The sequence below is a fragment of the Pseudomonas sp. LFS074 genome (assembly GCF_047978165.1).
GTDB classification, from domain to species: Bacteria; Pseudomonadota; Gammaproteobacteria; order Pseudomonadales; family Pseudomonadaceae; genus Aquipseudomonas; species Aquipseudomonas putida_P.
This window is the reverse complement of record NZ_JBFPFV010000002.1, coordinates 619,246-674,499: the sequence shown is the minus strand read 5'-3', so window position 1 is coordinate 674,499 and position 55,254 is coordinate 619,246. Positions and strand designations below refer to the sequence as shown.

Genomic DNA, 55,254 nt, shown 5'->3' with positions numbered 1-55,254 from the left:
GTGGTGCACGTGTACCTCGACAAGCGCACCCGCCGCATCACCGCCACCTCGCGTCTGGACCGCTACCTCGACGTTACCCCGGCCGACTACAAGGTTGGCCAGCCGGTCGAGTTGCTGGTGGCCGGCGAAACGCCGATGGGCTTCAAGGCCATCATCAACAACCGCCACTGGGGTTTGATCCACAAGAACGAGGTGTTCAAGTGCCTGCGCTCGGGCATGCACGAGAAGGGCTTCATCAAGGAAGTGCGCCCGGACGGCAAGATCTCGCTGAGCCTGCAGCCGGTCGGCGCGGCCCTGGCAGACACCCTGCAAGAGCAGATCATGGCGCGCCTGGAGGCCGAAGGCGGGGTGTTGGGTGTGTGTGACAAGAGCGATCCTGCGTTGATCAGCAAGCTGTTCAACGTCAGCAAGGGCAACTTCAAGAAGGCCATTGGCGGGTTGTTCAAGCAGGGCCTGATCGTCATCCATGACGATCGGATCGAAAAGGCCTGATCAGGCCTGCACGAAGGTACGGAAGTCTAGCTGCTCACCACCGGGACGGGTGTCGCGCAGCAGCGAGTCGCGGTCGGCGCTGAGGGCCAGGCTGATGGTCGAGCGGCGCTTGCCGGGGTTGCGCACTTCCATTTGCTCCTGGTGAGCTTTGAGGAAGTTGGTAGGCACCTTCAGGTGCTGCAGCTCATCGCTTTCTGGGTTGTGCAGCAGCAAGTTGACCCAGTCGGGCTGGCCCTTGCGCAGCAGCGCCACCGGCACTTCGAACCACCACAGGTTGCGCTTGCGGTCGAGGATGGCGAACAGGGTATTGCTGCTGGTCAGCACCGGCCGGGCCAGTGCTTCGTTGCGCCGGGCAATGGCGGCGGGTTTGTCGAGTTTCATGCAGGTTCCTGCGGGTTGACGCTATGAAGGCCTGCATTGTGAGGGGTGGCACCGGGCGGGGCAAGGCTTGTAACGTGCGGTGCGTATGCGGGCCCTTTCGCGGGCAAGCCTGCGAAAGGGCCGGTACTTCACCGGCGAACCGGCAGGCTCAATTCAGACGTTGCCCCATCGGCAGTGGTCACCGTCGCAGTAAAGCTGCGCAACTCGCCCATATTCTCCAACACCTGCGCAAACCGCGCCTCGCCCTGCGGGTCGCTGTTCACCAGCACGTCCCCAAGGTACTGCTGCGCCTCGGTGCCATCGGCCTCGGCATTGCCAAAGAACTCCACCCGCAGCAGGCTCGACGCCGGCCCCTGCACTTCTCCACGCAACACATTGCCTTCCAGCGCTAACAGCCGTGGTGCCTGCTGGTTATGGTTGGGTAGCGGCTGGCAAGGCTTGGGCTCGCCCTTGGCATCGCAGATGATCGCCTGGTCTTGCTTGGCAAGGTCGGCCCCCACCCCACGCGACCCCACATACAGCGCATGCGCCTGGGCCGGCACGCCAAACACGATGGCGCCGGTGTGCTGGTCGGGCACGCATGAACCGCCGGCCTCGCAGCGGCGGATGTCCTGGCTGTTACCCCAGATGCGGTTGGCGCTCAGGCGCGTGGCGGTAATGTCCGGCTCCGGGCGCAGGGCCACGCCGATGCGGTTGCCGTGGATCAGGTTGCCGTCGAGGATGTTGCCCTCGCCGGTGACGCTGACGCCGATCGAGTTACCGCTGAAGGTATTGGCCGCCAGGTAATTGCGCTTGCCCCAGTTGATCTGCAGGCCGTCGGAGTAGTTTTCGAACCGGTTGCGCACCACGCTGTTGTCGTTGCCCAGCAGAATCTCGATGCCTTGGGAGGGCTCAGGGTTGGCTGCGGTGGAGCGGAACAGGTTGTCGGCCACCAGGTTGAACGCCGCACCGCGGGTCAGCTCCAGGCCGTCGCCGTTGTCGATCAGCTGGTTGCGCAGCACCTTGTTGTTGTTCGTGGTGGTGGCGGTGGGGTTACCGGCGCCGTCGTCGCCGGTCAGCATGATGCCCGCGCCGCCCTTGTTGGCGACGATGCGGTTGTCTTCGATCACGTTGTAGCTTGCGCGGTTGACCAGGATGCCGATGCAGAAATTGCGCACTTCCAGGCCGCTCAGGTGCACGCCCTGGGTGTCACGCAGCACCAGCCCGGGGTTGGTGGTGGTGCGCACGTTGGTGCCGAACTGGCCGGGCAGGGCGCCGGGGCAGGTGTGTACGCCCTGGTCCTTGATGTAGGCCGAGCCGTCGATGGCGATGTATTGGCCGTTTTGTGCCCAGGGCAGGCCGGTGATACGTACCGGGCCTTTGATTTCCGGCAGTGCGCGGCTGGGGCGGATGACATAGGGCGGCTTGCCCACGGCCGCAATATCGATGCGGTAGTGGCCTGGGTTCTGGTTGCTGGTTTCGATGGCCCAGCGCAGCGAGCCGGGTTGGCCGTCGTCGGCATAACGCTCGACACGCAGGGTTTCGGGGCTGGCCGGTGCGGCGGCCAGGGTGGGCAAGGGGAGCAGTGGCAGCAAGGCCACCAGCGCAGGCATCAAACGCATGGGTGTGGGTATCCGAAAACATTGTTCTTATCGAGTGTCCGCCTGCTTCGGGCGGACGTTTGCGGGGATTCTAGGGCAGCCGTACTGACTGCGCAGGGGCGCGGTGGCGATTGGGTGCGGTATTCGCCCGCAGATTTACCGCTCGGCTTATGGAAGGAAAATTCGTTGAAACTCCTGATGAAGGCGTTGGGTCCACCTACTGTCGACACGGTCCACGTGTCTCCATTTGCAGGAGTTTTGCCATGAGCGGTACCAAAGACAAAGCGAAAGGCCTGGCCAACGAAGCGATCGGCAACGTGAAGCAGGGAGTCGGCAAGGTGACCGACAACGACAAGCTGCGGGCCGAGGGCAAGGCACAGGAACTCAAAGGCGAGGCGCAGCAAATCAAGGGCAATTTGAAGGATGCGGTGAAAAAGCCTTGATTCGAGGTGGTTTGTGCCGCCCCCTTCGCGGGCAAGCCCGCAAAGGGGGCGGCACTGTCGTAAGCAAATTCTTCAATCATGGCCGGGAGCAGCACAGCAACGACAGGGTCTATTAGACTTGCCTGTTGTAATGATCAAGCGGCGAAAGGAGACGCTATGATTTTCCCCGACCTGCGCGGCCTGCCCCTGCACCGCGTGCTGGTACGCACCGTCAAGGAATTCCTCGACGACGAGATGTCCACCTATGCCTCAGCGCTGGCGTATCAGGCGCTGTTCTCGCTGTTCCCCTTCCTGTTGTTTCTGATTGCCCTGATCGGCTTTCTGCACTTGCCGGACTTCTTCTCCTGGCTGCGCTTGCAGTCGGAACTGGTGTTACCGCCCCAGGCGCTGGAGCAGGTCAACCCGGTAATCGACCAGCTGCAGCAGTCCAAGGGCGGGCTGTTGTCGGTAGGTATCGTGATTGCCTTGTGGACTGCCTCTGCCGGCGTGCGCCTGATGATGAGCGCCATGAACGCCGCCTACGACGTGCCTGAAGGCCGCCCGGTGTGGAAGCGCATCCCGCTGTCCATTTTCTACACCGTGGGCCTGGCCGGTATGCTGCTGGCGGCCGCGGCATTGATGGTGCTGGGCCCTCAGGTGATGGAGTGGATCGCTGCCCAGATCGGTATGCAGGAATTCATCGTCACCCTGTGGACCATCCTGCGCTGGCCGGTGATCATCATCCTGTTGATGGTGGCGGTGGCGCTGATCTACTACGTGATGCCCGACGTGAAACAGAAGTTTCGCTTCATCACCCCAGGCTCGGTGCTGGCGGTGGTGGTGTGGATCGTGGCCTCACTGGGCTTTGCCTATTACGTGAAGACCTTTGCCGACTACAACGCCATGTACGGCAGCATTGGTGCAATCATCGTGCTGTTGCTGTATTTCTATATCTCGGCCGCCGTGCTGCTGCTCGGCGCCGAAATGAATGCGGTGATCGAGCACATGTCAGCCGAAGGCAAGAACCCGGGCGAAAAAGACTTCGACGGGGAAAAGCCCAAGGAAACCTTGACGGTACTGGGCCACGAGCACCCGAACCCGAGCGAGCCTCATACCGTCGAGCCGAACCCCCGATGATCCGTGACATTCTCAAGATGGGCGATGAACGCCTACTGCGCATCGCCCCGCCAGTGCCTGAGCACATGCTCGGCACTGCCGAACTGCAGCAACTGATCGACGACATGTTCGAAACCATGCGCCATGTGGGCGGTGTGGGCCTGGCCGCGCCGCAGATCGGCATCGACCTGCAACTGGTGATTTTCGGCTTCGAGCGCAGCGAGCGTTACCCCGATGCCGAGGCGGTGCCGCAGACCATTTTGCTGAACCCGGTCATCACCCCGACCTCCAGCGAGGTCGAGGACGGTTGGGAAGGTTGCCTCTCGGTGCCCGGCCTGCGTGGCGTGGTGCCGCGCTTCAAGCATATCTGCTACGAAGGCATCGACCCCCAGGGCAACCCGATCAACCGCTTTGCCGACGGCTTCCATGCGCGGGTCGTGCAGCACGAGTGCGACCACTTGATTGGCCGACTGTACCCCTCGCGTATCCAGGACTTTGCCAAGTTTGGTTACACCGAGGTGCTGTTCCCTGGGCTTGAGGTCAGCGACGACTGACCCCGCTGCAAGGCGACAAGGCATTTGCTGCGCTGGTAGCGTTGCAGGCGGCCGGCCAAGGCTTCTGGCAGTTGTTGAGCCAGGTCGAAACCCAGGCGCTGATAGAAGGGGACAAGGTCGGGATGGCAGAACAGCCAGACAGGCCTGCGAGCCTGTACCAGCGCCGCCTCCACCAACCGTGCTGCCACCCCCTGACTGCGCTGCTGTGGGTCGACGAACAGGCCGGTCAGCCAGAAACCCTCACCCACCGCACTCAGGCTCAGCCCGGCAATGATGCCTGGGGCCCTTGCTACCCACAGTTCGGCGTCGCTTGCCGCGCGCATGCGTGAGCCGTGCTGGCGATAAAAGTGGTCCAGTAAACGGCGTTCTATGTCCGAAAGTTTCGAACAGGACATTTTTTCAGAAATGGCGAGCCCTACCCTGAAACGTGGCCAGAGGCTCTGGCCTGATGATTTGCGGCCACTTTGTCGCAGATTGTTGCAAAACCGGCAAGGGTGAATATCCGACTCTGGGGTTCAACTATTGCTGGCCGGGAGTAGAATTTTACTCGTCCCCCCTGGCAGTACGAAGCGGGATCGGTACTTCGTGCCATCTTCACCGTAGATGGCAACTTCTCCGCGCCGGATACGGCAATAGAAGTCAATCGATCAGCTTGAATGCTCAAAAGGCAAACCCACATGAAACCATTACTGATTCTTGCATTGGTCGGTATGTCCTCGTTCGCCCTTGCCGATGAGGTCACACCCGTCTCCAGCCAGCCTGTGGCCCAGCAGTACGACTACTCCATGAACCTGGACATCAAGCGGGTGATCAACTTGTCGACCATCCCCAATGTCTGCGAGGTGGTACCTGCGACCATGACTTACGAAGACCACCAGGGCCAGGTGCACACCATCCAGTACCGAGCCATGGGTGAGGGTTGCCAGCAGGGCTGATCGACAAATATCCATTCTACTAGGTGATGGCTCCATCGCCGGCAAGCCAGCTTGCCGGCGATGGAGCCATCACCTTTCAGAATTTTCTACAAGCCATGTCGATTCCTTCAGACATCGTTCGACAATAGGTGAAGGTACGCTCCACGCCGTGCCCAAACCCATTGTCCTGTCGGAGGAACCCCGATGAGCACCGCAGCCGAAACCGAGATCCGCCAACTGATCGAGCGCTGGATGCAGGCCGTGCGCGATCGCGACATCCCCAACATCACCGCCCCCTATGCCGATGACATTGTCGCCTTCGATGCCATCCAGTCCCTGCAATTCAAAGGCAAGGCCCCCTACACCGCGCACTGGGAAATGTGCATGAACATGTGCACGGGCCCCATGGTCTTCGAGCTTGCCGAACTCACCGTGCACGCCGCTGGCGACCTGGCCCTGGCCCATTGGCTAAACCGCTGCGGGCCGGGGGATGACGAAAGCCAGTGCGGCTTCATGCGCGCCACCGTGGGCTATCGTCGTCAAGGTGGCCAGTGGCAGGTGATCCACGAGCACTGGTCGGCACCGTTCGACATGGAAACGCAAAAAGCCCTGTTCGATCTCAAGCCCTGAGCCGTTATCGCCAAACGCACTTTGCCAATGCTCTGGAGGTGACCATGAAATACCTGTGCCTGGTCTATTGTGACGAGGGGTTGCTGCACAGCCTTCCCGACAGCCCGGAAGACGCCGAATGCATGGCTTACGCCGAAACCATTCACGGTTCTGGGCGCATGCTGGCGGCCGAGGCGTTGAAGCCGGTGCAAACGGCGACCACGGTGCGCGTGCGCAAGGGGCACATGAGCCTGACCGATGGCCCCTTCGCCGAAACCAAGGAGCAACTGGCCGGCTTTTACCTGGTGGAGGCCCGCGACCTCAACGAAGCACTGAATATCGCCAAGGGCATCCCTGCCGCGCGGGTTGGCAGTGTTGAGGTGCGCCCGGTGCGCGAACTGCAACCCTGATAGCCAAGGAGAACAACCAGCATGAGCCTTGCACCCACTGCGCAAGCGCAACACGAGTTGTCCATCAGCCGCCTGATCGACGCACCACCGGCCAAGGTATTCCGTGCCTGGACCGACCCCCAGTGGCTGATGCAGTGGTGGGGGCCGCACGGCATGACCACCCCGGAGTGCGAGATGCAGTTATGGGCCGGCGGCCTGTTTCGCACCCTGATGCGGGCCCCGGATGGCAGCGAGTACCCGAACCAGGGCGTATTTCTGGAAATTGCCGCGCCGCGCCGGTTGGTGTTCACCGATGCCTTCGGCCCCGGTTGGGTGCCGTCGGACAAGGCCTTCATGACTGCCGTGATCAGCTTTGACGAGGAACAAGGCAAAACTCGCTATACCGCCCGTGCCTGGCACTGGACTGCCGCTGACTGCCGTGCCCACGAGGAAATGGGCTTCCACCAGGGCTGGGGAGAAAGCCTGGACCGCCTGGTGGAGGTGGTGACCCAGCGGATGCCCGACTGATGACGGCACTGGCGCAGGTGCGCGCCGAAGTCGAGGCGGTGTACCGGCGTGAGTCGCGGCGCATCCTGGCGACGTTGATCCGCTTGCTGGGTGACTTCGACCTGGCCGAGGAGGCCATGCATGATGCCTTCTTCATCGCCGTCGAGCGCTGGCAGCGCGACGGCATACCCGATAACCCAAGGGCATGGCTGGTTTCCACCGGGCGCTTCAAAGCTATTGATGCGTTGCGCCGACGCGCCCGTTTCGACCGCTCCCAGGCAGACCTGAGCATGCTGCTCGAAGGCCAGGCGCAGGATCCCAGTGATGACGAACTGCTGGCCGATGACCGCCTGCGGCTGATCTTTACCTGCTGCCACCCGGCACTGTCGGCTGACGCCCAGGTGCCATTGACCCTGCGCGAAGTGTGCGACCTGACCACCGAGCAGATCGCCCGTGCCTTCCTGCAAAGCCCGGCCACCATTGCCCAGCGCATCGTCCGCGCCAAGGCCAAGATCCGCGAGGCCGGCATCCCTTATCAAGTGCCGGAACTGAACGAACTGCGCGAGCGCCTGGATAGCGTGTTACGGGTGATCTACCTGGTGTTCAACGAGGGCTATTCGGCGTCATCGGGCGAGGCACTGCTGCAGCAGGACCTCAGTGATGAAGCCATTCGCCTGGCGCGGTTGCTTGTGCAGTTGCTGCCCGACCCGGAAGCGGTCGGCCTGCTGGCCTTGATGTTGCTGCAGGCGTCCCGGCAGCAGGCACGTATCGATGCCCAGGGCAACCTGGTGGTGCTGGAACAGCAGGACCGCAGCCTGTGGGACCGGCCACGCATTGAAGAGGGCTGCGAACTGGTGCGCCAGGCCCTGCAGAGCCGGGCGTTTGGCGCCTATACCGTTCAGGCGGCGATTGCTGCCGTGCATGCCGAAGCGGCAACGGCTGAACAGACAGATTGGGCTGAGATCGTTGGGCTTTATGACGTGTTGCAGCGTCATTGGCCGTCGGCGGTGGTGGAGTTGAACCGGGCGGTGGCGCTGGCGAAGCGAGATGGGCCGGAGGTTGGCCTGCGGGTAGTCGAAGGGATTCTGGCGCGGGGTGAACTGCTGGACTATCACCTGGCGCATGCGGCGCGGGCCGAGCTGCATTATCAGCTGGGGCAAATGGAGGAGGCGCGTGCGGCCTGGCGGCAGGCACTGGCGTTGACCCGACAGGCGCCGGAGCGGCGGCATATCGAGCAGCGGTTGAAACTCATTGAATGATGTTGGCGATACCGGCCTCTTCGCGGGCTTGCCCGCGAAGAGGCCGGTATTGGCTTATCAGTTTTCAGCTAGCCACAAAATTCGGCGGCGACACCAGCTCGACGGTCTGCTGCTTGCGCGGTGCCAGGATCTCGGCTTCACCCTGGACCACCAGCTCATCGTTCTGGTTGTACACATTGGTCGCGATGCGCACCTTGAACTTGGGCAACTTCTCGAGAATTTCCAGCCGCACGGTCAGGGTGTCGCCAATTTTCACCGGTTTCTGGAAGCTCATCTGCTGGCCCAGGTAGATGGTGCCAGGGCCAGGCAGGGTGCAGGCCACTGCAGCACTGATCAGCGCGCCGCTGAACATGCCATGGGCAATCCGCTCGCGGAACATGCTCTTTGCGGCGAACTCGGCATTCAGGTGAACCGGGTTGTGGTCACCGGACATCGCAGCGAACAGCTGGATGTCGCGTTCTTCGACGGACTTCTTGTACTCGGCTTTCTGGCCGACTTCGAGGGCTTCGTAAGGCGTGTTGGTGACCTGGGACATCGGTGCTTCCTTAAGCGTTGGGCGAGGGCGGCTATCATTCACTGCGCACAGGGCGGCCAAGGGCCAGCGCCTGTTCAAGCCAGCCGAGAATATCGGCGGTGACCTCGTCACGGTTGGTTTCGTTGAGTACTTCATGCCGCGCATCAGGATAGACGCGTAGCCGTACATGTCGATTGCCGGTCGCGCGCAGGGCGTCGGCCAGATGGGTAAGACGCTTGCCAGCACTGACCGGATCACATTCGCCACCAATTACCAGTATTGGCAGGTTGGGGTCGATCTGCGCGAGGTTACTCGGCTGGCTGATCTGCGCCAACCCTTGCAGCAGGTCCAACCACAGCTGGTTGCTGCAGCGAAAGCCGCACAACGGGTCGTTGACGTACTGGTCGACCTCGCCGGGGTCGCGGCTGAGCCAGTCGAATGCTGTGCGGTTGGGCTTGAAGGCCTTGTTGAACGAACCAAACGACAACCACTCGATCAGTGCACTTTTACCCAACGGCCCTTGGCGCCAGGCCTCAAGCCGGGCAATCAGCCGTGCCACGCGGTACAGCGCCGCCGGCTGGTAGTTGGAGCCGCTGAGGATCGCCCCGTGCAGGCTGCCACTGTGGTGCAACAGGTAGGCCTGGGCAATATAGCTACCCATGCTGTGGCCAAGCAGGAACAGTGGCGTGCACGGGTATTGCTGGCCGATGTGCTGGGCCACGCGTCCGAGGTCGTTGACCACGGCATTCCAGCCATGATGGCGGGCGAACAGGCCGAGGCTGCCCTGTTCGGCGGTGCGCCCGTGGCCGCGTTGGTCGGCAGCGAACAGGGCAAAGCCGGCCTCGCTCAGGGCATGCCCCAGGCGTTGGTAGCGCCCGGCATGCTCGGCCATGCCATGGGCCAGCAGCACCACGGCCTTTACTGGCGTGGCCGGCAGCCATTGGTGTACGTACAGGCTGCAGTGCTCGCTGGCGGGTAGCCAGAAGGCGTCGTGGGGCATGGCGGGTCCTTGTGCGCGCGGTTACCCGGACAGTGTATGCACAACCGGCCGGATTGCAGGAAGGGCACAAATAAGATTCACAATGTTAATGGCGGCACTTGGCGTATATGCCGCCTTGGGCTTACCTGCTAACGTCGGATCAACGCCTTTTTGCCAGCAGGCAATCGGGTAGAGGACAAAAGGACGCAGTGCAGGTCCAGGCAGAGGAACAATAATAAATGCAAGCCGAATTCTGGAATGACAAGCGCCCGGCGGGCGTGCCTTCCACCATCGACATCAACGCCTACGCCTCGGTCGTCGAGGTGTTCGAACGCTCCTGCAAGCGCTTTGCCGACCGCCCGGCGTTCAGCAATCTGGGCGTGACGCTGAGTTATGCCGAGCTGGAGCGCCATTCGGCAGCCTTCACTGCCTGGTTGCAGCAGCACACCGACCTCAAGCCGGGTGACCGCATCGCGGTGCAGATGCCCAATGTGCTGCAGTACCCCATCGCCGTGTTCGGTGCCATGCGCGCCGGGCTGATCGTGGTCAACACCAACCCGCTGTACACCGAGCGCGAGATGCGCCACCAGTTCAAGGACAGCGGCGCCCGTGCGCTGGTGTACCTGAACATGTTCGGCAAGCGCGTGCAGGAAGTGCTGCCCGATACCGGTATCGAATACCTGATCGAGGCGAAGATGGGCGACCTGCTGCCCACCGCCAAGGGCTGGCTGGTCAACACTGTGGTCGACAAGCTGAAGAAGATGGTGCCGGCCTACAATTTGCCCCAGGCGGTGCCGTTCAAGCAGGTGCTGCGCGAGGGCCGTGGGCTGTCGCCCAAGCCCGTGCCGCTGAACCTCGACGACATCGCCGTGCTGCAGTACACCGGCGGCACCACCGGCCTGGCCAAGGGCGCCATGCTCACCCACGGCAACCTGGTGGCCAACATGCTGCAGGTGCTGGCGTGCTTCTCGCAGCACGGCCCCGATGGGCAGAAGCTGCTCAAGGACGGCCAGGAGGTGATGATCGCGCCCCTGCCGCTTTACCACATCTATGCCTTTACCGCGAACTGCATGTGCATGATGGTCACCGGCAACCACAACGTGCTGATTACCAACCCTCGGGATATTCCCGGCTTCATCAAGGAGCTGGGCAAGTGGCGATTCTCTGCGTTGCTGGGCCTCAACACCCTGTTTGTTGCGCTGATGGACCATCCTGGTTTCCGCCAGCTGGATTTCTCGGCGCTGAAAGTCACCAACTCCGGCGGTACGGCGCTGGTCAAGGCAACCGCCGAGCGCTGGGAAGCCCTTACCGGGTGCCGCATCGTCGAAGGCTACGGCCTGACCGAAACCTCGCCTGTGGCCAGCACCAACCCCTATGGTCAATTGGCGCGCCTGGGCACAGTGGGTATTCCGGTGGCGGGTACGGCATTCAAGGTCATTGATGATGACGGCAACGAAATGCCGCTGGGCGAGCGCGGCGAGTTGTGCATCAAGGGGCCACAGGTGATGAAGGGTTACTGGCAGCAGCCCGAGGCCACGGCCCAGGCCCTGGATGCCGAAGGCTGGTTCAAGACCGGTGACATCGCGGTGATCGACCCGGACGGCTTCACCCGCATCGTCGATCGCAAGAAGGACATGATCATCGTCTCGGGTTTCAACGTGTACCCCAACGAGATCGAGGACGTGGTGATGGGCCACCCCAAGGTCGCCAACTGTGCAGCCATCGGCGTGCCGGACGACCGCTCCGGCGAGGCGGTGAAGCTGTTCGTGGTGCCGCGCGAGGGCGGGCTGAGCGTGGATGAGCTCAAGGCCTACTGCAAGGCCAACTTCACCGGCTACAAAGTACCCAAGCACATCGTGCTGCGCGAGTCGTTGCCGATGACGCCGGTAGGCAAGATTCTGCGACGGGAGTTGCGCGACATCGCTTGAGGTAAGTGTTGGCTACTTTGCGAGCAAGCCCGCTCCTACGTCGGTCTTTGTAGGAGCGGGCTTGCCCGCGATTGCCTCGAACAGCTCTAACAGGCCAATTACAGCCTGATCTGCGACATTTTGGTTAAAAACTCTAAAAATGACCTGTATTGTTCATTGAGTCATTTTTGTGACCGCAAGGCCTGTTTTGGCCTCTAGGCGACCCCAGGCAAAGCTGTTACTCTCGGCCCGCTTTCAGATGATCCGGTTTGCAACGAACCGTCATCTCATATCAATAATAAGCGCATCGACGCGTGAATCGAACTTCGCTGTTGCTGAAGGAGTGGGCTTCCATGATCGAAAATTTTTGGAAGGATAAGTACCCAGCCGGGATTACGGCGGAAATCAATCCTGACGAATTCCCCAATATCCAGGCAGTACTCAAGCAATCCTGCCAACGCTTTGCCGACAAACCGGCCTTTAGCAACCTGGGCAAGACTATCACTTATGGCGAGTTGTATGCGCTGTCGGGGGCGTTTGCCGCCTGGCTGCAGCAGCATACCGACCTCAAGCCGGGTGACCGCATTGCCGTGCAACTGCCCAATGTCCTGCAATACCCGGTCGCGGTCTTCGGCGCCATGCGTGCCGGGCTGATCGTGGTCAATACCAACCCGCTGTATACCGCGCGGGAGATGGAACATCAGTTCAACGACTCCGGCGCCAAGGCCCTGGTGTGCCTGGCCAACATGGCCCACCTGGCCGAAAAGGTGGTACCCAAGACCCAGGTCAAACACGTCATCGTCACTGAAGTGGCCGACCTGCTGCCGCCGCTTAAGCGCCTGTTGATCAACAGCGTGATCAAGTACGTGAAGAAGATGGTGCCGGCCTACAGCCTGCCACAAGCCGTGCGCTTCAACGACGCCCTGGCGTTGGGCAAGGGCCAGCCGGTTACCGAGGCCAACCCGCAGGCCAACGATGTGGCCGTGCTGCAATACACCGGCGGTACGACCGGCGTGGCCAAAGGCGCCATGCTGACCCATCGCAACCTGGTGGCCAACATGCTGCAGTGCCGGGCGCTGATGGGCTCGAACCTGCACGAAGGCTGCGAGATCCTCATCACCCCGCTGCCGCTGTACCACATCTATGCCTTTACCTTCCATTGCATGGCGATGATGCTGATCGGCAACCACAACGTGCTGATCAGCAACCCGCGTGACCTGCCGGCCATGGTCAAGGAACTGGGCAAGTGGAAGTTCAGCGGTTTTGTCGGCCTCAACACACTGTTCGTTGCCCTGTGCAACAACGAGGCGTTCCGTGCCCTGGACTTCTCGGCGCTGAAAATCACCCTGTCGGGTGGTATGGCCCTGCAACTGAGCGTGGCCGAGCGCTGGAAGGCCGTTACTGGTTGCGCCATCTGCGAAGGTTACGGCATGACCGAAACCAGCCCGGTGGCGGCAGTGAACCCGGCGGAGGCCAACCAGGTGGGCACCATCGGTATTCCGGTGCCATCGACCCTGTGCAAGATCATCGACGACGCCGGCAACGAGCTACCGCTGGGCGAAGTGGGCGAGCTGTGTGTGAAGGGCCCGCAGGTGATGAAGGGCTACTGGCAGCGCGAAGACGCCACTGCCGAGATTCTCGACAGCGAAGGCTGGCTGAAGACCGGTGACATCGCCCTGATCCAGGCGGACGGTTACATGCGCATCGTCGACCGCAAGAAGGACATGATCCTGGTTTCTGGCTTCAACGTGTACCCCAACGAGCTGGAAGACGTGCTGGCGGCCCTGCCGGGCGTGCTGCAGTGTGCAGCCATTGGTGTGCCGGACGAGAAGTCGGGTGAAGTGATCAAGGTATTCATCGTGGTCAAGCCGGGCATGACCGTGACCAAGGAGCAGGTGATGGAGCACATGCGTGCCAACGTTACCGGCTACAAGGTGCCGCGCCAGATCGAGTTCCGCGACGCACTGCCGACCACCAACGTGGGCAAGATCCTGCGCCGCGAATTGCGCGATGAAGAACTGAAGAAGCAAGGCTTGAAGAAGATCGCCTGATCAGAAGCCTGCACGGCCAGTGTGGGAGCGGCGCAAGGCCGCTCTCACACTGGCCGAGATACTTCTAGAGAAGGTGAAATCAGCGCAGTTTTTCAAGCATCTGGTAGTACCACATCCCCGCCGCCAGCAGCGGGTTCCCCAACAAGTCCCCCATCGGCACCCGCACATGCTTGCACTGGGCAAAGGTGTCGAACTTCTCCAGCGTCCCGGTCAACGCCTCGGCCATGATCTCGCCCATGATGTGGCTGGTGGCAATGCCATGCCCCGAATAACCCTGGCAATACCACACGTTGTCCGACAGCTTGCCCAACTGCGGGATGCGGTTGACCACGATACCCATGGCGCAGCTCCACTGGAACTCGATCGGCACGCCTTTCAATGCCGGGAAGGTGCGCTCGATGCACGGGCGCAGTTCGCCTTCGATGTCCCGTGAGTCACGGCCGGAATAGTTGGCGCCACCGCCGAACAACAAGCGCTTGTCGGCGGTCAGGCGGTAGTAGTCGAGCACGAAGCGGCAGTCGTACACCGCCAAGTCCTGCGGGTTGATCTGTTCGGCCAGCTCACCCAGCGGCGCAGTGGTGACGATGCCGCCCATGGCCGGGAAGATCTTGCCCTTGAGCTGGCGCTTTTCCAGTTTGTGATACACGTCGCCGGCCAGCATCACCTGGCGTGCCTCGACCCTGCCGTGGGCAGTGACTACCGCCGGGCGCGGGCCATGGACGATGTCCAGCACTTCGGAGTTTTCGAAAATCAGTGCGCCCAGGCTGTGCGCAGCTCGGGCTTCACCCAGGCACAGGTTGAGCGGGTGCAGGTGCAAATTGCGCAGGTTTTTCAACGCGCCCAGGTACAACGGGCTTTGCAGGTGCTCGGCCACGGCAGCGCGGTCGAGCAGTTGCACCTGCTCGCCCATGCCACGCCGACGGGCCTCGGCCTCGAATGCGCGCAGCTCGTTCATGTGCGAGGGCTTCATCGCCGCATGCAGATGGCCGTGCTTGAGGTCGCAATCGATGCCATAGCGCGCCACGCGTTGCTCGATCACCTGGTGCCCGCGCCAGCGCAAGCGCCAGATGAAGTCATCGACTTCGCTGCCCAGGTGGCTGCGCATCTGCGAGCGCATGGCCTCGTCGCCCGACAGGCTGCCGGTGACCTGGCCGCCATTGCGCCCGCTGGCGCCCCAGCCGATGCGGTTGGTTTCGACGATGGCGACCTTCAGGCCTCGCTCGGCCAGCTCTACCGCGGTGGCTACGCCAGTGAAGCCACCGCCGATGATGGCTACATCCACCTGTACGGTACCCTTGAGTTGGGGGTACTCGGTGTGGTCGTTGAGGGTGGCGGTGTAGTAGGACGGCGCGCGCTGCGCCGGGCCGTTGTTCAATGCTGCGTTCATGGGTGTTCCTTGTTATGTAGGGGCTCAGGCCTGGTGCAGGTACCAGCGCCAGTCCTGTTCGCTGACTTCGGCCATGAACTGGCGGTACTCGGCGCGCTTGACCTTCAGGTACACGCCAAGGAAGTCTGCGCCCAATGCTTCACGGGCCCAATGGGAGTTTTGCAGGGCGTCGAGGGCGGTCAGCCAGTCGGTGGGCAGGTGTTCGGTGGCCTGGGCATAGCCGTTGCCTTCGACCGGTGCGCCAGGGTCCAGCTGTTCGCGGATGCCTCGGTGGCTGGCTGCAAGGATCGCGGCTGCAGCCAGGTAAGGGTTGGCATCGGCGCCGCAGATGCGGTGTTCCACATGTCGGCTGTTGGCCGGGCCGCCTGGCACGCGCAGGCTCACGGTGCGGTTGTCCACGCCCCAGGTCGGCGCCAGGGGCGCATAGCTGTTGGCCTGGAAGCGGCGGAACGAGTTGGCGTTGGGGCAGAACAGCAGCAGCGAGTCGCGCAGGTGGCGCAGCATGCCAGCCACCGCCTGGCGCAGCAACGGGGTGCCGGCTTTGTCTTCGCTGGCGAACAGGTTGTTGCCCGCGCTGTCGGCCAGGCTCAGGTGCATGTGCATGCCGGTGCCGGCCAGTTGCGCGAATGGCTTGGCCATGAAACAAGCCTGCATGCCGTGGGCATGGGCCACACCTTTCACCAGGCGCTTGTAGCGCACCGCCTGGTCCATCGCCTGCAGTGCATCGCCGTGCTCGAGGGTGATTTCCACCTGGCCGGGGGCGTACTCGGAGATGGCCGTGCGCGCAGGGATGCCCTGGGCCTTGCAGGCGGCGTACAGGTCGGCGAGAAACGGCTCGATCTGCTCCAGTTCGCGCAAGCCATAGACCTGAGTGCTGCGAGGGCGACCGCCATCGTTGTCCAGCGCCGGTTGCGGGCGGCCCTGGGCATCACGCTGCTGGTCGAGCAGGTAGAACTCCAGTTCGCAGGCCATCACCGGGTGATAGCCGTCGGCCTTCAATGCTTCGATGGTGCGCAGCAGCACATGGCGTGGGTCGGCGATGCTCGCCGGCAGGCCCTCGCTCGGGTGCATGCTCACCTGCACGGCGGCGGTAGGCACCCGGCGCCAGGGCAGGCGCACCAGGCTGCCGTCAAGCGGGTAGGCGCGGCAGTCGATATCGCCGACGTCCCACACAAGGCCTGAGTTTTCCACGTCGTCGCCGTTCAGGGTCAGGCCGAGGATGGTGCTGGGCAGTGGCCGGCCGGTCTGGTACACGGCCAGCAGTTCGTCGCGGTGCAGCAGCTTGCCGCGTGGTGCGCCGTTGGCGTCGAGGATGAACAGCTCGAACAGCTCGATATCGGGGTTGTCGGCCAGGAAACGGGTAGCCTGCTCTACGGGTGCAAAGTGCATGATGGATTCGCTCACGAGCGCACAGGGCCTCCGCGCAAGCAGGCGGCCCAGTTGAGTCAAACGGCCAGGGGGAGGCCGGGTTTGGTCACAATGGCGTCAGCGAAGTGTCCGGTGGGCGTGCGTGGCGGCAGTGCCACAGGGCCCAGAAGGCGAGGATGACATGCACCAGCGGATTTTCCCCGGCACGTCTCCGGGCCTTCGCTAGCGAAGGGCGGCACGACGGTGGGGCGATGGGCTGGGCGGGAGTCATGCCTTTGATACTCACATGCGGCGTAAGGTTGATTAAAGCAGTGAATGGCAACCTTTACATCGTACCTGGCTAAACATTGCCTGGAAGGCCGCTCGTTCAATGTGGGAGCGGCCCTTTCGCGACTCAAGGCCGCTCCCACAGGGATCGTGCAGGCAGCAGAAAATCGGCAAATCTGCGACAATCGCCCGACTTACCGAATGCCGATCATGAAAAAGCAGGCTCACCTGCATCACTAAAAAGCCCCATGACTGACCACGCCATCGACAAACTGCTGCAAAACCTCGACCACGCCATGATTGCCGACCGTCATCGTCTGCGCCGGCAACTGCACGAACTGCGCAAGCGTCCCGATGAGGCAAAGCTGGCGCAGTGGGTGGAAAAGGTCCAGGCCTCCTGCGCCCAGGTCACCGCGCGCCAGCAAAGCGTGCCAACCGTGCGCTACGACGACAACCTGCCGATCGCCGCCAAGCGTGAGGAGATCAAGAAGGCCCTGGCCGAACACCAGGTGCTGGTGATTGCCGGTGAAACCGGCTCGGGCAAGACCACCCAGTTGCCGAAGATCTGCCTGGAACTGGGCCGTGGCAGCCATGGGTTGATCGCCCACACCCAGCCACGCCGGATCGCCGCGCGCAGCGTGGCGGCGCGGGTCGCCGAAGAGCTGGGCACACCCTTGGGCGGGCTGGTTGGCTACCAGGTGCGCTTCGAAGACCAGAGCGATGCCAACACCCTGGTCAAGCTGATGACTGATGGCATCCTGCTGGCTGAAACCCAGCATGACCGCTTCCTCGAGCGCTACGACACGATCATCGTCGACGAGGCCCACGAGCGCAGCCTGAACATCGACTTCCTGCTCGGCTACCTGAAGACGCTGCTGCATCGCCGGCCGGACCTGAAACTGATCATCACTTCGGCCACCATCGACCTGGAGCGCTTCTCCAAACACTTTGACGGCGCGCCGATCATCGAGGTGTCCGGGCGCACCTTCCCGGTGGAAACCTGGTACCGCCCGCTGACCAGCGAGCAGGACGAGGAAGGTAACCAGATCGAGGACGACCTCACCGTCGACCAGGCCATCCTCGCCACCCTGGATGAAGTGGCGCAGCATGAGCGCAGCGAGGGCAAAAGCCCCGGCGATGTGCTGATCTTCCTGCCGGGCGAGCGGGAAATCCGCGATGCCGCGGAGATCCTGCGCAAGGCGCAATTGCGCCACACCGAGATTCTGCCGCTGTACGCGCGGCTGTCGCCTGCCGAACAGCAGCGCATTTTCCAGCCGCACACCGGGCGCCGCGTGGTGCTGGCCACCAACGTCGCCGAAACCTCGCTGACCGTACCTGGCATCCGCTATGTGATCGACACCGGTACCGCGCGGATCAGCCGCTACAGCTACCGCGCCAAGGTCCAGCGCCTGCCCATCGAAGCGGTGTCGCAGGCCAGCGCCAACCAGCGCAAGGGCCGTTGCGGCCGGGTCGAACCGGGCATATGCGTGCGGCTGTACAGCGAAGAGGATTTCAACAGCCGGCCAGCGTTCACCGACCCAGAGATCCTGCGCACCAACCTGGCGGCGGTGATCCTGCAGATGCTGCACCTGCGCCTGGGCGCTATCGATGCCTTCCCGTTCATCGAGCCGCCGGATGGCAAGGCCATCAGCGACGGCTTCAACCTGCTGCAGGAGCTTTCGGCGGTCAACCGCGAGAACCAGCTGACGCCTATCGGCCGCCAGCTGGCGCGTTTGCCAATCGACCCAAGGTTAGGCCGCATGCTGCTCGAAGGCGCACGCCAGGGCAGCTTGCAGGAAGTGCTGATCGTCACCAGTGCGTTGTCGGTGCAGGACCCGCGCGAACGCCCGCCAGAGCGCCAGCAGGCCGCCGACCAGGCGCACGCACAGTGGAAAGACGTGGACTCCGACTTCGCCGCGCTGGTCAACCTGTGGCGTGGTTTTGAGGAACAGCGCCAGGCATTGACCGCCAACCCGCTGCGCAACTGGTGCCGCAAGCACTTCCTGAACTACTTGCGCCTGCGTGAGTGGCGCGATGCCCATCGTCAGCTGGCGCTGATCTGCCGCGACCTGCAGTTGACGGTGAACAAGGAACCGACCGACTACCAGAAGCTGCACAAGGCGATCCTTAGCGGGCTGCTCAGCCAGATCGGCCAGAAGACCGAAGAAGGCGACTACCAAGGCGCCCGCCAGCGGCGCTTCTGGGTGCACCCGTCGTCGGGCCTGGGGCGCAAGCGCCCGCAGTGGGTAATGGCTGCCGAGCTGGTCGAAACCACCAAGCTGTATGCACGCATGGTGGCCAAGATCGAACCGGACTGGATCGAGCCGCTGGCCGGTCACCTGATCAAGAAGAACCACTTCGAGCCGCACTGGGAGAAGAAGCGCGGGCAGGTGGTGGCCTATGAGCAGATCACCCTCTACGGGCTGATTCTGGTCGGCCGTCGGCCTGTGCATTACGGCCCGATCGACCCGGTCACCGCACGCGAGCTGTTCATCCGTGAAGGCCTGGTGGGCGGCGAGATTCAGTCACGGGCCAAGTGCCTGGCGGCCAACAAACGCCTGCTTGAAGAGCTCGACGAGCTGGAGGCCAAGGCTCGTCGGCGCGACATCCTGGCTGACGAAGAAACGCTTTATGCCTTCTACGAAGCGCGTCTGCCGGCGGAAATCCATCAGACCGCGACCTTCGACAGCTGGTACCGCATGGGCAGCCAGAAGGACGCCAACCTGTTGATCATGCGCGAGGAAGACGTGCTGGCCCGTGAGGCTAGCGAAGTGACCGCCGCGCAGTACCCTGACAGCCTGCAAGTGGGCGAGCTGCGCCTGCCGCTGAGTTACCACTTCGAGCCCGGCCACCCCCGCGATGGCGTTACCGTGCGGGTGCCGGCGCCGCTGCTGCCAAGCTTGCCGGGCGAGCGCCTGGAATGGTTGGTGCCAGGCCTGCTGGAGGCCAAGTGCGTGGCGCTGGTGCGCAACCTGCCCAAGGCCCTGCGCAAGAACTTCGTACCGGTGCCGGACTTCGTCAAGGCGTCGCTGGCGCGCATGACCTTCGGCCAAGGGGCACTGCCGCAGGCCCTGGGCCAGGAGCTGTTGCGCATGACCGGTGCGCGCGTGCCGGACGAGGCCTGGGACGAATCGGTCAACTTGGTCGAAGGCCATCTGCGCATGAACATCGAGGTGGTCGATGGCCAGGGCAAGTTCCTGGGCGAAGGCCGTGACCTGGCCGAACTGACCGCGCGCTTTGCTGCCGCCAGTCAGGCTGCCCTGGCCGTGCCGCGTGATGCGAAAAGCGAACAGCCGGTGCAGGCCAAGGCCTTCAGCGAAGTGAAGCAGACCGCTCAGCAGAAGATCGCCGGCCTGTCGATGACCGTGTACCCGGCGCTGGTGGAAGACAACGGCACTGTACGTGAAGGGCGCTTCTCGACCCAGGCCGAAGCCGAGTTCCAACACCGCCGTGCATTGCAACGGCTGTTGTTGCAGCAATTGGCCGAGCCGGCCAAGTTTCTGCGTGGCAAGCTGCCGGGGCTGACTGAACTGGGCCTGCTGTACCGTGAATTGGGCCGGGTCGAGGCGCTGGTCGAAGACATTCTGCTGGCCAGCCTGGACAGTTGCATCCTCGAAGGCGAGCAACCGTTGCCACGTGATGGTGCGGCCTTGGCCGGGCTGGCCGAGCGTAAGCGCGGTAGCTGGGCCGAGCATGCCGAGCGCCTGGCACGCCAGACGCTGGAGGTGTTGAAACTGTGGCATGGCCTGCAGAAGCGCTTCAAGGGCAAGATCGACCTGAGCCAGGCGGTGGCACTGAACGACATCAAGCAGCAGTTGGGCAACCTGGTTTACCCGGGCTTCGTGCGCGAAACGCCAGGGGCCTGGTTCAAGGAACTGCCGCGTTACCTCAAGGCGGTGGAGCTGCGCCTGGAGAAGCTGGGGTCGCAAGTGCAGAAGGACCGGGTGTGGAGCGGTGAGCTGGCCAACCTGTGGGCGCAGTACAAGGCCCGTGCCGACAAGCATGCCCAGGAAGGCAAGCGCGATGAGCAACTGGCCTTGTACCGCTGGTGGCTGGAGGAATATCGGGTGTCGCTGTTTGCCCAGCAGCTGGGGACCAAGGTGCCGATTTCCGACAAAAGATTGAGCAAACAATGGAGTCAGGTGGAAGGCTAAACTTCCACAGTTGTGGCAATATTGATGCAATTTGGGGCCGCTTTGCGGCCCTTCGCGGGCACGCCCGCTCCCACAGGTACAGCAGTGTTCTCGGGGGCGACGCGATCCTTGAGGAGCGGGCTTGCCCGCGAACGAGGGCGCAGCCCTCGCCTTTAAATTGGTACTAAAGTGCCATTATCCTGTCATGTTTCCAGCCAGCGCCCTGTGGCGATGGCCTTTGACCAGAGGAACGACCGTGCATAACGTCGTGATCAGCGGCACCGGCCTGTACACCCCGGCCCAGAGCATTTCCAACGAAGAACTGGTGGCCTCCTTCAACGCCTGGTCGCAGCAATTCAACCAGGACAACGCCGCCGCCATCGAGCGTGGTGAACTCGAAGCGGCGCCGCTGTCCGATGCGGCATTCATCGAAAAGGCCTCCGGCATCAAAAGCCGCTTTGTCATGGACAAGGCCGGTATCCTCGACCCGCAGCGTATGAAGCCACGCCTGCCAGAGCGCAGCAACGATGAGCCGTCGGTGCTCTGCGAAATGGCCGTGGCTGCTGCCCGCCAGGCCCTGGAGCGCGCTGGGCGCACCGCTGCCGATGTCGACGGGGTGATCGTCGCCTGCTCCAACCTGCAGCGCCCGTACCCGGCCATTGCCATCGAGGTGCAGCAGGCGCTGGGTATCCAGGGCTTTGCCTTCGACATGAACGTGGCGTGTTCGTCGGCCACCTTCGGCATCCAGACCGCCGCCAACAGCGTGGCCCTGGGCCAGGCCCGGGCAGTGCTGATGGTCAACCCGGAGGTGTGCACCGGCCACCTGAACTTCCGTGACCGTGACAGCCATTTCATTTTCGGTGATGCCGCCACCGCGGTACTGATCGAGCGTGCCGACCAGGCCACCTCGGCGCACCAGTTCGACATCGTCAGCAGCAAGCTGTGGACCGAGTTCTCCAACAACATCCGCAACAACTTCGGTTTCCTCAACCGTGCGGCGGAAGAGGGCGAAGGCGCAGCGGACAAGCTGTTCATCCAGGAAGGCCGCAAGGTGTTCCGTGAGGTGTGCCCGAAAGTGGCCGAGCTGATCGGTGAGCACCTGCAGGAAAACGGCCTGCAACCGAGCGATGTGAAGCGTTTCTGGCTGCACCAGGCCAACCTCAGCATGAACCACCTGATCGTCAAGAAACTGCTGGGACGTGAAGTGGCCGAGCAAGATGCACCGGTGATTCTGGACCGTTACGCCAATACCAGTTCGGCCGGGTCGGTGATTGCCTTCCACCTGTACCAGGATGACCTGGCCAAGGGCTCGCTGGGTGTGTTGAGCTCGTTTGGTGCGGGGTATTCGATTGGTAGCGTGATTCTGCGCAAGCGCTGATTGCTTGGGGCCGCTTTGCGGCCCATTCGCAGCACAGTTTCACAGGCAAAAAAAAGCGGGAAACGCCGTATGGGGTCGGCGTTTCCCGCTTCAGGTGAAGCAGAGGCGTTTGCAGCTTAGAACTTGGCTTCCAGGTCTACCTGCAGGGTGTCTACGTCAGCATCGCTGTTCGGCAGGTTGGAGTAGTCGGTCTTGGCCATCATGTAGGCCGCGCCCAGGGCGAAGTTCTTGTCGATTTCGTAACCCACTTTGAACTTGTGGCCACGGGAACCGGTGAAACCGTTGCCGAAGTCAGAGTCGGTGAACAGGCTGACGACACCGTTGCGCTGCACGTCGCGGTAGTTGTAGTCCAGGCTCCAGGCACCGATCTTGCTCTTCAGGCCGGCCAGCCATGCCTTGTCCTTGCCATCGGTGCTTTCGGTGTTCTTGACGAACTGGCCGTAAGCCGACAGAGGGATGGCGAAGCCGGTAAAGTCGACCTGACCGAAGCCTTCCACCAGGTTGAATTCGTCGGTGGTGTTGCCCAGCGAGCGCAGGGCTGCCGAGGCCTTGTCGTTGTCGTAGCCGTAGATGCTGCCACCAACGGTAACCTTGACGGTATCCGCCGCGTTGAACTTGGTACCCAGCTGGGCCGCATACAGCTGTGCGTCGTGCTTGAACTGCACGCCGTCGCCGTCGACGTTGTCCTTCAGGTTGTAGTGGCCGATGCTGCCGAACACTTCGGCCGGGCCGAGGTTGGTCTTGTAGGTGGCGGCCACACCTTCCGGGTTGATGTCGCTGTCCCAGATGATGTCGCCCATGCTCACCCATGGCTGCATCATCTTGCCGCCGATCAGGTGCAGGTTCGGCACGGCGGTCGGGTGCCAGTCGAGGTACGCCAGGTCGACCCACAGCGATTTCTTCTCGAAGTAGTTGTCCAGGCTCTGGTTGGTCGAGCGGGCGTCGGCGCTGCTGCCGGTGGCCACACGCACACCGGCGTCGACCTGCGGGTTGATCTCGCTGTAGAAGCCGACACGGGCACGTACGCGCTCACGGTCCTGGTTACCACTGCGGGAGATCGGGTTGTCGACGTTGACGTCTTCGTAGCGCAGGCGCACGTCACCCTTGATCTGGGTCTTGGCGGCCCATGCCACTTTTTGTTCAAAGGAGCTCATACGTTCGGACTGAGCTTTCTGGTCGGCCTTTTCCTTGGTTTCTTTTGCCAGGTCGCCCTGCAGTTCGTTGTACTGCGCCTGGTTGATCGAGCCATTGGCGCGGAGCATTTCGAGCAGCTTGGCGTCGACAGCAGCACTGGCCGGGGCGCTCAGAGCCAGCATCATGCCGGTGAGGCTCACTCCGGTAAGTGTAGAAACAAGACGCATAAGGTTCTCCCTACTGAAAAAAATGGGGGAGGCTCAAGCGCCTGCCCCTGCGTTGGCATGTCTTCGGAAAGGGCCTGAATAGACAGGTTCTGGGGTTCCGGAAAACAGGCGCAAGTATTGCGGGGGGCAATGACAGATTAATGTCTAATTAGTGGCACTGTTGTTAAGTAATTGAGAATAAAAGGATCAGCCTGGCGATCGTCATTTGAGTGGCGGGCATTCCTTGGGGATACTGAAGGCCTTCAGACAGCGAGCCGAAACCGTGACCAGCCTGTACAGCCTTGCCCATTTACGTGATCTTCCGGCGACCACCTGGGATGCCCTGGTGCCAGCCGGTCAACCGTTCCTGCGCCATGCATTTCTCAGTGCCATGGAGGACAGCGGCAGCGTGGCGCGCAACACCGGCTGGGCCGCCGAGCACCTGGTGCTGGAGCGTGACGGGCAGGTAAGGGCGCTGTTGCCGGCGTACCGCAAGTGGCACTCGTTTGGCGAGTACGTGTTCGATCATGGCTGGGCCGATGCCTGTGAGCGGGCCGGCATCGCCTACTACCCCAAGTTGCTCGGCGCGGTGCCGTTCAGCCCGGTCAGCGGGCCACGCCTGCTGGCGGCTGACCCGGCTGACGGCTTGCTGATGCTGCAGGCCCTGCCGGAGTATCTGGGCAAGGGCGGGCTATCCGGTGCGCACATCAATTTCACCGACCCGGCACTGGATGCGCAGCTGGCTGGCTTGCCTGGCTGGATGGAACGCCTGGGTTGCCAGTTTCACTGGCAAAACAGAGGGTATCGCGACTTCCAGGACTTTCTCGACAGCCTCAGCTCACGCAAGCGCAAACAGATGCGCAAGGAGCGCGAGCAGGTGGCGGGGCAGGGCATCGACTTTCGCTGGTACCGCGGCGATGAGCTGGACGAGGCGCAGTGGGATTTCGTCTTCCTGTGTTATGCCAACACCTATGCGGTGCGCCGCCGTGCACCTTACCTCACCCGCGATTTTTTCAGCCTGCTGGCCGAGCGCATGCCCGAGGCCGTGCGTGTGGTAATGGCGCGCCAGGGCGGGCGTGATGTGGCGATGGCCTTGAGCCTGGTAGGTGGCGACAGCCTGTTCGGCCGTTACTGGGGCTGCCTGGATGAGTTCGACCGGCTGCATTTCGAGACGTGTTTCTACCAGGGCATGGACTTTGCCATTGCCGAGGGCTATCAGCGTTTCGATGCCGGGGCACAGGGTGAGCACAAGCTGATTCGCGGGTTCGAGCCGGTGTTGACGCGCTCCTGGCACTACCTGCTGCACCCAGGACTACGGCGGGCGGTGGAGGAATTTCTGCAGCAGGAGCGGGAAGGGGTGAAGGGGTATGCCGAGGAGGCCAGGGAGATGTTGCCCTATCGTCGGGACTGAGTTGTTTCAGGCTGTCACCCATCCTGTGGGAGCCTAATCGACCCCGACAAAGCCCCCGGTCTGGTGGTGCCACAAGCGGGCATACAAGCCTTGTTGCTCCAGTAGCTCACTGTGGCTGCCACTTTCGACAATCCGCCCCTTGTCCAGCACCACCAGCCTATCCATGCGGGCAATGGTCGACAGCCGGTGGGCGATGGCAATCACTGTCTTGCCCTGCATCAGCGTCTCCAGGCTTTCCTGAATCGCTGCCTCCACTTCCGAGTCCAGCGCCGACGTGGCTTCGTCCATGATCAGGATCGGCGCATTCTTCAACAGCACCCGGGCGATGGCGATGCGCTGGCGCTGGCCACCCGACAACTTGACCCCGCGTTCACCTACATGGGCATCGAAGCCGGTGCGCCCCTGGGCGTCCGACAGCTGCGGGATGAACTCGTCGGCGCGGGCACGACGCACGGCTTCGAGCAACTCGGCCTCGCTGGCGCCGGGGCGGCCATATAGCAGGTTGTCGCGGATCGAGCGGTGCAGCAACGAGGTGTCCTGGGTGATCATGCCAATTTGTGCGCGCAGGCTGGCCTGGCTCACTTGGGCAATGTCCTGGCCATCGATGAGGATGCGCCCACCCTGCACGTCGTACAGGCGCAGCAGCAGGTTGACCAGGGTCGACTTGCCCGCCCCGGACGGGCCGATCAAGCCGATTTTCTCGCCTGGGCGAATGTTCAGGTCAAGCCCTTCGATAACGTAGGCGGCTTTGCCGTAGTGGAAATCGACGTCCTCGAATCGCACCGCGCCTCGGCTGACCTTGAGTGCCGGCGCATTGGGCAGGTCGGTGACCGTGACTGGCTGGGCGATGGTCTGCAGGCCGTCCTGGACCATGCCGATGTTCTCGAAGATGCCGTTGACCACCCACATGATCCAGCCCGACATGTTGACGATACGGATCACCAGGCCGGTGGCCAGGGCGATGGCGCCGACCGTGATCATTGATTGGCTCCACAGCCACAGCGCAAGCCCCGTGGTGGTGACCACCAGCAGGCCATTGAGGGTGGTGATGACCACGTCCATGCTGGTGACCACGCGCGATGCAAGCTGGGTTTTTTCGGTCTGTTCGCGGATCGCTTCGCGTGCGTATTGCTGTTCGTAATCGGTGTGGGCGAACAGCTTCAGGGTGGCGATGTTGGTGTAGCCATCGACGATGCGCCCCATCAGCTTGGAACGGGCGTCGGAGGAGATCACCGAGCGTTCCTTGACCCTTGGCACGAAGTAGAAGAGCGCGGCGATGTAGCCGACGATCCACAGCAGCAGCGGCAGCATCAGGCGCCAGTCGGCCTCGGCGAACAGCACCAGCGAGGTGATGGCGTAGATCAGCACGTGCCACAGCGCGTCCACGGCCTGCACAGCGGAGTCGCGCAGGGAGTTGCCGGTCTGCATGATGCGCTGGGCGATGCGCCCGGCAAAGTCGCTTTGGAAGAAGTTCAGGCTCTGCTTGAGCACGTAGGTGTGGTTTTGCCAGCGGATCAGGCTGGTCATGCCGGGGTTGATGGTCTGGTGCACCAGCAGGTCGTGCAGGCCGAAAAACACCGGCCGCAGCAGCAGGATCACCACCAGCATCCAGATCAGCTCGCCACTGTGCTCGCTGAAGAAGTTGGCATTGGGCGTGCCCTGGGCCAGGTCGATGATGCGGCTGAGGTAGCTGAACATCGCCACCTCGATCAGCGAGGCGAACAGGCCGACCACCAGCAGGGCCAGGAAGCTAGGCCACACCTGGCGCAGGTAATACAGGTAGAACGGCCACACGGTAGTCGGCGGTGACTCGCTGGGGGCTTCGCGAAAAATGTCGATCAGTTGCTCGAAACGGCGGTACAGCATGGGTAACGGCACTCCTGTTCCATCCTGCCCTCAGGCGGTTTCACGTCCCTGTGAAGCCTGCGGTCAGTCGATGCGTTTGGCCGACTTGATGTACACCGGGTCCGCCGGTACATCGCGCATGCCTTTCTTGATGGTGGTCGGCGAATTGACGATCTGGTCGACCACTTCCATGCCCTTGGTCACCTTGCCGAATACGGCGTAGCCACGGTCACGCCCTGGGTTGAGGAAATCGTTGTCGGCCACGTTGATGAAGAACTGGCTGGTGGCGGAGTTCGGGTCCGAGGTGCGCGCCATCGACAGGGTGCCACGGGTGTTCAGCAGGCCATTGCTGGCTTCGTTCTTGATCGGGTCGTTGGTGTTCTTCTGCACCATCTGGTCAGTGAAGCCGCCGCCCTGCACCATGAAGCCCGGGATCACCCGGTGGAAAATCGTGTTGTTGTAGAAACCGCTGTCGACGTACTGCAGGAAATTCTTCGTGCTGACCGGTGCCTTCTCGGCGTTCAGCTCGATTTCGACCTGGCCGAAGCTGGTGTCCAGCAGAACGTGCGGGGTCTTGTCAGAGGCCATGACGCTGGTGGCGAAGGCGACCGAACAGGCGGTGAGCAGGAGTTTTTTCAGCATGGGCTCAAAGATCCTTGAGAGGTGGAGGCGGCTGCGAGGAACTGCAGCAGGGTCTGGTTGAAGACCTCGGGTTGATCGAGGGGTGTAGCGTGCCGGGAATCGTCGACGACGACCAGCCTGGCATTGGGCATAAGGGCGACGTAGCGTTCTTTCAGTTGTATCGGGGTGTAATCGTGGTCGGCGGCGATGACCAGGGTAGGACAGTGGATCTGCCCGATGCGTTCCTGCACGCCCCAGTCGACAATGGCGTCGAAACTCTTGAGGTAGGCGCGTTTGTCATTGCGTGCCCAGCGCTGGGCCATCGTCTGCCGCAGGTTTGCTTGTCGGGGCTTGGGGAACAGCCGCTCGGCCAGGCCCTTGCCAACGGTTTCGACACTCAGGACACGCGCCAGGCCCCAGCGCTTGAACCACCATACCCAGTCACTGCGGGTGCGGCGCTTGACTTCGGGGGCACTGTTGACGATGCACAAGCTGCGCAGCCATTGCGGGTGGTCGACGGCAAACTGGAAGCCGATCATGCCACCCATGGACAGGCCGACGAAGTGTACGGGGCCTGTGTGCAGGTGTTCGAGCAAGGCCAGCAGGTCGGCACTGAAGGTGGCGATCTGGTAACCGTCGCGGGGTTTGTCGGAACGGCCGTGGCCACGGATGTCCATGAGGATTACCCGGTAGTGGCGGCTGAGCGCCGGCACCTGCAACTCCCAGTCCTGGCAGCTTGAGCCCAGACCGTGCAGCAACACCAGGGGTTCGCCCTGGCCATATTCCTCGTAATGCAGTGCGCATCCTTCGTGTTCGAAATAGGCCATGGGCGCGGTCCTCTCAAGCTTGTGGGGGGGCTGCGAAGGGCACGTCCAGTGGCGCGGTGTCGAAATTGCGCAGCAGGTCGATGAGAATCTGCGTAGCCGGGCCCAGGGTCTTCTCTTTGCTCGAATAAAGGTAGAACAGCGGGTGACGGCTGCCACCCTGATCTAGCGGTAAAGGCTTGAGCACGCCTTCGCGCAGTTCACGCTCGATCATGTGCCGGGGCAGCCAGGCAAAGCCCAGGCCGCTGCTGACGAAGGTGGCAGCGGTGCCCAGGCTGCCGACGGTCCAGCGTTGTTCGGCACCCAGCCAGCCGACGTCGCGTGGCTGGGCGCGGCCGGAGTCGCGGATCACCACCTGCAGTTGGCTTTCCAGGTCCTGGAAGGTCAGTTCGCGGCCCAGGCGGTGCAGGCTGTGTTCGGGGTGAGCGACGGCGACAAACTCGACCGCGCTCAGTTCGGCGCCCAGGTAGCCGCCGATGCTGTAACTGCTGATGGCCAGGTCGGCGATGCCTTCGTGCATCACTTCTTCTACGCCAGACAGCACTTCTTCACGCAGGCGCACCCGGCAGCCGCGGCTCTGTGGCATGAATGCGGCCAGCGCGCGCACCAGGCGGGCACTGGGGTAGGCGGCATCGACCACCAGGCGCACTTCGGCTTCCCAGCCCTGTTCCATGTGGTGGGCAAGGTCTTCGAGCTGGCTGGCCTGCTTGACCAGGTGGCGCGAGCGGCGCAGCAGCACATTGCCGGCCTCGGTCAGCACCGCCTTGCGGCCATCGATGCGCAACAGCGGCACACCCAGTTGCTCTTGCATGCGGGCCACGGTGTAGCTGACCGAGGACTGCGAGCGGTGCAACGCCTCGGCGGCCTGGGCAAACCCGCCGTGATCGACCACTGCTTGCAGGGTTCGCCACTGGTCTAGGGTTACGCGCGGCGCTTTCATCTTTCGCTCCTGTTGTCCTAAGCTGCGCTCTTTCAAGGAGAGCGGCCGATGAAGAAATGTTGTGCGGCAATACTTATGTGCCTGCCCCTCGCGGCCATGGCGTACCCCATCGATGTGGAGAAAGAGCTGACCGGGGTCAAGCTCGACTACACCGCCTATGACACGGCCTACGACATCGGCGCCATCACCCTCAACAACTATGGGCAGGTCCCGGCGGCGTGCAAGGTGACCTTTCGCAATGGCCCGGAGGCACCGCGCGTGCGACGGGTGAACGTACCGGCCGGTAAAAGCGTCGATGTCACCGCCAAATTCAATCGGCAGATCATCAAGCTGCGGATCGCCTTGAGCTGCAGCGCGGAACAAACTGATTAATCGATTGATTGAACCCACTTTTTACGCTTTTTTATCGATAGGTCAAGCCTTAATCTCACCTCCATCGAATCGCAACCCTATTTGCCGATGGAGGCACCCCATGTCCCGCGTACTGATCATCGAAAGCAGCGCCCGCCAGCAGGATTCCGTTTCCCGTCAGCTGACCGCTGATTTCATCCAGCAATGGCAGGCTGCTCACCCGGCCGATCAGATCACGGTGCGCGACCTGGCGGTCAACCCGGTGCCGCATCTGGATGCCAACCTGCTGGGTGGCTGGATGAAACCCGAAGAACAGCGCAGCGCCGCCGAATTGGATGCCCTGGCCCGATCCAACGAATTGACTGATGAGTTGCTGGCAGCCGACGTGCTGGTGATGGCCGCACCGATGTACAACTTCACCATCCCCAGCACCCTCAAGGCCTGGTTGGACCATGTGCTGCGCGCCGGCATCACCTTCAAGTACACGCCTACTGGCCCACAAGGCCTGCTGACCGGCAAGCGCGCCATCGTCCTGACTGCCCGCGGCGGTATCCATGCCGGTGCCAGCAGCGACCACCAGGAACCGTACCTGCGCCAGGTGATGGCCTTCATCGGTATTCATGATGTCGACTTCATCCATGCCGAAGGCCTGAACATGAGCGGCGAATTCCACGAGAAGGGCCTCAACCAGGCCAAGGCCAAGCTGGCGGCGGTAGCCTGAGATTCACTGAATTCCCAACCCTGACACCTGTTGTTGCTCCTTTGGGTGTATCTGCCCGGCCTGCATGGCCGGTTTTTTTTTGCCCGGCATTTTGTGCAGGCCAGTGCAGCCCCTACATTCCTCATGGTTGAACTCATTTGCCGCAACCCGCTAAGGTCGCGGCCTTGATTCACGAGAGGCAACCATGGGCTACCTGATAATCGTCGCGCTGATCCAGGCGTTTTCCTTCAGCCTGATCGGCGAGTACCTGGCCGGGCACGTCGACAGCTACTTCGCTGTGCTCGCACGGGTACTGTTGGCGGGCCTCGTGTTCCTGCCGCTGACCCGCTGGCGCCAGGTCGAGCCGCGCTTCATGCGCTCGATGCTGCTGATCGGCGCGCTGCAGTACGGCATCACCTACGTCTGCCTGTACCTGAGTTTCCGCGTGCTCACGGTGCCAGAGGTGCTGCTGTTCACCATTCTCACGCCGTTGCATGTGACCCTGATCGAAGACGCCATGAACCGGCGCTTCAACCCTTGGGCGCTGCTGGCCGCGCTGGTTGCGGTGGCGGGCGCCGGGGTGATCCGCTTCGACAGCATCAGCGGCGAGTTCTTCATCGGCTTCCTGTTGCTGCAGCTGGCCAACTTCACCTATGCCGCCGGCCAGGTGCTGTACCGCCACCTGGTTGCGCGCTACCCCAGCGACCTACCGCACTACGCCCGCTTTGGCTATTTCTACCTCGGCGCCTTGCTGGTGGTGCTACCGGCCTTTTTGTTGTTCGGCAACACGCAACACCTGCCGAGCACCGATGTGCAATGGCTGGTGCTGCTGTTCCTGGGCCTGTGCCCGACCGCGCTGGGGCTGTACTGGTGGAACAAGGGCGCATGCCTGGTTTCTGGCGGCACACTGGCGGTGATGAACAACCTGCATGTGCCGGTCGGGCTGCTGCTGAACCTGCTGATCTGGAACCAGCACGAGCCGCTGGGGCGGCTGTTCATCGGCGGCGGGATCATCCTGGCGTCGGTGTGGCTGAGCCGCCTGGGTGGCCGTGCGCAGGCGCCGATGGCCGGCAAGGCCTGACATGCACACCATCTTCGTCATCGTCGCACCGATTTTCGCCTTGATTCTGGTCGGCTACTTGTGCCGCAAAACCAACAAGCTGGGCGACAAGGCCGCCGCCGAAATCAACAAGATGGTGGTCTGGCTGTGCCTGCCGGCGTTGCTGTTCAAGGTGACGGCCACTGCCACCTGGAGCGAGATCTGGCACCCGGGGTTCATCGCAGCCTTCGTCGCGGGGGCCCTGGCCATGTTCGTAATCACCTTGCTGTGGCGCTTGACCAGTGGCCATGGCCTGGTGGCGTCGAGCATCGACGGGCTCAGTGCCGGGTATGCCAACACCGGCTATATAGGCATCCCGTTGTGCCTGCTGCTGTTCGGCCAGGCGGGCTTGCAGCCGGCGCTGATCTCCTCTTTGATCGTGGTGTGCCTGGTGTTTGCCATTTCCCTGACGCTGATCGAGGTCGGGCTGCAGGAAGAACGGCAAATCGGCCGCGCCATCGTGGTGGTTGGCAAGGCGCTGGCGAAGAATCCGTTGGTGATCTCGCCATTGGCGGGGGCGGCCTGGGCGGTGTCTGGCTGGGGATTGGCAGAGCCGGTGATGCATTTTCTCGACATGCTGGCGTTGGCGACCACGCCGTGCGCGCTGGTGTCGTTGGGCGCCTTCCTGGCCGAAAAGCGCCCAGGTGCGCAGGCCAGCCCATGGCCGCTGGTGGTCATGAAACTGGTGGGGCAGCCGGCGCTGACCTGGGTGCTGGCGTACAAGGTGTTCAGCCTGCCGAGCATGTGGGCGGCTTCGGCGGTGCTGCTGGCAGCGCTGCCGACCGGGACCGGCCCGTTCATGCTGGCGGAGTATTACAACCGTGAGGCGGGGCTGATTTCGCGCACGATCCTGCTGTCGACGGTGGCGTCGCTGGTGACCTTGACCGGGTTGCTGTACCTGCTGGGGTATGCGGGGTAGCGGCTGCTGTACTATGGCCGCGCGGCGCAGGCTGTGATAATGGGGGCAATCACAGGGGCCTTATCATGCTGACCATCTCCAACAATGTGCATCTGCCGGATGCCGACATCGAACTGACCTACATCCGTGCGCAAGGCGCGGGTGGGCAGAATGTCAACAAGGTGTCCAGCGCCGTGCACCTGCGCTTCGACATTCCGGCCTCGTCACTGCCCGAGTTCTACAAGGAACGGCTGTTGGCGCTGCGTGACAATCGCATCACCGGCGACGGCGTGTTGATCATCAAGGCCCAACAGTACCGCACCCAGGACCAAAACCGCGCTGACGCCCTGGCGCGTCTTGCCGAGTTGATCATCGCGGCCACCAAGACCGAGAAGAAACGCCGCCCCACCAAGCCCACCCTCGGCTCGAAGACCCGCCGCCTTGAAGGGAAAGCCAGGCGGAGCACTGTCAAGGCGGGCAGGGGCAAGGTGGACTTCTAGTGCAGCCCCGGTAATCTCAAGCTTCGCTCAGCTGTTCCAGGCGATGCTGGACAGGCTCTTGCGCCAAACGCCCGCTCAACCCCACCCGCATGTCATTGCCGCTCGGCTGCTGATACAGGCTCAAGCCGAACTCTGGCAACACCGCCAGCAGGTAGTCGAAGATATCCCCCTGGATCCGCTCATACTCCGCCCATGCCGTGGTGGTGGTGAAGCAGTAGATTTCCAGCGGCACGCCTTCGGCGGTGGTCTGCATCTGCCGCACCATGCAGGTCATGTTCGGGTGAACGTTGGGGTGGTTCTTCAGGTAAGCCAGGGCAAACGCGCGGAAGGTGCCGATGTTGGTCAGCTTGCGGCGATTGGCCGACAGCTCGGCGACAGGCCCCAGGGCTTCGTTCCAGTTCTGCAGCTCCTGGCGCTTGCCTGCCAGGTAATCGCCAAGCAACTGAACCTGGCTCAGGCGCTGTTCCTCTTCGCGGGTAAGGAAGCGCACGCCGGCGGCATCGATGAACAGGCTGCGTTTGATTCGCCGGCCCCCGGATTGCTGCATGCCGCGATAGTTGCGGAACGACTCGCTCATCAGGCGCCAGGTGGGGATGGAAACGATGGTCTTGTCGAAGTTCTGCACCTTCACCGTGTGCAGGGTGATATCCACCACGTCACCATCGGCACCTACCTGCGGCATTTCGATCCAGTCACCCACATGCAGCATGTCGTTGCTGGTCAACTGCACGCTGGCGACGAACGACAGCAGGGTGTCCTTGTACACCAACAGCAGCACCGCCGACATGGCACCCAGACCCGACAGCAGCAGCAACGGCGAACGGTCGATCAGGGTGGCGACGATGACGATCGAGGCGAAGATCCACAACATCATCTTGGCCAGTTGCACGTAGCCCTTGATCGAGCGGGTGCGGGCGTGTTCGGTGCGAGCATAGATGTCGAGCAGGGCATCCAGCAGGCACGACAGCGCCATGGTCATGAACAGCAGGGTAAACGCCAGGGCGACATTGCCGAGGAAGTGCTGGGCGGTGTCGGACAGCTCCGGCACCAGCTTCAGGCCGAACTGCAGTACCAGCGACGGGGTGGTTTGCGCCAGGCGGTGGAACACCTTGTTGTGGCGCAGGTCGTCCAGCCACTTCAGCGCTGGCTGGCGGGCCAGCAGGCGCGCGCCGTGCAGCATGAGGAAGCGCGCCAGGCGGCCGACCACCAGAGAAATCAGCAGCAACACCGCCAAGCCGATGGCAGCGTGCAACATGGGATGTTGGTCGAGGGTGCCCCACAGGTCGAGGGAGTCACGCCAGATTCTTTGTATATCCATGGGCTTGCGTACAGTCTTGTTGCGAAACGAAGCATCATTAGAGCGCGGATGGCGACAAAGTTGCCAAAAGAAATTCGGCTAAGGCGGCAGAAAACGTTACCCTATGCAACTGAATTTCCCGCACTTGCCTGAGGTTACCTCCGTGTTCTCCCAATTCGCCCTGCATGAACGCCTGCTTAAAGCCGTGGCCGAGCTTAAATTTGTCGAGCCAACCCCGGTGCAGGCCGCGGCCATCCCCCTGGCCCTGCAAGGGCGTGACCTGCGCGTGACCGCGCAGACCGGCAGCGGCAAGACCGCGGCTTTCGTGCTGCCGCTGCTCAACCGTCTGGTCGACCTGAGCGGCCCGCGTGTCGAAATCCGCGCGCTGATCCTGCTGCCGACCCGCGAACTGGCCCAGCAAACCCTCAAGCAGGTACAGCTGTTCTCGCAGTTCACCTACATCAAGTCGGGCCTGGTCACCGGCGGCGAAGACTTCAAGGAACAGGCCGCCATGCTGCGCAAAGTGCCGGACGTGCTGATCGGCACCCCGGGCCGCCTGCTTGAGCAACTGAATGCCGGCAACCTCGACCTGTCCCATGTGAAGGTGCTGATCCTCGACGAAGCCGACCGCATGCTCGACATGGGCTTTGCCGAAGACATGGAGCGCCTGTGCAAGGAGTGCGAGAACCGCGAGCAGACCCTGCTGTTCTCCGCCACTACCGGTGGCGCGGCCCTGCGCGACATCATCGGCAAAGTGCTGAAAGACCCTGAGCACCTGATGCTCAACAGTGTTTCGCAACTGGCCGAAGGCACCCGCCAGCAGATCATCACCGCCGACCACGACCAGCACAAAGAGCAGATCGCCCAGTGGCTGCTGGCCAACGAAACCTTCGACAAGGCGATTATCTTCACCAACACCCGCGCCATGGCCGACCGCATCTACGGTCACCTGGTGGCCAAGGACGTGAAAGCCTTCGTGCTGCATGGCGAGAAAGACCAGAAGGACCGCAAGTTGGCCATCGAGCGCTTCAAACAGGGCAGCTCCAAGGTACTGGTAGCCACCGACGTGGCAGCCCGTGGCCTGGACATCGACGGCCTGGACCTGGTGATCAACTTCGACATGCCACGCAGCGGTGACGAGTACGTACACCGTGTGGGCCGCACTGGCCGTGCCGGTGGTGAAGGCCTGGCGATCTCGCTGATCACCCACAACGACTGGAACCTGATGTCGAGCATCGAGCGCTACCTCAAGCAGCAGTTCGAGCGCCGGGTGATCAAGGAAGTGAAGGGCACTTACAGCGGGCCGAAGAAGGTCAAGGCTTCGGGCAAGGCTGTTGGGGCCAAGAAGAAGAAAGTTGACAAGAAGACCGGTGACAAGAAGGCTGCCGCCAAGCGCAAGCCAACCGCCAAGCCGAGGGCCAACGCACCGCTGGCCAGCGCTGATGGCCTGGCGCCGCTCAAGAAGCGTAAGCCTGCTGCCGAGTAAATTTCAGTAGGTGTACTGGCTTCTTCGCGGGCAAGCCAGCTCCCACAAGAACATCACGGGTTCTGATGGCTGTGTTGTTCCTGTGGGGGCGGGTTTGCCTGCGAGAGGGGCGCAGGCGGCCACTAATCGGCCTTCTTCTCTGCCGTTTTCAATTCCTTGATCCGCTGATCGATCAGCTGACACTTGTCGGGCAAGTCCTTGCTCGCCGTCTCCAAATCCATCCCCTGAAGCTCGTCATTGATCTCCTTGGCCTTCTGCGGGTTTTGTTCGGTCAATTGCGTGACCAACCCGGCAAGCTCTTCACGTTTTTGCGTTGCTTCTTCCGGTGTGCAGGCCCAGGCGGGCAGGGCGCAGAGCAGGGCTGTGGCGCAGGCAATGGGCAGTAGCGGTTTCATCCTTTCTACCTCCAGCGGTGGCTATGCGCGGTGGAGGGCTAAAGGGGCGTGGTAGTTCAGCGTTAACGACCGATGGCGGAAACAGTCACTCAGCCAGCAAGGTGGGGGCGCGCCGTCATGTCTATGCCTAATGCCTTCATTACGGTCAGGAACGACTTCAGGGTCGGGTTGCCGTGCTCGCTGAAAGAGCGGTAGAGCTGTTCGCGAGACAGGCCAGTTTCTTTGGCCAGTTCGCTCATGCCCTTTGCACGGGCCACCACGCCAACCGCTTTGGCAACATAGCCGGCATCGCCAGTCTCAAGTGCGTCGGTCATGAACTGCGCGATTGCTTCGGGCGTTGTGAGGTACTCGGCGGGGTCGAATTCGGAAAAGGTTTCAGTCATTTTGCATCCTCCACGAACGCAGAATCTGGTGGGCTGCCTTGATGTCACGCTGTTGGCTGCTTTTGTCGCCACTACATAACAGAATGACGAAAGTGTTGCCCGTCTGATGGAAGTACACCCGGTAGCCAGGCCCGTAGTGAATCCTGAGTTCACTGACGCCATGGCCAACCGGAGATACGTCGCCAGGTAAACCCTCCATTAACCGGTTGATCCGAGAAATGATGCGGGCTCTGGCGCTGCTGTCCCGCAGGCCGGTCACCCAATGTCTGAAACTGCTGGATTCGATTTTCTTCATCGAGTGAATGTAGTTTATAAACTACAGGCGGCAAGTCAGCAAATGGTTTCTGCCTGTTGCCGCCTAAGCGGCTTCTAGCAATGGCATTTCTTCCAGCGTTCATTTTTCGGAACACCGTCCTCACCGGCAGGTCCCAACCTGTGTACCCCTTCCGTCTACAGCAGGAGCCCATCAACATGAGCATCGCCTACGACTGGGACCTGATCGAACGCTTGCTGCACGAAGTGCAGAATGGCGCCGGTCACAGCTTCACGCCCCGCCCTTATGCCGAGCAGCATGCCGCAGCGCTGGCCGCCAAGGGTGAGCCACTGGGCGACTTGGACCACCTGAAAACCCGCGCCTGCGAGTATGAAAAGCTGCTGTTCGAGCGTGGCTTTATCGAGAGCCGGCACGAAGACGACGGCGGCAATGGAGAAAACTTCGTGCTGACCGAACGCGGTTCGCGCTTGATGAGCCTGATCGACAGCAGCATCCCCGGCTTCGAGCACCCGCGCCAAGTGCTGGATGAGCAGGAAGATGCCTTGGACGAAGCGACGTTCGAACGGGTATCTGCGAAGGCACAGATTGCTTGATGTCGTTTTAAGGCTGGCAAGTGCGGCGCTGGAAACCCGATAATCGGTAGCTTCTGAACGCTGCCGAGCCTTGCCCATGCCCACGACGACCCCAGAGGCCCGCTTATGAGCGCGGTCCGCAAGAACCCAGACGCCTTTGCATTCCAGGTGATGCTGGGGCTGTGCCTGATCTGGGGTTGCCAGCAGGTGCTGATCAAGACCGCTGCTGTCGACATCGCCCCGGTGATGCAGGCTGCGCTGCGCAACGGTATCGCTGCCGTGCTGGTGGGCCTGATGCTGTGCTGGCGTGGCGGTTGGGAGCAGGTCGGCAGCACCTGGCGCGCCGGGCTGGTGGCAGGCGGGCTGTTCGGCGTGGAGTTCCTGTTCATTGCCGAGGGCCTGAAACTGACTTCGGCGGCGCATATGTCGGTGTTCCTCTATACCGCGCCCGTATTTACCGCATTGGGCCTGCATTTTCGGCTACCCAGCGAACGCCTGCGGCTGCTGCAGTGGGTGGGCATTTTGCTGGCCTTCGGTGGTATCGCCATGGCCTTTGCCGGTGGCATGTCGTTCGAACACATGGATGGCCGTACCCTGTTGGGTGATGCGTTTGGCGTGATCGCCGGGCTGGCCTGGGGCGCGACCACGGTGGTGGTGCGCTGTTCACGGCTTTCGGAGGCGCCAGCCACCTTGACCCTGTTCTATCAGTTGGCGGTCGGTTTTGCCGGGCTGCTGTTGATTGCCCTGCTCAGCGGGCAGATCGGCGCGGTGTCGCTGACGCCGCTGGCGATGGGCAGCGTGCTGTTCCAAGGGATTGTGGTGTCGTTCATCAGCTATCTCACCTGGTTCTGGTTGCTGCGCAAATACCTGGCGTCGAACTTGGCGGTGTTTTCGTTCATTACCCCGCTGTTCGGGGTGACGTTTGGTGTATTGCTGCTCGATGAGCCACTGAGCGTGAATTTTGTGGTTGGGGCGTTGATGGTGCTGCTGGGGGTGATTCTGGTGAGTGCCGAGCCTTGGGTTAAGCAGCAGTTGCGGCGGTTTGTAGGCTAGTACGGGCCATTCGCACTAGCCCCCCGGCCACTACCAACCCGGCTGCAGCCAGCATCAGCGCCGGCTGTAGCCCGCCGCTGTAATGGCTGCTGAGCGCCGCCAGCAACGGCCCGCTCAACTGCCCCAGGGCAAAGCACGCGGTCAGCAGCCCGGCATTGCGCTGGGTGGCATGTGGTGCCAGCTCCCGCGAGCGCTGCATCACCAATTGCATGCAGGCCAGGAATGGCCCGCCGCACAGCACTACACCCAGCGCCAACCCGATGCCTCCGCCCATCAGGCAGGCCAGCACGCCCAGCCCTTGCAACCACAGGGTGGCCGCGAGCCAGCGCGCGGTGCTACTGCCACGGCGCAGGCTCACCAACAGCACACCCAGCGCCGCCGCCAGGCCGAACGCCGGCCAGAACAGGTCGGCCAGCCACTGCCCGCGAAATTGCTGATTGGCCATCTGTGACAGGAAGGTGGCCGGCAGGATGTAACCCACGCCATACAGTGCATACACCAGCCCCAGGCGGCCAATGCCGCCGCTGCGGGTCGGGCCTTGCTGCTCTGGCGACGGAGCTGGCGCGGCTTGCAGCGACCGTGGCAGCCAGGGCCGCACGGCCAGCAGCATCACCAGTGCAGCCACGGCATAGATCAGCCACAGTGCTGCCGAGCCCAGCCCCAACAGATGCGCCACCAGTGCCAACAGCCCCGTCACGGCGATGCCCAGGCCGGGCCCTGCAAACACCAGGGCACCTAGCCGTTGGCGGTTGTGGGCATTGGCCACCTGTTGGCTGAGGCTGGTGATCATCACCAGCACCCAGGCACTGGCCACGCCGGTGCCAAAGCGCAGCAGCAGGTGGCCCCAGAAGCCTTCGGCAGCCCAAGAGGCCAGTGTCAACAGCACGCACAACCACAGCCCGCCATGCAGGCGCAGACGCACCTGGCCTGGCGAGCGAGCGAACATGGCGTCCACCGCGCCTATGAAATAGCCCAGGTAGTTGGCCGCCGCCACCAGCCCTGCGACTGTCAGGTCGAACTGGCCTTCGGCAATCAGTTGTGGCAATTGCGGGGTGAGGGCGAAACGGCCGATGCCCATGGCCATCATCAGCGCCACGGCGCTGGCCAGCAGTTGAATGAGTGGCGACATGACAGGTCTCCTGCACGGATGTAAGCGATGGTTGGCAGGTTAGGGCGATTTCATTTTCAATAAAATTGAATAATGATGATCAAGTTGTTCTGTTTTGGAGAATGCTGTGGAGTTCAGCCAACTGCGTATCTTTCAAGCCGTAGCCGAGGAAGGCTCGGTCACCCGTGCCGCCGAACGCTTGCACCGGGTGCCATCGAACCTCTCGACACGTTTGCGCCAGCTTGAGGAGCAACTGGGTGTCGAGCTGTTCCTGCGCGAACGCCAGCGTTTGCAGCTGTCGCCTGCGGGCAAGGTGCTTCTGGACTATGCCCACCGCATGTCGGCCCTGCGCGACGAGGCGCTGGCTGCCGTGCGAGGCGGTGAGCCGGCCGGGGACTTCGTGCTTGGGACCATGTACAGCACGGCGGCGACCCATCTGCCGGCATTGCTGGCGCGTTATCACCAGGCATACCCGGCAGTGAACCTGCAAGTGCGCGCCGCACCCAGCGGCGAGCTGCTCGAAGGCCTGCTCAGCCACCGCCTGGATGCCGCTCTGGTGGATGGGCCGCTGAACCTGGCGGGGCTGGATGGCGTGCCGCTGTGCGATGAGCAACTGGTGCTGATCACCAGCCCCGAGCACCCGGCGGTGCATACTGCCAAGGACGTGGCAGGCAAGGCGGTGTTCACCTTCCGTCAGGGCTGCTCGTACCGCATGCGTCTGGAGGCGTGGTATGCCCATGCCCATACGCCGATGGGCCGGGTGATGGAGATCGAGTCGTACCAGAGCATGCTGGCCTGTGTAATCGCCGGTGCGGGTGTGGCGATGATGGCCCAGTCGATGCTCGACAGCCTGCCCGGGCGCGACCGGGTGAGGGTACACCCGCTGCAGGCGCCGTTCGACCAGGCGGTTACCTGGCTTATGTGGCGTCAAGGGATGCGCGGGGCTAATCTGCAGGCATGGATCGACCTGCAACAAAGCGAAACGATTAGCCAGTCGTCGGAATGCGCCGCCACGGCTTGATCCGCGTCAAAATGGCCCTTATCTGTAGGAGCAGAGGCATGCGTAATACAGGACATCGGGCTATGATCTGTATGAAGCATCGCAGGATTGATTCGCCGTGAGGTTGACCCGTCAAGGGGGCATTATGAATAAACCACTGTCAAACTGGCTCCACGACCTGGCGGTCGCCTTGGGGCTGATTCCACCACCCTTGCAGCCGGTGCCGATCCCGACTGATGAAGAGCAGCGCAAGCGCCAACCGCGTCGTCGCTGATTAAAGACAAAGGCCGCTGCACCTGGGTGGGTGCAGCGGCCTTTTAGTGTCTGCTGATTGTCTATTGCCAGTGCAGGCGATACCTATCAGGCCAGATTCACTGCACCGACTGGTTTGCGCGACATCAGGCTAACCACCACAAAACTCACCAAGCCAATCGCCAGGCTGTAGTAGATCGGTGTATTGGCCTCCAGCCCGTCCTTGAACATGAACAGCAGCGCAGTGGCAAAGCCCAGCGACATGCTGGCAATCGCACCGGCAGTGGTCGCACGTTTCCAGAAGATTGCCCCGATCAGCGGGATCAGCATGCCGCCGACCAGCAGGTTGTAGGCCAGGGTCAGGGCGTTGATCACATCGTTCACCATCAGCGCGATGCCCAGCACCACCAGGCCGGTGAGCAGGGTGAACAGGCGGCTGAGCCCCAGGCTCGATTGCTTGCCGCCACGCAGCTTGGGCAGCAGGTCTTCGGTCACAGTGGTCGAAGCGGCCAGCAGGCCGGCACTGGCGGTGGACATCATGGCTGCCAGTGCTGCGGCCATCAGCAGGCCACGGATGCCATCGGGCAGGGTGCTCTTGATCATCTCGGCAAAGGCGTTGTTCGGGTTGGCCAGGTCGGGCATCAGCACATGTGCCGCCATGCCGATGGCAGCGCAAGCCAGGCCGTACACCACACAGTACACACCGGCGACGGTGCCGGCACGCTGGCAGACCTTTTCATCGCGAGCAGTGAATACACGCTGCCAGATGTCCTGGCCGATGAGAATGCCGAAGAAGTAGATCAGGAAGTAGGTAACGATGGTGTCCCAGCCAATGGTGGTCAGCTGGAAGCTGGCCGCTGGCAATTTGGCCACCAGGGTGTCCCAGCCACCGGCCTTGTACAGGCACACCGGCAGCAGGATGAACATCAGGCCGACGGTCTTGATCACGAACTGGACGATGTCGGTCAGGGTCAGCGACCACATGCCGCCAATGGTCGAATACAGCACCACCACACCGCCGCCGAGCAGCAGCGAAGCCCAGAACGGCAAGTCCAGCAGCACTTGCAATACGGTGGCCATGGCCAGGGTCGAGGTGACGCCGATCATCAGCGCGTAAGCCAGCATGATCACGGCGCTGGCCTGACGTGCGGTAGGGTTGTAGCGTTGCTCAAGCACCTGGGTCACGGTGAAGATGCGCAGGCGCAGCAACGGTTTGGCCAGGAACAGGTTGATGGCGATGATGCCCAGGCCCAGGGCTGCGCACAGCCAGAAACCGGAAATGCCGTGAACGTAGCCCAGGCGCACAGTGCCAACGGTAGAAGCGCCACCGAGCACGGTGGTGGCCATGGTACCCATGTACAGCACCGGGCCGAGGTTGCGCCCGGCTACCAGGTAGTCTTCATGGGTTTTCGCGCGTCGCATGCCGTACCAGCCCAGCCCGAGCATGCCGGCGGTGTAGATCATTACAACAATGATGTCCAAGGCCATTGGGGGTCTCCCGATTATCTTTATTATGGCGAGATCGACCACGCGGGCGGCTTACGGCGCCCGGCGGTCTTGTCGTGTTGTTGGCGGGCCTCTGTGGCCCTCCCTCATGGCTCCTGCCGGGGTATTGCAAGTACTGCCAGCTCTTTTGTAGGAGCGGCCTTGTGTCGCGATTGGGCCGCAGAGCGGCCCCGGCAATCTATGCATCACGGCCACAAACCGGGGGCCGCTTTGCGGCCCGATCGCGACACAAGGCCGCTCCTACAAAGGGCCGTCGGTCAGCGGCGCACGACGCCTGGTAGCACGCAGAGCATTTCGAACAGCAGGTTGGCACCGAGCAGCGAGGTGTTGCCGGTGGTGTCGTAAGGCGGGGAGACTTCGACGAGGTCACAGCCGATCAGGTCCAGGCCGTGGCAGCCGCGAATGATCTCCATCGCCTGGATGGTGGTCAAGCCGCCAATTTCCGGGGTGCCGGTACCGGGCGCCCAGGCCGGGTCGATGCCGTCGATGTCGAACGACAGGTAAACCGGGCCGCCGCCGACCTTTTCCCGTACTTCGGCCATCAGTGGCTCCAGCGATTTGTGCCAGCACTCTTCGGCCTGAACCACGCGGAAGCCCTGGCGGCGGCTCCAGTTGAAGTCATCGGCGGTGTAGCCCTGGGCGCGCAGGCCGATCTGTACCACGCGGTCGCAATCGAGCAGGCCTTCTTCCACGGCGCGGCGGAAGGTGGTGCCGTGGGCGATCTTCTCGCCGAACATGTGGTCGTTGACGTCGGCGTGGGCGTCGATGTGTACCAGGCCGATCTTGCCGTGCTTCTTGTGCAGCGCACGCAGGATCGGCAGGGTGATGGTGTGGTCGCCACCCAGGGTCATGGGGATGACGTTGTGCTCGACGATCTCGTCATACGCCTCTTCGATGATGCGCACGGCGTCCAGCAGGTTGAAGGTGTTGATTGCCACGTCACCGATGTCGGCTACCGACAGCGAGTCGAACGGGGCGGCACCGGTGGCCATGTTGTAGGGGCGGATCATCACCGACTCGGCGCGGATCTGCCGTGGGCCGAAGCGGGTGCCGGAACGCAGCGAGGTACCGATGTCCAACGGTACGCCGACGAAGGCGGCATCCAGGCCTTTGGCGCTTTGCAGGTGGGGGAGACGGAGCATGGTGGCGATGCCGCCGAAACGCGGCATTTCGTTGCCGCCCAGTGGTTGGTGGAGAGTCTTGTCCACGGTGGGCCTCATCAGTCGGTCGATTGTTCTGTTTGTTCGAACCTGTGCCGCCGCGCGCCTTTCAAGTGTGGTTTTGCCGGCGGGCAGGGACATTTCGGCCAAGTCTGCTCAAGGTAGTGCCCGGGAAGAATCGCTACCGACAAATACTTAGTTCAGGATTTTCTGAACTAAAGGCTGGCGCAGCGGTTAAACTGCGCGCAAATACCCTCGTGGAACCGTTGCACCATGGCCTCGACCCTGCCCGACCTGAAACTGCTGCGCATCTTCATCAGCGTGGTGCGCCACCAGGGCTTTGCCAACGCCCAGCGCGAACTGAACCTGTCCACCTCGGCCATCAGCACCTACATGAGCCAGCTGGAGGGTGCTTTGGGTATCGTGCTGTGCCACCGTGGGCGTGGGGGCTTCAGCCTGACCAGCAAGGGCGAGCTGTTCCATCAGGAAACCCTGCGCCTGCTGGCCGAGCTGGACGGCTTCGAGCAGTATGCCGCCGCCCTCAAAGGCGAGTTGCGCGGCACCCTCAATCTTGGGGTGATCGACTCCACGGTCGGCGACCGTGCCTTGCCGCTGGCCGAGGCCATCGGGGCCTATAGCCAGGAACACCCGGCGGTGCACCTGCATCTGTCGGTGTCCAGCCCTTACGAGCTGCAACTGGGTGTGCAGGACAACCGCCTGGACCTGGCCATCGGCGCGTTTTCTTCGCGCATGAGCGGGCTGCTTTACCAGCCGCTGTACCGTGAACAGCATTGGTTGTACTGCAGCAGCCGCCATCCGCTGTACACCGAGCGGCGCATTCCCGAGCAGGTGGTGACCCAGCAGCGCATGGTCGGGCGCGGCTACTGGAGCCAGGCCGAACTGGCCCGGCATGGCTTCAAGCACAGCGCGGCAACAGTGGAAAGTATGGAGGCGCAGTTGATCCTGATCCTTTCCGGCGCCTACATCGGCTACTTGCCCGAGCACTACGCCCAGGCCTGGGTCGACAAGGGCGACTTGCGCGTGCTGTCGCCGTCGACCTTCGGTTACCAGGCCCCGTTCTCGCTGATCATTCGCCGTGGGCGTAGCCGTGAACCGTTGATCCAGACCTTCCGTGACCTGCTGAAAAGCCAACTCAACGTGGGCTGAGATGCGACGTATTCATGCATTCCGTCGGGAGGCGTTAAATTCTGGCAAAAGCTGACCGCTATCCTGATAGCGCTCTGCTACACATCAACTTGCGCTGATGATTTTCCCTTCATTTCATCCTGCAAGGATCGCCCAAGATGCGCATGAATTTGCCCGTCACTGAGCACGAAAGAACCTTCTCCAGCGATCAACGCCTGATTTCCACCACGGACCTCAACAGCCGCATCACCTACTGCAATGACGCCTTTGTGGCGATCAGCGGTTTTACCTACGACGAGCTGGTCGGCCAACCGCACAACCTGGTACGCCACCCAGATATGCCGCCGGCGGTGTTCGACCATATGTGGGAGACGATCAAGCAGGGCAAGCCGTGGATGGGGGTGGTCAAGAACCGGGCGAAGAATGGCGATTACTACTGGGTCAGCGCCTACGTCACGGCGATTTACGAACAAGGCCGCATCAGTGGCTACGAGTCAGTACGCTCGGTGCCCACAAGGGATCAGATTCGCCGTGCCGAAGCGCTGTACGCGCGCTTGCGCGATGGGCGCGGGCCGGTGCCGTGGGCGGCTCGCCTGGGGCACGGTCTGGGCCATGGCTGGCCACTGATCGGCGCAGGCCTGGTGTCGGCGGCGGGTTACCTATGGCTACCGCCCTATGCGGCGCTTGGTGTACTGATGGCCAGCTTGCTGCTGGCCTGGTACCTGATCGAGCACCGGCAGAACCAGGTCATCCGCCGCACGCTGGCTGAGCACCCCAAGGCCTTTACCAGCCCGTTGGTGGCGTTGACCTACAGCGACAATCCAGGGCTGCAAGGCCAGCTTGACCTGGCCATCATCAGCGAGGAAGCACGCCTGCAAACGGCCCTCACCCGGCTTGTGGATGCCGGGGTCGGGGTGAAGTCGCGGGCGGCGCAATCTTCCGATCTGTCCGATGCCCAGGCGCAGATGCTCGACCGCCAGCGCAGTGAAACCGATCAGTCGGCCACGGCCATTGCGCAAATGGCGGCCACCATCCAGCAGGTTACCCACAACGTGCAGAGCACGGCACATGCGGCGGGTGATGCCGACCAATTGGCGCAGCAGGGTAGCGAGCTGGCGCTGCAGAGCCTGAAGGCCATGGGTAGCATGAGCGATGCGGTCAATGACATTGGCCAGGCAGTGAATGCCCTGGCAGAGCAAACCCAGTCGATAGGCAGCGTGGTCGACGTGATCACCTCGATTGCCGAGCAGACCAACCTGCTGGCGCTTAATGCCGCCATTGAAGCGGCGCGTGCCGGCGAACAGGGGCGCGGGTTTGCCGTGGTGGCTGATGAAGTGCGTTCGCTGGCCCAGCGCACCCGCGCTTCGACCGACGAGATTCACCACATTATCGCCTCCTTGCGGGCCGGGGCAGAGCGGGCAGTGAGCACGGCCAGCCGGGGCGAGCAGATCTCTCGGGACAGCGTGCACAGTGTCGAGGCGGTGCAGGCGGCGCTGAGCGGGATTGCCCAGGCGGTCAGTCGCATCACCGGCATGAGCCAGCAGATGGCGACGGCATCGGAGCAGCAAAGCCATGTGGCCGAGGACATCAACCAGCAGATCGTGAGGATTGCCCAACTGTGTGACCAGAGTGCCGGGCAGGCCAGGCAGGGCGCGCAGATCAGCCAGGACCTGGAGCGCATGGCGGAGTACCTGCATAGCCTGGCGGAGCGGTTCAACCGCTGAGAAGGCCGGGCCCGCCAAGCGGGCCCCGGTTCTGTGGCAAACTGTCTCCGCCAAGGAGAACCCCATGCCCAGACCCCGCTGCGAGCGCTGTCAGCGCCCGCTCGACCACTGCCTATGCCCACTGATCCCCGCACTCGACAGCAATACCCGCGTGATTCTGCTGCAGCACCCCAGTGAAACTGCCCATGCCCTGAATACTGCTCGCCTTGCGGCCCTTGGCTTGAACAATGCCGAGTTGCGGGTGGGTGAGGTTTTCAACGACTTGGGCGATTTGCTCGCGACGCCTGGTTACCGGCCGGCCCTGCTATTTCCGGGCGACGATGCTCGGGTGCTGACGGCTTATGGTGAGGCCGAGGACAAACCGTTGCTGCTTATCGTGCCCGACGGCACCTGGCGCAAGGCGCGCAAGTTGTTGTACATGAACCCGCTATTGGAAGGGTTGCCGCGGGTCACGCTGGGGGCTGTCGCGCCTTCACGTTACCGGCTGCGCAAGGCGCCTGAGGCGGGGGCACTGTCGACTATCGAAGCGGTGGTGGGAGCATTGAACGCGTTGGAGCAACCCGTTTGCTTTGATGCACTGCTGGCGCCGTTCGAAGCGTTGATCGAGGGGCAGATCAGGGCCATGGGCGAGGAGACGTTCCAGCGTAACCATGGCACCGAGTGAGGGCTGGGGGCTGCAATGCAGCCCCGGCTGATTCAAGCCCGATCAGCGCATCTCAGGCAGACGCGCCTCAGTGCGCACTTCGGTAGTCGCCAGCGCCTCTGGTGGCAGCGAAATACGCTGCTTGGTCAGCAACTCACCCATGGTCGCCAGCACGCGGTAGCGCGAGAACTCCTCGGTATAACGCACCTCGGTATAGCGGCGGTCTGCGTTGTACAGCTCGTTCTCACTGTCCAGCACGTCCAGCAAGGTACGCTGGCCCAGGCCGAACTGGTCCTGGTAGGCCGCACGTACGCGCTTGGTGGTCTCGGCGTATTCACGCGCGGTCGGCAGCTGTTTGCTGGCATTGTTCATGGCGTTCCACGCCAGGCTCAGGTTCTCGGTCAACTCACGCAGGGCGTTGTTGCGGATGTCCAGGGCCTGGTTGATCTTGTGCGCGTCGGACTGCAGGCGCGCCTTGTCACTACCGCCGCGGAACAGGTTGTAGTTCATCTCCACGCCAGCTTGCCAGTCGTTGTTGTTGTGGCCTTTTTCGCCGCCGGTGTTGTTGTTGGCACCGGTTGCCAGAATGGCGTCGAAGCGCGGGTAGAAGGTCGACTTGCCCACTTCGTACTGCTGCTCGGCCGCATTGACGTCAGCCTGTGCAGATTTGATGTAAGGGTTGTTCTGGCGCATGCTGTCGCGTGCCCCCTCGAGGCTCTCAGGCACCTCGCCCTTGATGGTTTGCGGGCTTTCCAGCTCGTCCGGCGCGCGGCCGATCACGCTGAAGAAGTTGGCCTCGGCATCGGCCAGGTCGACTTCGGCGGTGTCCAGGTTGTTTTCCGCCAGGGCGCGACGGGCGCGGGACTGGTCAAGGTCGGCGGTGCTGCCAACGCCGCGCTCGTTACGCAGGCCGATCTGGTCGTTGACGCGCAGGTGGGCTTGCAGGTTGTTCTTGGCCAGGGTCACCAGCTCGCGCCGCTTGAGCACTTCCAGGTACACCTCGACCGCACGCAGGGCGACATCCTGGGCAACAGCCTGGGTGTAGTAGGCGCGGGAGGTAGAGACAGCCTCGGTGCGGCCCACTTCATTCGAGGTGTTGAAGCCGTCGAAGATCATCTGCCGCAGGCGCAGCTCGGACTGGGTGTAGCTGAGGGTTTCCTTGTTGTGGTTACCCTCGGCACGGGTGGTGGTGTTGTCCGAACGCTGGCGGCCGTAGCCGGCGACCAGGTCCACGGAAGGGTAGTAGCCACCACGCGCAAACTTCACGTCTTCATCGGCCGACAGCTTGCTGTTACGGTTGGAGCTGACTTGTGGGTGGTAGTCCACGGCGCTTTGGACGGCCTCGGTGATCGACATCGCCTGTACGTTGGCACTCGCCAGGGCCAACAGTAATGCACTGGTGATGGGGTTCAAAACGCGCATGGTACATCTCCCTGATCCTGGAATTTATCCTGCTGTTCGCCAAAAAAATGACGATAAAGTTATCGCGTATAGTGTTGCAGGTTTTTAACAAGACAGCTAAGTACATTCAACGCGATAGATAAGAAGATTTATTCATATCAAATTGCCATATAAGACTTTTATTGTCTAATCAATTTCACTTACAGCCCTCGGAACGATGCTGTTAGTCGCCCTGAAAACCAATGTTTACAAGGCTTGCACACGGTTCCAGAACTATTTCCGATAAAGAAGGTGGCAGTTAGGCGAAAGTGATATTTGGCGACAAAATATTGTCACCTTGGCTTCTGAAGTGTTTTTTGCTTGAGGATATACAGGCTGACGAGTACAGCGCTGGTCAACATGAAGGTACGCGCCCAGAACAGCGGCACCAGGTAGCACGACAGGCCAATGCTGGCCCACATCAGGCCGATGGCGTAAACCTTGCCCTTGAGGGGGATGCCTTCACCACTGAGGTAGTCACGGATCCATGGCCCGAGCTTGGGGTGATGGACCAACCAGTGGTGAAAGCGCGGTGAGCTGCGGGCAAAGCAGGCCGCCGCCAATAGCAGGAACGGGGTGGTGGGCAGTACCGGGAGAAAAATCCCCAACACCCCCAGCGCAACGCTGAGCCAGCCGGTGGCCAGCAGCAGGTAGCGCATAGGCAGCTTAGTGGTGGCGTGGCTTGAGCAGCGCCGGTTTTTCGTCAGGGGCGTGCAGCAGCAGGAACAATGCACTCAGCGCCTCGGGGATCTGTACGATCATGTCGTCCTGCAGGTTGGCGTTGCTGGCAATGTCGGCGAACTCTGGTTGTTCATCGAACAGGCCCGAGCCAACCATGATCGGCAGCAGCATCTCGCTGACTTCTTCCTCGGCGTTCTCGAACCAGGCCTCTTCACGCAGGAACACGCCTTCCATGAAGCCGATGCACCAGCCGCGCAGGTCGGAATCGTCCGGCTCGACGGTCAGGTCGAGTTCGCATGGCAGGTCGAATTCTTCGTCGCTGGCCAGCTGGCGGGCAATGTGCGCTTTCAATGCCACCAGGGTGGCTTCGATTTCGGTGCGCTGGGCGTCGCTGGCGTAGTGCGGCTCTTCGGCGAACAGGGCGTCGATCCATTCGCGCTCGGGCACGTCCTCGGCGTTGATCGACAGGGCGGTGAGGTAGCCGTGTGCGGCGACATAGTCCAGCGCTTCTTCGTGCAGCTCGTCGGCGTCGAGGAAGGCTTGCAGGCGGGTCAGTTGCTCGGCGAAGGACATTACAGGGCTACCTTGGGGAATAAACGATAACGAATTCTAGCACCTTGCAGCGGCAGCGGGGCAAAGGGAACGTCTATCGCCGTGGTGCCTGTGCAGGACGGCGCTGCGGTATACTCCGCGATTTTTCATCCAGGGGCAGGTTTTACCGGTCGCCTGGCAAAAACCGCTTACGCATTTGGCGTGTGCGGGGCGGGTTTTTCGTCCAGCCTGTTGTATTCAGGGTGGTACGGCGATTTGGAGTTGCACATGCTCGAACAGGCTCAGCGCGTTCTCAAGGACATCTTCGGCTACGACAGTTTCCGTGGGCGCCAGGCAGCGATCATCGAATGCGTGGCCAATGGCGGCGATGCCCTGGTGCTGATGCCCACCGGCGGCGGCAAGTCGTTGTGCTTTCAGGTGCCGGGGCTGCTGCGTCCGGGCCTGACGGTGGTGGTCTCGCCACTGATCGCGTTGATGGACGACCAGGTCGCCACGCTTGACGAACTGGGCGTTTCGGCGGCCGCGCTGAATTCCACCCTGAGCGCGGAACAGCAGCGTGAACTGGCCGGGCGCCTGCGCCGTGGCGAGGTAAAAATGCTCTACCTGGCGCCGGAGCGCCTGGTGCAGCCGCGCATGCTGGATTTTCTGCGTGACCTGGACATCTCGCTGTTCGCCATCGACGAGGCCCACTGCGTTTCGCAATGGGGCCACGATTTCCGCCCCGAGTACCTGCAACTGGGCCAACTGGCCGAACTGTTCCCGCATGTGCCGCGCATTGCGCTTACTGCCACTGCCGATATGCGCACCCGCGAAGAAATCGTCCAGCGCCTGCACCTGCAAGGCGCCGAACGCTTCCTCTCGAGCTTCGACCGACCCAACATCTTCTACCGCATCGTGCCCAAGGAAGCGCCGCGCAAGCAGTTGATGGCTTTTCTCGGCGAGCGCCGCGGCAACGCCGGTATCGTTTACTGCCTGTCGCGCAAGAAGGTCGACGAAACCGCCGCATTCCTCTGCCAGCAGGGCTTCCCGGCGCTGCCGTATCACGCCGGCCTGGCTGCCGAGACACGCGCGGCCAACCAGCACCGCTTTCTCAACGAGGAGGGGCTGATCATGGTCGCGACCATTGCCTTCGGCATGGGTATCGACAAGCCCAACGTGCGCTTCGTTGCCCACCTCGACCTGCCTAAATCGCTTGAGGCCTATTACCAGGAAACCGGCCGCGCCGGCCGTGACGGCCTGCCGTCCGATGCCTGGATGGCCTATGGCCTGCAGGACATGGTGATGCTCAAGCAGATGCTGCAGAACTCCGAAGGCGATGAGCGCCACAAGCGCATCGAACAGCACAAGCTCGACGCCATGCTGGCGCTGTGCGAAGAAACCCGCTGCCGCCGCCAGTCGCTGCTGGCCTACTTCGATGAAACCCTCGAACAACCGTGCGGCCACTGCGACAACTGTGTCGACAACATCCAGACCTGGGACGCTACCGAGCCGGCGCGCCAGGCGCTGTCGGCGGTGTTCCGCACCGGCCAGCGCTATGGTGTCGGCCATCTGGTCGATGTACTGCTGGGCAAGGACAACGAGAAGGTGCGCAATTTCGGCCACGAGAAGCTATCGGTATTCGGCGTTGGCAAGGGCCTGGCCGAGGTCGAATGGCGTTCGCTGTTCCGTCAGTTGGTGGCGCGCGGCCTGGTCGACATCGACCTGGAAGGTTACGGCGGCCTGCGCCTGTCCGACAGCTGCCGGCCACTGCTGCGCGGCGAGGTGACCTTGCAACTGCGCCGTGACCTCAAGCCGCAGACCACGGCCAAGGCCTCGTCGTCCAGCGGCGGCAGCCCGGCCAGCCAGCTGGTGCGTGCCGAAGAGCGCGAACTGTGGGAAGCGTTGCGCACGTTGCGGCGCAAGTTGGCCGAGGAGCACAGCGTGCCGCCGTATGTCATCTTCCCCGATTCGACGCTGCTGGAAATGCTGCGCAGCCAGCCGGTTAGCCTCAGCGACATGGCCCAGGTAAGCGGTGTGGGCGCGCGCAAGCTGGAGCGCTATGGCCAGGCGTTCCTCGAAGTACTGAACAACAGTGGCGGCACCGAAGAGGCACCGAAAGTGGTGCTCGACCTGCGCCACGAACTGGTCAGCCTGGCCCGAGCCGGCATGACCCCGGCGCAGATCGCCGGGCAGCTCAACTGCAGCGAGAAGAACGTGTATAGCCTGCTGGCCGAGGCACTGGGCCGCCAGGAGCTGAGCCTGGAGCAAGCCATCGACCTGCCGGAAGACCTGATGATGGAAGTGCAGGACGCGTTCCTGGATGGCGAGGGCGAGTTGCCGCCGGTGTCGGCCATTGCGCCGCAGTTCGGGGCCCGGGTACCGGAGGGCGTGCTGTATTGCGTGCGCGCGGCGCTGGCGGCGGAATTCGAACTGTAAACGCAGGCAGGATCGAAGGCAGAAGCGCCATCTGCTGACCTTTGTCATGCTTTTTGACGATTATCGAACAAGTAAGCAGGACCGAGCCTTGCCTCGTGGGGCAGGGCATGGTTAGCTGCCTAATAATTAGATCTACTCAATGAGTTACTTATGCCCCTGACCGACAACCAACACCGCTTCGGCATGCAGCTGGCCCAGATGTCCCGGGGTTGGCGCGCCGAACTGGACCGCCGCCTGGCCGGGCTCAACCTGTCCCAGGCGCGCTGGCTGGTGTTGCTGCACCTGGCCCGTTTCGAAGAAGCCCCGACCCAGCGTGAGTTGGCCCAGAGCGTGGGCGTTGAAGGCCCGACCCTGGCGCGTCTGCTCGACAGCCTGGAGGCGCAAGGGTTGGTGCGCCGGCAAGCAGTGGTAGAAGACCGGCGGGCCAAGAAGATCTTGCTGTGCCCCCCGGCCAAGCCACTGATCGACCAGATCGAGACCATCGCCAATCAACTGCGGGTGGAACTGTTTACCGGCGTGGATGAGGCGGAATTGCAAGTTTGCATGCGGGTGCATGCGAAGATTCTGGCCAACCTCGAGAAGTCCTGAAGGCCCTTGGGGCTGCAACGCAGCCCCAAAAAATCAGAAGGTATGCCCCAGGTTCAGATACACCGCATGCTCATGCGCACTGTTGGTGCCGTAGGTGAAGTTCAACGGCCCCAACGGCGTCTCCAGCCCCAGGAAGATGCTCGCCGCATTGATGTACCCACTGTCGAACTCGTTGTCGTTGTTCCATGCCCGCCCACGCTCCAGCGACCCGCCGATGTACAACGGGAAGTCCAGCGGCACATAGGCCCTTGGCGTCAAGCGGCGGTAGTAGACCATGCGCAGCAGGCTCACGTTCTGCCCCGACACCGAGTCCTGGCGAAAGCCTGACAGCTCTCGCGCTCCGCCCATCACGAAGCTCGACGTCACCACTTCGGTGTCATCCAGCGTGCGCCCATAGCGACCGCCCAGCACGAAGGTGTTCGGCCCACTGCTGATCGCCTTGTCCAGGTTGAACAGCCACTGCCGGTAATCCTGGTCGGAGTCCAGCGACTTGTCGTATTTGCGCAAGGTCAGGCCGATGTCCTCGCCTCGGTGCGGGAAGTATACGTTGTCGAGGGTGTCGAACGAGTACTTCAGCTCGTAGAAGCCTTCGTTGAAACTGACTTTGGGCAGGTCCTGGTCGCCGATGCGCACCTCGGCCTCGCCCCAGGCCTTGCCCACGCCCAGGCGCACTTCACCGCTGGTGCCGATCTGCCGGCCCACGTTCAGGCCAAAGCCGTAGCGCTCCAGGCGGTATTCGGCGACCGGGTCGTTGTCCAGGGTGGCTTCGATGTTCTGCGAGCTGAAATCCAGGTAAGGCGCGACAAAGTAGCGCGAGCCCACGTCCAGCGGTTGGTAGAACTCGCTGTACAGCTCTTGCTGGTCGCCGATCTGGCCACGGGTCAGCCATTCTGCGCCGAGGCTGTTGATGCCGTTGACCCGGTAGCTGGCACCCAGGTTGAAGGCGCTGTCGCCACGCAGGTCATCGGACAGGTTAAGGCCCAGACGCAGGTAGTCGGTGCCGCCGCGCCGGCCACGGGCGTTGATCACCAGGGTGTTGTCGTCGCCCTTGTGCACCACGCGGTACTGCACCCGGTCGAAGTAATCCAGGCCGTACAGCGTACCCATGTCGGTCTGCAGGCGGTCCAGCTCCAACGGCGCGTCGATCGGTTGGCGGATGTACGAGCGAATCACGTCGTCGCTGACCTTGGAGTCGTTCTCGATTCGGATCGCGGTGATCACCGGTGTGCGCTGGCGCGGCGAGCGGGCCACGGCCAGGCTGCTGTCGCCTTCGGGCTGGCGCAGGGCAGCCAGGCGAGGGTCGAGCAGGCGGGTGGCGCGGTAACCGGCGTCGATCATGTCCCTGGCGCGGCCAAAATCGGTCACGCCGAAGGCAGTCAGCGATGGTTGGATGAGGATGTCGTCGCGGTGCAGGCTGGCCAGTTGTTCTTCCGAGTTGCGCCGGGTCATCAGGGTGATCGACTGGTTGAGCACGTCGACCACGGTCAGTAATTGCTTGCGATCCTTCAGTGGGGTGCCGATGTCGACCACGATGGCCAGGTCCACGCCCATTTCGCGGGCCACGTCGACCGGAATGTTGTCGACCATGCCACCGTCCACCAGCAGTCGGCCGTCCAGCTCGACCGGGGCGAACACGGCAGGGATCGACATGCTGGCGCGAATGACCTGTGGCAGGTGGCCGCGGCGAAACACTACTTTTTCGCCACTGGCGATGTCGGTGGCCACGGCGCGGAAGGGGATAGGCAGCTTGTCGAAGTCGCGGGTGTCGGCGGTGTGCGCCAGTTTGCTTTCCAGCAGCAGTGACAAGTTCTGGCCTTGGATTACCCCCAGTGGCAGGCCCAGGCTGCCGTCGTCACGAAAGCTGAGCTTCTGTTTGACCAGGAAGTCGCGGTCATCCTGCTTGCGCCTAAACGGCACGTCCTTGCGTGGCGGGGCATCGGACAGCGCCTGTTGCCAGTCCAGGGTGGTGGCGAGCTTTTCCAGCTCTTCGACACTGTAGCCCGAGGCGTACAACCCGCCGACCACTGCGCCCATGCTGGTGCCGGCGATGGCGTCGATGCGCACACCCTGTTCTTCCAGCGCCTTGAGCACGCCGATGTGAGCCAGGCCACGGGCCGCACCACCCGACAGTACCAAACCGACCTTGGGCCTGGCAGGTTCGGCGGCGGTTGCCGCAAGCGTGGTGAGGGCAAGCAGAAAACAGAACAGCAAACGGCGCATCGTGAGTCTCAAACCGTGGGCTAAAGACCGCTAGTATAAGCGGCCCCTTACCTGGAGATGTTTCACCATGGCCGACAGCAAGCCGGAAATCGTTATCACCTATTGCACCCAGTGCCAGTGGCTGCTGCGTGCTGCCTGGCTGGCTCAGGAACTGCTCAGCACCTTTGCCGACGACCTGGGCCGGGTAGCGCTGGAGCCGGGCACCGGCGGCATCTTCCGCATCACCTGCAATGGCGTGCAGATCTGGGAGCGCAAGGCCGACGGTGGTTTCCCCGAGGCCAAGGTATTGAAGCAGCGGGTGCGCGACCAGATCGACCCACAGCGTGACCTTGGCCACAACGACCGCTGATCAAGCCCCCTCGGGCAGTGGCCGCTGCCTGGGCGGTTGCTCGGCAGCCAGGCGGCTGGACAGCACGATGGCGAAGATGATCAGTGCGCCGCCCAGCAGCATGCGCACGGTGGGGGTTTCGGCGAACACCGCCCACGCCACGGCAATCCCGTAGACCGGCTCCATGCCGAACACCACGGCGGCCGTGCGCGCCTTGATCACTGCCAGGCTGGCGACGAACAGGCTGTGCGCAACGCCGGTGCAGAAGACGCCGAGCAGGGCGATCCACAGCCAG

General features: G+C 62.5%; 54 protein-coding genes (2 of these 54 cut by a window edge). 30 read left to right on the top strand and 24 right to left on the bottom strand.

The window, feature by feature from the left end; all coding sequences use genetic code 11:
- Positions 1-492, top strand: the 3' portion of a protein-coding gene (locus tag ACNQP3_RS21255) for a S1 RNA-binding domain-containing protein (RefSeq protein ID WP_264316456.1). The gene continues 345 nt to the left of window position 1, outside the view; only the last 492 of its 837 coding nucleotides appear in the window; its start codon lies beyond the left edge, outside the window; its stop codon occupies positions 490-492.
- Here the strand turns inward: ACNQP3_RS21255 and ACNQP3_RS21250 are convergent, their stop codons facing one another.
- A complete protein-coding gene (locus ACNQP3_RS21250) occupies positions 493-873 on the bottom strand; it encodes a hypothetical protein (protein WP_012273643.1) in 381 nt (126 codons plus the stop codon). It lies immediately after the preceding gene.
- A gap of 128 nt (positions 874-1,001) precedes the next feature.
- The gene (locus ACNQP3_RS21245; protein WP_264316455.1) at positions 1,002-2,474 is read right to left on the bottom strand and encodes a right-handed parallel beta-helix repeat-containing protein; all 1,473 of its coding nucleotides are present in this window, start codon (positions 2,472-2,474) and stop codon (positions 1,002-1,004) included.
- Between the two features lie 242 nt (positions 2,475-2,716).
- Here ACNQP3_RS21245 and ACNQP3_RS21240 point away from each other — a divergent pair, with 242 nt between their 5' ends.
- The 3 genes from ACNQP3_RS21240 to def all read left to right on the top strand — a co-directional run bounded on the left by ACNQP3_RS21240 (position 2,717) and on the right by def (position 4,545).
- Positions 2,717-2,896, top strand: a complete 180-nt coding sequence (locus ACNQP3_RS21240; protein WP_264316454.1) for a CsbD family protein — start codon at positions 2,717-2,719, stop codon at positions 2,894-2,896.
- Positions 2,897-3,052: 156 nt separating this feature from the next.
- A complete protein-coding gene (locus ACNQP3_RS21235) occupies positions 3,053-4,012 on the top strand; it encodes a YihY/virulence factor BrkB family protein (protein WP_012273641.1) in 960 nt (319 codons plus the stop codon).
- A complete protein-coding gene (gene def, locus ACNQP3_RS21230) occupies positions 4,009-4,545 on the top strand; it encodes a peptide deformylase (RefSeq protein ID WP_012273640.1) in 537 nt (178 codons plus the stop codon). The genes ACNQP3_RS21235 and def overlap by 4 nt, the downstream gene beginning before the upstream one ends.
- Here def and ACNQP3_RS21225 read toward each other — a convergent pair.
- On the bottom strand, positions 4,500-4,868 hold the full coding sequence (locus tag ACNQP3_RS21225; RefSeq protein ID WP_012273639.1) for a GNAT family N-acetyltransferase: 369 nt from the start codon (positions 4,866-4,868) through the stop codon (positions 4,500-4,502). The two genes, def and ACNQP3_RS21225, sit on opposite strands and share 46 nt — an antisense overlap.
- A gap of 354 nt (positions 4,869-5,222) precedes the next feature.
- On the opposite strand from ACNQP3_RS21225, the gene ACNQP3_RS21220 reads away from it, so the two are divergent.
- The 5 genes from ACNQP3_RS21220 (at position 5,223) to ACNQP3_RS21200 (ending at position 8,223) form a co-directional block, all read left to right on the top strand.
- Positions 5,223-5,480 carry a DUF2790 domain-containing protein gene (locus ACNQP3_RS21220; protein WP_060494661.1) on the top strand — a complete coding sequence of 86 codons (258 nt, stop codon included), beginning with the start codon at positions 5,223-5,225 and terminating at the stop codon, positions 5,478-5,480.
- A gap of 183 nt (positions 5,481-5,663) precedes the next feature.
- Positions 5,664-6,089 carry a YybH family protein gene (locus ACNQP3_RS21215; RefSeq protein ID WP_012273637.1) on the top strand — a complete coding sequence of 142 codons (426 nt, stop codon included), beginning with the start codon at positions 5,664-5,666 and terminating at the stop codon, positions 6,087-6,089.
- A 44-nt stretch (positions 6,090-6,133) separates the two neighbouring features.
- Positions 6,134-6,478, top strand: a complete 345-nt coding sequence (locus tag ACNQP3_RS21210) for a YciI family protein (RefSeq protein ID WP_012273636.1) — start codon at positions 6,134-6,136, stop codon at positions 6,476-6,478.
- A gap of 21 nt (positions 6,479-6,499) precedes the next feature.
- Positions 6,500-6,985 (top strand): SRPBCC family protein, encoded by a 486-nt coding sequence (locus ACNQP3_RS21205; protein ID WP_012273635.1) that lies wholly within the window; start codon positions 6,500-6,502, stop codon positions 6,983-6,985.
- Complete coding sequence (locus ACNQP3_RS21200) at positions 6,985-8,223, top strand: RNA polymerase sigma factor (protein ID WP_012273634.1); 1,239 nt, start codon at positions 6,985-6,987, stop codon at positions 8,221-8,223. Before ACNQP3_RS21205 ends, ACNQP3_RS21200 begins: the two co-directional genes overlap by 1 nt.
- Before the next feature lie 64 nt (positions 8,224-8,287).
- Here the strand turns inward: ACNQP3_RS21200 and ACNQP3_RS21195 are convergent, their stop codons facing one another.
- Both ACNQP3_RS21195 and ACNQP3_RS21190 read right to left on the bottom strand, forming a co-directional pair.
- Positions 8,288-8,758 (bottom strand): MaoC family dehydratase, encoded by a 471-nt coding sequence (locus tag ACNQP3_RS21195; RefSeq protein ID WP_060494660.1) that lies wholly within the window; start codon positions 8,756-8,758, stop codon positions 8,288-8,290.
- A gap of 34 nt (positions 8,759-8,792) precedes the next feature.
- Positions 8,793-9,737 (bottom strand): alpha/beta hydrolase, encoded by a 945-nt coding sequence (locus ACNQP3_RS21190; RefSeq protein WP_012273632.1) that lies wholly within the window; start codon positions 9,735-9,737, stop codon positions 8,793-8,795.
- 218 nt (positions 9,738-9,955) lie between these two features.
- On the opposite strand from ACNQP3_RS21190, the gene fadD2 reads away from it, so the two are divergent.
- Both fadD2 and fadD1 read left to right on the top strand, forming a co-directional pair.
- Positions 9,956-11,644 carry a long-chain-fatty-acid--CoA ligase FadD2 gene (fadD2, locus tag ACNQP3_RS21185; protein WP_060515445.1) on the top strand — a complete coding sequence of 563 codons (1,689 nt, stop codon included), beginning with the start codon at positions 9,956-9,958 and terminating at the stop codon, positions 11,642-11,644.
- Between the two features lie 332 nt (positions 11,645-11,976).
- Positions 11,977-13,674 carry a long-chain-fatty-acid--CoA ligase FadD1 gene (fadD1, locus tag ACNQP3_RS21180; protein WP_012273630.1) on the top strand — a complete coding sequence of 566 codons (1,698 nt, stop codon included), beginning with the start codon at positions 11,977-11,979 and terminating at the stop codon, positions 13,672-13,674.
- A gap of 79 nt (positions 13,675-13,753) precedes the next feature.
- Here fadD1 and ACNQP3_RS21175 read toward each other — a convergent pair whose 3' ends face one another.
- Positions 13,754-15,061 carry an NAD(P)/FAD-dependent oxidoreductase gene (locus tag ACNQP3_RS21175; RefSeq protein WP_012273629.1) on the bottom strand — a complete coding sequence of 436 codons (1,308 nt, stop codon included), beginning with the start codon at positions 15,059-15,061 and terminating at the stop codon, positions 13,754-13,756.
- Between the two features lie 24 nt (positions 15,062-15,085).
- On the bottom strand, positions 15,086-16,450 hold the full coding sequence (locus ACNQP3_RS21170; protein WP_060492957.1) for a glutamine synthetase family protein: 1,365 nt from the start codon (positions 16,448-16,450) through the stop codon (positions 15,086-15,088).
- Between the two features lie 494 nt (positions 16,451-16,944).
- Here ACNQP3_RS21170 and hrpA point away from each other — a divergent pair, with 494 nt between their 5' ends.
- Together hrpA and ACNQP3_RS21160 are read left to right on the top strand one after the other, a co-directional pair.
- Positions 16,945-20,850 carry an ATP-dependent RNA helicase HrpA gene (gene hrpA / locus ACNQP3_RS21165; RefSeq protein WP_060492953.1) on the top strand — a complete coding sequence of 1,302 codons (3,906 nt, stop codon included), beginning with the start codon at positions 16,945-16,947 and terminating at the stop codon, positions 20,848-20,850.
- A gap of 235 nt (positions 20,851-21,085) precedes the next feature.
- A complete protein-coding gene (locus tag ACNQP3_RS21160) occupies positions 21,086-22,207 on the top strand; it encodes a beta-ketoacyl-ACP synthase III (RefSeq protein ID WP_264316453.1) in 1,122 nt (373 codons plus the stop codon).
- Positions 22,208-22,323: 116 nt separating this feature from the next.
- Here ACNQP3_RS21160 and ACNQP3_RS21155 read toward each other — a convergent pair whose 3' ends face one another.
- Complete coding sequence (locus ACNQP3_RS21155; protein ID WP_012273625.1) at positions 22,324-23,568, bottom strand: putative porin; 1,245 nt, start codon at positions 23,566-23,568, stop codon at positions 22,324-22,326.
- A gap of 262 nt (positions 23,569-23,830) precedes the next feature.
- Here ACNQP3_RS21155 and ACNQP3_RS21150 point away from each other — a divergent pair, with 262 nt between their 5' ends.
- Entirely contained in the window at positions 23,831-24,958 is a 1,128-nt protein-coding gene (locus tag ACNQP3_RS21150; RefSeq protein WP_060492956.1) for a GNAT family N-acetyltransferase, read from the top strand.
- 33 nt (positions 24,959-24,991) lie between these two features.
- Here ACNQP3_RS21150 and ACNQP3_RS21145 read toward each other — a convergent pair whose 3' ends face one another.
- The 4 genes from ACNQP3_RS21145 to ACNQP3_RS21130 form a co-directional block, all read right to left on the bottom strand.
- Entirely contained in the window at positions 24,992-26,824 is a 1,833-nt protein-coding gene (locus tag ACNQP3_RS21145; RefSeq protein WP_012273623.1) for an ABC transporter ATP-binding protein, read from the bottom strand.
- 63 nt (positions 26,825-26,887) lie between these two features.
- Positions 26,888-27,445: a peptidylprolyl isomerase A gene (locus ACNQP3_RS21140; protein WP_012273622.1), complete on the bottom strand. Its 558-nt coding sequence runs from the start codon at positions 27,443-27,445 to the stop codon at positions 26,888-26,890.
- Positions 27,439-28,251, bottom strand: a complete 813-nt coding sequence (locus tag ACNQP3_RS21135) for an alpha/beta fold hydrolase (RefSeq protein ID WP_060492950.1) — start codon at positions 28,249-28,251, stop codon at positions 27,439-27,441. The genes ACNQP3_RS21140 and ACNQP3_RS21135 overlap by 7 nt, the downstream gene beginning before the upstream one ends.
- Before the next feature lie 13 nt (positions 28,252-28,264).
- Complete coding sequence (locus tag ACNQP3_RS21130; RefSeq protein WP_012273620.1) at positions 28,265-29,188, bottom strand: LysR family transcriptional regulator; 924 nt, start codon at positions 29,186-29,188, stop codon at positions 28,265-28,267.
- Between the two features lie 48 nt (positions 29,189-29,236).
- Between ACNQP3_RS21130 and ACNQP3_RS21125 the strand changes: the two genes are divergently transcribed.
- From ACNQP3_RS21125 to arfB, 5 genes are all read left to right on the top strand, one after another.
- Positions 29,237-29,560: a hypothetical protein gene (locus tag ACNQP3_RS21125; RefSeq protein ID WP_012273619.1), complete on the top strand. Its 324-nt coding sequence runs from the start codon at positions 29,237-29,239 to the stop codon at positions 29,558-29,560.
- 100 nt (positions 29,561-29,660) lie between these two features.
- Positions 29,661-30,260, top strand: a complete 600-nt coding sequence (locus tag ACNQP3_RS21120; RefSeq protein ID WP_060492949.1) for an FMN-dependent NADH-azoreductase — start codon at positions 29,661-29,663, stop codon at positions 30,258-30,260.
- Positions 30,261-30,444: 184 nt separating this feature from the next.
- Positions 30,445-31,320, top strand: a complete 876-nt coding sequence (locus ACNQP3_RS21115; RefSeq protein WP_012273617.1) for a carboxylate/amino acid/amine transporter — start codon at positions 30,445-30,447, stop codon at positions 31,318-31,320.
- Position 31,321: 1 nt separating this feature from the next.
- Positions 31,322-32,257 carry an AEC family transporter gene (locus ACNQP3_RS21110; protein WP_264316452.1) on the top strand — a complete coding sequence of 312 codons (936 nt, stop codon included), beginning with the start codon at positions 31,322-31,324 and terminating at the stop codon, positions 32,255-32,257.
- Positions 32,258-32,322: 65 nt separating this feature from the next.
- Entirely contained in the window at positions 32,323-32,736 is a 414-nt protein-coding gene (gene arfB, locus ACNQP3_RS21105) for an alternative ribosome rescue aminoacyl-tRNA hydrolase ArfB (RefSeq protein WP_264316451.1), read from the top strand.
- 16 nt (positions 32,737-32,752) lie between these two features.
- On the opposite strand, the gene ACNQP3_RS21100 is transcribed toward arfB, so the two are convergent.
- Positions 32,753-34,054 carry a mechanosensitive ion channel family protein gene (locus ACNQP3_RS21100; RefSeq protein WP_012273614.1) on the bottom strand — a complete coding sequence of 434 codons (1,302 nt, stop codon included), beginning with the start codon at positions 34,052-34,054 and terminating at the stop codon, positions 32,753-32,755.
- A 103-nt stretch (positions 34,055-34,157) separates the two neighbouring features.
- Here ACNQP3_RS21100 and ACNQP3_RS21095 point away from each other — a divergent pair, with 103 nt between their 5' ends.
- Positions 34,158-35,519, top strand: coding sequence for a DEAD/DEAH box helicase (locus tag ACNQP3_RS21095; protein WP_069943273.1), 1,362 nt, complete (start codon positions 34,158-34,160; stop codon positions 35,517-35,519).
- Between the two features lie 122 nt (positions 35,520-35,641).
- Here ACNQP3_RS21095 and ACNQP3_RS21090 read toward each other — a convergent pair whose 3' ends face one another.
- The 3 genes from ACNQP3_RS21090 to ACNQP3_RS21080 form a co-directional block, all read right to left on the bottom strand.
- Positions 35,642-35,914 carry a hypothetical protein gene (locus tag ACNQP3_RS21090; RefSeq protein ID WP_012273612.1) on the bottom strand — a complete coding sequence of 91 codons (273 nt, stop codon included), beginning with the start codon at positions 35,912-35,914 and terminating at the stop codon, positions 35,642-35,644.
- 89 nt (positions 35,915-36,003) lie between these two features.
- Positions 36,004-36,297 (bottom strand): addiction module antidote protein, encoded by a 294-nt coding sequence (locus ACNQP3_RS21085; protein ID WP_012273611.1) that lies wholly within the window; start codon positions 36,295-36,297, stop codon positions 36,004-36,006.
- Positions 36,290-36,592, bottom strand: coding sequence for a type II toxin-antitoxin system RelE/ParE family toxin (locus tag ACNQP3_RS21080; RefSeq protein ID WP_264316450.1), 303 nt, complete (start codon positions 36,590-36,592; stop codon positions 36,290-36,292). Before ACNQP3_RS21080 ends, ACNQP3_RS21085 begins: the two co-directional genes overlap by 8 nt.
- Before the next feature lie 176 nt (positions 36,593-36,768).
- Between ACNQP3_RS21080 and ACNQP3_RS21075 the strand changes: the two genes are divergently transcribed.
- The gene (locus ACNQP3_RS21075; protein ID WP_012273609.1) at positions 36,769-37,164 is read left to right on the top strand and encodes a hypothetical protein; all 396 of its coding nucleotides are present in this window, start codon (positions 36,769-36,771) and stop codon (positions 37,162-37,164) included.
- Positions 37,165-37,269: 105 nt separating this feature from the next.
- Complete coding sequence (locus tag ACNQP3_RS21070; protein WP_012273608.1) at positions 37,270-38,196, top strand: DMT family transporter; 927 nt, start codon at positions 37,270-37,272, stop codon at positions 38,194-38,196.
- Here the strand turns inward: ACNQP3_RS21070 and ACNQP3_RS21065 are convergent.
- A complete protein-coding gene (locus ACNQP3_RS21065; RefSeq protein WP_060515451.1) occupies positions 38,165-39,325 on the bottom strand; it encodes an MFS transporter in 1,161 nt (386 codons plus the stop codon). The two genes, ACNQP3_RS21070 and ACNQP3_RS21065, sit on opposite strands and share 32 nt — an antisense overlap.
- A gap of 106 nt (positions 39,326-39,431) precedes the next feature.
- Here ACNQP3_RS21065 and ptrR point away from each other — a divergent pair, with 106 nt between their 5' ends.
- Positions 39,432-40,325: a putrescine utilization regulator PtrR gene (ptrR, locus tag ACNQP3_RS21060; RefSeq protein WP_012273606.1), complete on the top strand. Its 894-nt coding sequence runs from the start codon at positions 39,432-39,434 to the stop codon at positions 40,323-40,325.
- A gap of 124 nt (positions 40,326-40,449) precedes the next feature.
- The gene (locus tag ACNQP3_RS21055; protein ID WP_009683677.1) at positions 40,450-40,578 is read left to right on the top strand and encodes a PA1414 family protein; all 129 of its coding nucleotides are present in this window, start codon (positions 40,450-40,452) and stop codon (positions 40,576-40,578) included.
- 86 nt (positions 40,579-40,664) lie between these two features.
- On the opposite strand, the gene ACNQP3_RS21050 is transcribed toward ACNQP3_RS21055, so the two are convergent.
- Both ACNQP3_RS21050 and speB read right to left on the bottom strand, forming a co-directional pair.
- Positions 40,665-42,044, bottom strand: a complete 1,380-nt coding sequence (locus ACNQP3_RS21050) for a sodium:solute symporter (RefSeq protein ID WP_012273605.1) — start codon at positions 42,042-42,044, stop codon at positions 40,665-40,667.
- Positions 42,045-42,319: 275 nt separating this feature from the next.
- Positions 42,320-43,270 (bottom strand): agmatinase, encoded by a 951-nt coding sequence (gene speB / locus ACNQP3_RS21045; RefSeq protein WP_264316449.1) that lies wholly within the window; start codon positions 43,268-43,270, stop codon positions 42,320-42,322.
- A gap of 225 nt (positions 43,271-43,495) precedes the next feature.
- Between speB and ACNQP3_RS21040 the strand changes: the two genes are divergently transcribed.
- From ACNQP3_RS21040 to ACNQP3_RS21030, 3 genes are all read left to right on the top strand, one after another.
- The gene (locus ACNQP3_RS21040) at positions 43,496-44,389 is read left to right on the top strand and encodes a LysR family transcriptional regulator (RefSeq protein ID WP_012273604.1); all 894 of its coding nucleotides are present in this window, start codon (positions 43,496-43,498) and stop codon (positions 44,387-44,389) included.
- Positions 44,390-44,526: 137 nt separating this feature from the next.
- Positions 44,527-46,092, top strand: a complete 1,566-nt coding sequence (locus tag ACNQP3_RS21035) for a methyl-accepting chemotaxis protein (RefSeq protein WP_264316448.1) — start codon at positions 44,527-44,529, stop codon at positions 46,090-46,092.
- 64 nt (positions 46,093-46,156) lie between these two features.
- On the top strand, positions 46,157-46,756 hold the full coding sequence (locus ACNQP3_RS21030; RefSeq protein ID WP_012273602.1) for a tRNA-uridine aminocarboxypropyltransferase: 600 nt from the start codon (positions 46,157-46,159) through the stop codon (positions 46,754-46,756).
- 42 nt (positions 46,757-46,798) lie between these two features.
- Here ACNQP3_RS21030 and ACNQP3_RS21025 read toward each other — a convergent pair whose 3' ends face one another.
- The 3 genes from ACNQP3_RS21025 to ACNQP3_RS21015 all read right to left on the bottom strand — a co-directional run bounded on the left by ACNQP3_RS21025 (position 46,799) and on the right by ACNQP3_RS21015 (position 49,429).
- Positions 46,799-48,157 (bottom strand): TolC family outer membrane protein, encoded by a 1,359-nt coding sequence (locus tag ACNQP3_RS21025; protein WP_012273601.1) that lies wholly within the window; start codon positions 48,155-48,157, stop codon positions 46,799-46,801.
- A gap of 311 nt (positions 48,158-48,468) precedes the next feature.
- Positions 48,469-48,834, bottom strand: coding sequence for a YbaN family protein (locus ACNQP3_RS21020; protein ID WP_012273600.1), 366 nt, complete (start codon positions 48,832-48,834; stop codon positions 48,469-48,471).
- A 7-nt stretch (positions 48,835-48,841) separates the two neighbouring features.
- Complete coding sequence (locus tag ACNQP3_RS21015) at positions 48,842-49,429, bottom strand: YecA family protein (RefSeq protein WP_264316447.1); 588 nt, start codon at positions 49,427-49,429, stop codon at positions 48,842-48,844.
- Between the two features lie 246 nt (positions 49,430-49,675).
- On the opposite strand from ACNQP3_RS21015, the gene recQ reads away from it, so the two are divergent.
- Both recQ and ACNQP3_RS21005 read left to right on the top strand, forming a co-directional pair.
- Positions 49,676-51,823, top strand: a complete 2,148-nt coding sequence (gene recQ / locus ACNQP3_RS21010) for a DNA helicase RecQ (protein ID WP_012273598.1) — start codon at positions 49,676-49,678, stop codon at positions 51,821-51,823.
- 150 nt (positions 51,824-51,973) lie between these two features.
- On the top strand, positions 51,974-52,411 hold the full coding sequence (locus ACNQP3_RS21005) for a MarR family transcriptional regulator (protein ID WP_012273597.1): 438 nt from the start codon (positions 51,974-51,976) through the stop codon (positions 52,409-52,411).
- A 33-nt stretch (positions 52,412-52,444) separates the two neighbouring features.
- Here ACNQP3_RS21005 and ACNQP3_RS21000 read toward each other — a convergent pair whose 3' ends face one another.
- The gene (locus ACNQP3_RS21000; RefSeq protein ID WP_012273596.1) at positions 52,445-54,631 is read right to left on the bottom strand and encodes a patatin-like phospholipase family protein; all 2,187 of its coding nucleotides are present in this window, start codon (positions 54,629-54,631) and stop codon (positions 52,445-52,447) included.
- A gap of 67 nt (positions 54,632-54,698) precedes the next feature.
- On the opposite strand from ACNQP3_RS21000, the gene ACNQP3_RS20995 reads away from it, so the two are divergent.
- Positions 54,699-54,980 carry a SelT/SelW/SelH family protein gene (locus tag ACNQP3_RS20995; RefSeq protein ID WP_003259082.1) on the top strand — a complete coding sequence of 94 codons (282 nt, stop codon included), beginning with the start codon at positions 54,699-54,701 and terminating at the stop codon, positions 54,978-54,980.
- On the opposite strand, the gene ACNQP3_RS20990 is transcribed toward ACNQP3_RS20995, so the two are convergent.
- On the bottom strand, positions 54,981-55,254 hold the 3' portion of the coding sequence (locus tag ACNQP3_RS20990; protein ID WP_012273595.1) for a DMT family transporter. The gene runs 617 nt beyond the window's last position; only the last 274 of its 891 coding nucleotides appear in the window; its start codon lies off the right edge, out of view; its stop codon occupies positions 54,981-54,983.

Bases quoted from the DNA above. Each gene is read 5' to 3' on its own strand.
- ACNQP3_RS21250 (WP_012273643.1), bottom strand. From the start codon at position 873: ATGAAACTCGACAAACCCGCCGCCATTGCCCGGCGCAACGAAGCACTG.
- ACNQP3_RS21245 (WP_264316455.1), bottom strand. From the start codon at position 2,474: ATGCGTTTGATGCCTGCGCTGGTGGCCTTGCTGCCACTGCTCCCCTTG.
- ACNQP3_RS21240 (WP_264316454.1), top strand. From the start codon at position 2,717: ATGAGCGGTACCAAAGACAAAGCGAAAGGCCTGGCCAACGAAGCGATC.
- ACNQP3_RS21235 (WP_012273641.1), top strand. From the start codon at position 3,053: ATGATTTTCCCCGACCTGCGCGGCCTGCCCCTGCACCGCGTGCTGGTA.
- def (WP_012273640.1), top strand. From the start codon at position 4,009: ATGATCCGTGACATTCTCAAGATGGGCGATGAACGCCTACTGCGCATC.
- ACNQP3_RS21225 (WP_012273639.1), bottom strand. From the start codon at position 4,868: ATGCGCGCGGCAAGCGACGCCGAACTGTGGGTAGCAAGGGCCCCAGGC.
- ACNQP3_RS21220 (WP_060494661.1), top strand. From the start codon at position 5,223: ATGAAACCATTACTGATTCTTGCATTGGTCGGTATGTCCTCGTTCGCC.
- ACNQP3_RS21215 (WP_012273637.1), top strand. From the start codon at position 5,664: ATGAGCACCGCAGCCGAAACCGAGATCCGCCAACTGATCGAGCGCTGG.
- ACNQP3_RS21210 (WP_012273636.1), top strand. From the start codon at position 6,134: ATGAAATACCTGTGCCTGGTCTATTGTGACGAGGGGTTGCTGCACAGC.
- ACNQP3_RS21205 (WP_012273635.1), top strand. From the start codon at position 6,500: ATGAGCCTTGCACCCACTGCGCAAGCGCAACACGAGTTGTCCATCAGC.
- ACNQP3_RS21200 (WP_012273634.1), top strand. From the start codon at position 6,985: ATGACGGCACTGGCGCAGGTGCGCGCCGAAGTCGAGGCGGTGTACCGG.
- ACNQP3_RS21195 (WP_060494660.1), bottom strand. From the start codon at position 8,758: ATGTCCCAGGTCACCAACACGCCTTACGAAGCCCTCGAAGTCGGCCAG.
- ACNQP3_RS21190 (WP_012273632.1), bottom strand. From the start codon at position 9,737: ATGCCCCACGACGCCTTCTGGCTACCCGCCAGCGAGCACTGCAGCCTG.
- fadD2 (WP_060515445.1), top strand. From the start codon at position 9,956: ATGCAAGCCGAATTCTGGAATGACAAGCGCCCGGCGGGCGTGCCTTCC.
- fadD1 (WP_012273630.1), top strand. From the start codon at position 11,977: ATGATCGAAAATTTTTGGAAGGATAAGTACCCAGCCGGGATTACGGCG.
- ACNQP3_RS21175 (WP_012273629.1), bottom strand. From the start codon at position 15,061: ATGAACGCAGCATTGAACAACGGCCCGGCGCAGCGCGCGCCGTCCTAC.
- ACNQP3_RS21170 (WP_060492957.1), bottom strand. From the start codon at position 16,450: ATGCACTTTGCACCCGTAGAGCAGGCTACCCGTTTCCTGGCCGACAAC.
- hrpA (WP_060492953.1), top strand. From the start codon at position 16,945: ATGACTGACCACGCCATCGACAAACTGCTGCAAAACCTCGACCACGCC.
- ACNQP3_RS21155 (WP_012273625.1), bottom strand. From the start codon at position 23,568: ATGCGTCTTGTTTCTACACTTACCGGAGTGAGCCTCACCGGCATGATG.
- ACNQP3_RS21145 (WP_012273623.1), bottom strand. From the start codon at position 26,824: ATGCTGTACCGCCGTTTCGAGCAACTGATCGACATTTTTCGCGAAGCC.
- ACNQP3_RS21140 (WP_012273622.1), bottom strand. From the start codon at position 27,445: ATGCTGAAAAAACTCCTGCTCACCGCCTGTTCGGTCGCCTTCGCCACC.
- ACNQP3_RS21135 (WP_060492950.1), bottom strand. From the start codon at position 28,251: ATGGCCTATTTCGAACACGAAGGATGCGCACTGCATTACGAGGAATAT.
- ACNQP3_RS21130 (WP_012273620.1), bottom strand. From the start codon at position 29,188: ATGAAAGCGCCGCGCGTAACCCTAGACCAGTGGCGAACCCTGCAAGCA.
- ACNQP3_RS21125 (WP_012273619.1), top strand. From the start codon at position 29,237: ATGAAGAAATGTTGTGCGGCAATACTTATGTGCCTGCCCCTCGCGGCC.
- ACNQP3_RS21120 (WP_060492949.1), top strand. From the start codon at position 29,661: ATGTCCCGCGTACTGATCATCGAAAGCAGCGCCCGCCAGCAGGATTCC.
- ACNQP3_RS21115 (WP_012273617.1), top strand. From the start codon at position 30,445: ATGGGCTACCTGATAATCGTCGCGCTGATCCAGGCGTTTTCCTTCAGC.
- ACNQP3_RS21110 (WP_264316452.1), top strand. From the start codon at position 31,322: ATGCACACCATCTTCGTCATCGTCGCACCGATTTTCGCCTTGATTCTG.
- arfB (WP_264316451.1), top strand. From the start codon at position 32,323: ATGCTGACCATCTCCAACAATGTGCATCTGCCGGATGCCGACATCGAA.
- ACNQP3_RS21100 (WP_012273614.1), bottom strand. From the start codon at position 34,054: ATGGATATACAAAGAATCTGGCGTGACTCCCTCGACCTGTGGGGCACC.
- ACNQP3_RS21095 (WP_069943273.1), top strand. From the start codon at position 34,158: ATGCAACTGAATTTCCCGCACTTGCCTGAGGTTACCTCCGTGTTCTCC.
- ACNQP3_RS21090 (WP_012273612.1), bottom strand. From the start codon at position 35,914: ATGAAACCGCTACTGCCCATTGCCTGCGCCACAGCCCTGCTCTGCGCC.
- ACNQP3_RS21085 (WP_012273611.1), bottom strand. From the start codon at position 36,297: ATGACTGAAACCTTTTCCGAATTCGACCCCGCCGAGTACCTCACAACG.
- ACNQP3_RS21080 (WP_264316450.1), bottom strand. From the start codon at position 36,592: ATGAAGAAAATCGAATCCAGCAGTTTCAGACATTGGGTGACCGGCCTG.
- ACNQP3_RS21075 (WP_012273609.1), top strand. From the start codon at position 36,769: ATGAGCATCGCCTACGACTGGGACCTGATCGAACGCTTGCTGCACGAA.
- ACNQP3_RS21070 (WP_012273608.1), top strand. From the start codon at position 37,270: ATGAGCGCGGTCCGCAAGAACCCAGACGCCTTTGCATTCCAGGTGATG.
- ACNQP3_RS21065 (WP_060515451.1), bottom strand. From the start codon at position 39,325: ATGTCGCCACTCATTCAACTGCTGGCCAGCGCCGTGGCGCTGATGATG.
- ACNQP3_RS21055 (WP_009683677.1), top strand. From the start codon at position 40,450: ATGAATAAACCACTGTCAAACTGGCTCCACGACCTGGCGGTCGCCTTG.
- ACNQP3_RS21050 (WP_012273605.1), bottom strand. From the start codon at position 42,044: ATGGCCTTGGACATCATTGTTGTAATGATCTACACCGCCGGCATGCTC.
- ACNQP3_RS21040 (WP_012273604.1), top strand. From the start codon at position 43,496: ATGGCCTCGACCCTGCCCGACCTGAAACTGCTGCGCATCTTCATCAGC.
- ACNQP3_RS21035 (WP_264316448.1), top strand. From the start codon at position 44,527: ATGCGCATGAATTTGCCCGTCACTGAGCACGAAAGAACCTTCTCCAGC.
- ACNQP3_RS21030 (WP_012273602.1), top strand. From the start codon at position 46,157: ATGCCCAGACCCCGCTGCGAGCGCTGTCAGCGCCCGCTCGACCACTGC.
- ACNQP3_RS21025 (WP_012273601.1), bottom strand. From the start codon at position 48,157: ATGCGCGTTTTGAACCCCATCACCAGTGCATTACTGTTGGCCCTGGCG.
- ACNQP3_RS21020 (WP_012273600.1), bottom strand. From the start codon at position 48,834: ATGCGCTACCTGCTGCTGGCCACCGGCTGGCTCAGCGTTGCGCTGGGG.
- ACNQP3_RS21015 (WP_264316447.1), bottom strand. From the start codon at position 49,429: ATGTCCTTCGCCGAGCAACTGACCCGCCTGCAAGCCTTCCTCGACGCC.
- recQ (WP_012273598.1), top strand. From the start codon at position 49,676: ATGCTCGAACAGGCTCAGCGCGTTCTCAAGGACATCTTCGGCTACGAC.
- ACNQP3_RS21005 (WP_012273597.1), top strand. From the start codon at position 51,974: ATGCCCCTGACCGACAACCAACACCGCTTCGGCATGCAGCTGGCCCAG.
- ACNQP3_RS21000 (WP_012273596.1), bottom strand. From the start codon at position 54,631: ATGCGCCGTTTGCTGTTCTGTTTTCTGCTTGCCCTCACCACGCTTGCG.
- ACNQP3_RS20995 (WP_003259082.1), top strand. From the start codon at position 54,699: ATGGCCGACAGCAAGCCGGAAATCGTTATCACCTATTGCACCCAGTGC.